This is a genomic window from Dactylosporangium cerinum, from assembly GCF_042653625.1.
Classification (GTDB): domain Bacteria; phylum Actinomycetota; class Actinomycetes; order Mycobacteriales; family Micromonosporaceae; genus Dactylosporangium; species Dactylosporangium cerinum.
In genome coordinates this window covers 1-40,626 of record NZ_JBHSIU010000008.1, presented here as the reverse complement: position 1 = coordinate 40,626, position 40,626 = coordinate 1, and the positions used below count along the sequence as shown (strand labels likewise).

Below are 40,626 nucleotides of genomic sequence, written 5' to 3'. Positions count from 1 at the left end.
CAACGGCGCGCACTACGAGGAGTCGGACTACACCTCCTACGACCACTCCGCCGCCGAGGCCGACCACGTCTTCGCCGCCGAGGGCAGCGAGTCCTCGCACACCGCCGAGTACTCGGAGCTCGACGCCCTCCAGGCCCGCCTGGACAGCGCGTTCGCCTCGGCGACCGAGATCCACACCGACGGCGGCCCCGCGATCGCGGCCAGCTGAACGGCAACGACACAGCACGACCAGAACAGCTCCTGACGGTGTGGTTGACCACGCCGGCCCGCGGAATCAGCCCCGTGGGCCGGCGACCCACCAGAGCACGCACTCGGTTGTTCGACTTCGTTCGGGTGTCCGGGACTGTCCGGACATTCCCGGCCGCCCGAACGAAGTCGGCCATCCGGGTGCGTTTTGGCGTTCGTACAGTAAGAAACGCGACCGGGTCTTGATCAGGCCGGCGATCGGCCACACAATGCCGCCCATGGCGCGAATCGGAATCGGCGACGCCGTGGCGATCTGGCGGCACCGCCGTCAGCGCCGGCGCAGGCAGGATCAACACAACCAGCACAACCAGCAGCAACAGCAGCAGCGGCGGCGCCGGGACAGCGACGGCTGTGACTGCGATCCGTGCGACTGCAACCCGTTCATGCTCGGCTCGCTGCTCGGCCTGATGGCGATCGCCGCACCGCGGCGGGCCCCGCGCCGCAGCACGACGGGCCCCGGCCGGGCCGGTGTGGTGGCGATCCGTGGCTACCAGCGGTGGCTGTCGCCGCACCTGCCGACGCACTGCCGGCAGATCCCCTCATGCAGCAACTACGGCGTGCAGGCGGTGCAGCGGTACGGCCTGGTCGAGGGCTCACGCCTCACGGCCGCCCGGATCAAGCGCTGCAACCCCTCGACCCCGCACGGCACCAAGGACCCGGTGCCGTAACCGCAGGTGGCCCGGCCGGACACCGGCCGGGCCAAGTCCGGACCAGACGCGCACCGGCGAAGCGGGGACCGAAGACGCCGCCGCCGCCGAGGGTCAGCGACAGCCAGGCGATCTTCGGGCCGACGGTGGCCCGGCGCATCATCACGTTCTTTCTCGTCGACATCGGCAACGCCGGCAGCAGCGCCGTTTCCCGGAGCTGACCGGCCGCGAACGCGAGGTCCTCGACCTCATCGCGGCCGGCCGCCCCGATCACGGCATCGCCCGTGACCTGGTGATCAGCGCCAAGACCGTCAGCAACCACATCTCCGCCATCTTCGCGAAGCTGCAGTTCGCCGACCGCGCCGAGGCGATCGTGCGGGCCCGGGAAGCGGCCTGGGCCAAGGTCCGCAGCGGCGCCAGGCGAAGGTCCGCAGCGGCGTCAGGCAAAGGTCCGCAGCGGCGTCAGGCAAGGTCCGCAGCGGCGTCACACGTGGCTGCGGTGGAACGCCCGGACCAGATCCTCCACCTCGGCCCGCAACGCCAGGAACTCCGGCGTCCGCTTGACTGCCAGGTCCCGTGGGTCCGGCAGGTCGACCGCCACGTCCGCGGCCACCCGGCCCGGGTCGCTGGACAGCACGATCACCCGCCGGCTGAGGAACACCGCCTCCTCCACGTCGTGGGTGACCATGAGCACCGTCGTGCCGGTGTCCTGCCACACCCCGCGCAGGAAGACCTGCATGTCCTCCTTGGTCTGCACGTCGAGCGCGCCGAACGGCTCGTCGAGCAGCAGCACCTCGGGTTCGCACGCCAGGGCACGGGCGATCGCGACCCGCTGCCGCTGCCCGCCGGACAGCTGTTTCGGCAGCGCGTGGCGAAACGGCGTGAGGCCGGTCTCGGCGAGGTACCAGTCGACCCGCGCCTTCCGTTCGGCCCGGGACAGCCCGAGCAGCTCCAGGCCGAAGGCGATGTTGCGTTCCACGGTGCGCCACGGGTACACGGCGCCGGACTGGCACACCAGCCCCCGCTCGGGACCGGGCCCGACGACCGGGACGCCGTCGAGCGCCACCTCGCCATCCGTCGGCGCCACCAGGCCGGCGACGATGGACAGCAGCGTCGACTTGCCGGAGCCGCTGGCGCCGACCACGCAGACGAAGTCGCCGCGGTCGATCTTCATGGAGACGTCCTGCAGCGCCTGTTTGGGACCGAAGGACCGCCCGACACCCGCCAGGGTCAGCATCACACCCACCGTCCGATCCGGTTGCGGGCCAGCCGGAGCAGGACGTCGGTGAGGACGCCCGCGACCGCGATGACGACGAGAATGGCGAAGATCTTGTCGGTCTGCGTGAACCGCTGGGCCAGCAGGATCCGCTTGCCCAGCCCGGTGTCGCTGTTGACCAGCTCGGCGACCACGACCAGGTTCCACGCGGCGGCGAAGTTGACCCGGACGGCGTCGAGCATCCCCGGCAGCGAGTGCGGCAGGATCACCTTCCACAGCACCTCGCGACGCCGGGCGCCCAGGGTGTACGCCACGTCGACGAAGTCCCGTGGCACCAGCCGCACCACGTCCGCCGTCATCAGCATGTTGAAGAAGACCGTGCCGATGAAGATGAGCGCGATCTTCGGCGACTCGTCGATGCCGAGCCAGATCAGCAGCAGCGGGGTGAACGCCGCGGCGGGCAGGTAACGCAGCAGCCCGCTCAGCGGCTCCAGCAGCGCGTTCGCGGCGGCGAAGCTGCCCATGGCCACGCCGAGCGGCACCGACACGACGACGGCCAGGCCGAAGCCGTAGACGATCCGCTGCACCGTGGCCCACGTGTCGGTCCACAACTGCCCGCTCGCGGCCATGTCGGCGCCCGCCTGCCAGACCCGGGCCAGGCTGGGCAGGTAGCGGGCCGGCACGGCCTCGGTGGCGCCGAGGACCAGCCAGACCGCGACCGGCAGCAGCACCGACAGCGCGACCAGCACGAGCCGGGTGCGGCCCGGCAGCGGCGCCCGGATCGCGAACACCGGCCGGGGCGGGCGCACCGGCCGCCGCCGGGGCAGCGGTCCCCAGGACCGGGAGGTCCTGGGGACGGTCATCGTCACCGCACTGCCTTCACGAACTTGGGTTCGAACAGCCCGTCGAGCGGCGGTTTGGCGTCCACCAGCTTGGTGCTCACCAGGAACTCGGCGATCTTGTTCGCCTGGAAGTCGAGGTGCTTGGCGTCCGAGCCGGGCGTGAACGCCTCGAGGTTCTGCTCCTTGGTGAAGATCGTGGTGCCGGCGTCGTAGGACTTGTAGTCCTCGTCGGAGACGCCGCCCTTCTTCGCCATGATGCTCACCGCCTCCGCCGGGTTGGCCTTGATCCAGGCGGTGGTGTCGAACCAGGTCTGCACGACCTTCTGCACCTCGTCGGGGTGGTCCTTGACGAACTGCGACTGGAACGACAGCGCGTCGGGGATCGCTCCCGGGAAGTCCTTCGACGTGCTGATCGCCGTGCTGCCGGCCCGGCCCAGCGCCGTGGTGGTGAACGGCGCGAACACGCCGACCGCGTCGACCTGCCCGGCGACGAACGCGGCCGCCGCGGCGTCGGTGAGCAGCGGCGTGAACGTGACGTCCTTCTCCGTAAGACCGGCCTTCTCCAGCGCGAGCAGCAGCAGGTAGTGATCGACGGTGCCCTGCTCGGCGGCGACCTTCTTGCCTTTGAGTTGGGCCACGGTACTGATGCCGGGGCCGGCGATGATCTGGTCGTTGCCCGTGGAGTTGTCGTTGAGCAGCACGATGGTCTGCTTCGAGCCGCCGGACACGGACGACAGCGTGTCGTTGAGCGTCTGGCTGTTGCAGCTGAGGTTGCCGGTGGCGAGGGCGTTGAGGCTGTCGGTGTAGCTGTCGAAGTACTTCAGCTCGACGGTCACGCCGTTCTTGGTGAACAGCCCTTTCTCCTGCGCGACCTGCCACGGGAACCAGCCCGGCCAGGCGCTGAAGCCGAGGGTGATCTTGGCGCCCGCGGCGCCGGTCTCGCCGTCGTCGGAGCCGCAAGCGGTCAGGAAGGCGGCCCCCGCGACCGCTGATAGGAAGGAACGGCGCTTCATGAGGTCCTCCTGGGAAGGTGGCCGGCGCGCACCAGGCAGCCGAGGGTGTCGCAGATGACGCGGGTCGCGATGAGCGCGGTGATCTCGGCGTTGTCGTACGGCGGCGAGCACTCGACGACCTCGATGCCCGCCAGTGGCCGCTCGGCGATGAGCTGGATGAACTTGAGCACCTCGCGGGGCAGGAAGCCGCCCGGCTCGGGCCAGCCGGTGCCGGGCACGAACGCCGCGTCGAGACAGTCGACGTCGAAGGACAGCCAGACGGCGTCGGCGCCGTCCCATGCCACTTCGAGGGCCTTGGCCGCGGCGGCCTCGATGCCCATCTCGACGCAGTCGGTGACGGTCATGATGGTGGTGCCGCGCTCCCGGCCGACCTTGACGCCCGGGCGGGGCGCCTGCCAGCCGCCGATGCCGATCTGGACCAGGTTCTTCGCGGGCACGTTGGGGATGTCCGTGGCATGGAACCACGGGGTGGTGTGCATCCGCTCGTCGAGGTCGGTCTCCTGGGTGTCGACGTGCCGGTCGAAGTGGATGATGCCGAGGTTGCCGGTCATGTGTTCGGCGACGCCCCGGACCGTGGGATAGCCGATCGAGTGGTCGCCGCCGAGCACGACCGGGAACGCGCCGGACTGGTAGACGTGCGAGACGGCCTTGGAGATCTGGTCGAACGTCTTCTCGATGTTCGCCGGGATGGTGAAGATGTCGCCGAGGTCCGCGATGGTGATCGACTCGCGGAGGTCGACGCCGAGCTCGAAGCTGTACGGCCCGTAGAGCGCGGAGATCTTCCGGATGCCCTGCGGCCCGAAGCGGGTCCCGGACCGGTACGTGGTGCCGCCGTCGAACGGGGCGCCGAGCACGGCGACGTCGTATTCGCCGCAGCGGCGCACGTCCTCCAGGTAGGGCGCCTTCAGGAACGTGTTGATCCCGGCGAAGTGCGGCAGCTCGCCGCGGGAGAACGTCGGGATCCGCTTGTCGACGATGGAGTCCGCGCCCGGCAGCCCGTACTCCAGGCCGCGGGCGATCTCCTCTTCCCACTTGGTGGTGGGCAGCTCGGCCTCGCGCTCGACCGCGTAGCGCGCCTCGGGACCGTAGTTGTCGTGCAGCTCGTGCCGATGCGGATGACCGTGGTTGAAGCCCATAGACAGACCCCTTCGGGGTGCGTCCGGCACACAGCCGGACTGCGACGGCTGTCTCCCGGGCTTTTGTCCCGCCGTGGAACGCCCGGCCTTGCCGCGGGGCGCCTGCACCTCTCGGACCAGCCGCCGGTTCGCCCGGCGCGGAACCCTAGGCGCGCCTCACCAGTGGTGAGTCGATGGCAGTAGACCCCTGCGGAGTTACTGCCGCTTTGCCCGTCCGTTGCGGTGGTGTAACCAGCGCATCGGTGATCCGGCGGGTCTCGATGAGGTCACGGCCGAGCACGGTGGCGACGGTCCCCCCACCGGCCAGGGCCATGACCGCACTCGTCGGTGTGCTGTCCGTCGTGGCGGTTTCGCCGGTACGGAACACCGTCGCGTGGACCCTTGCCCCGCCGAAGCCGGCCGGGCCGTCCCAGCCCCGTGCGTGCGGGCCCACCGCGACGTCGCTGCGGTACAGCGGGCGGCGGTCGCGCCGCAGGACGGTGATCAGCCGGACGTCACCGGGGTCCTCACCGTGCCGCCCGCAGACCAGTTCCTCCCGCCAGACCAGCTCGGCGTCCCCGTCCAGGTCCACTGTGGACACCGTGGTGTGCCGGCAGCGGGCGGCGGCGATGAGCGGCTCCGGCAGCCACAGCAACCGGCCGCCTTCGGCGACGCTGACGCTGACGGACAGCCGGCTCGCGTCGCCGAACCGGTTCGGCAGGGCGATGCTCGCCGCCACCGTGCGGATCGTCAGCTCCGCGCCGGGGCCGACCTCGATCTCCATGGTCAGGTCGTCGCCGCCGAGCGGGGCCGCCGCGCCGCCGACGAAATGGACCTCGCTCGGCCCCGTCCGTCGCGGCAGCAGCGGCGCCTCACCCTTGAGCACCCGCAACGCGGTGCCGTTGTTCGTGTGCTCCGCGACGACGCGCGCGGTGGCCTTCACATCAGGCCCCGGATCCATTCCTGGACGGGTTTGGCCGACGGGTCCTCGACCAGCGACAGGAACACCGTCGGCAGCGCGCCCCGGCGGGCGGTCGCGTCGCGGTCCATCACGCCGAGGTCGGCGCCGACCAGCGGGGCGAGGTCGGTCTTGTTGATGACCAGCAGGTCCGCGGCGGTGACGCCGGGGCCGCCCTTGCGGGGCACCTTGTCGCCGCCGGCCACGTCGACCACGAAGATCTGCTTGTCGATCAGGCCCTTGCTGAACGTCGCGGTCAGGTTGTCGCCGCCGCTCTCCACGAGGATGACGTCGAGCGGGCCGAGGCTGTCCTCCAGCTCCTCGATGGCGTCGAGGTTGGCGGAGATGTCGTCGCGGATCGCGGTGTGCGGGCAGCACCCGGTCTCCACGGCGCGGATCCGCTCGGCCGGCAGGACCCCGTTGCGTAGCAGGAAGTCGGCGTCCTCGGTGGTGTAGATGTCGTTGGTGACGACGGCGAGGCGCAGGTCGTCCGCCATGGCCCGGCACAGCGCGGCGACCAGCGCCGTCTTGCCGGAGCCGACCGGACCGCCGATGCCGATGCGCACGGCGCGCTGCTCGGTTTTGGTTTCCGCCAGCGGCGCGTGCGGGTCGACATCGGGGTGCGGGTGCGTATGTGGTGTCTCGTCCGGCCCGTGTTCGTGGCCGTGTTCGTCAGGATGCAAAGAGTCGTACCTCCCATGCGGCGTGGTCCTGGGCGGACACGTCCAGCAGCGGCGACGATGCCGCTGGCAGGTCGGCCGCGGGGCCACGGGCGGCTTCGGTGGCTTCTTGAGCGACCTGGTCGATGTCGTCGCCGAGGGCGGCGATGAGCCCATGCACCTGGTAGGGGTCCAGTCCCAACAGGCGCACTGCGGCGCTCGCCGGGCCGGACACGGCGTGGTAGGCGCTGATCGCCGCGCTCTCCCCCGGCGTGCAGCCGGCCGCCTCCGCGACCACGCCGAGCGCGACCGGCTGGTGCAGGCCCTTCCTCACGGCGCCTGCCTTCGTCACGTAGGGGCCGGGCCACACCACGGCGGCGGCCCGCCACAGCGACCGGCCCTGCCGTCGTGACGCGAGCCGCAGCGCCGGCGAGGGGGTCCGTGCGTCGAGTTCCTCGTCGATCTCGTCCATGCTGGTCGGGTCGGCGCACGCCGCAGCGGCGAAGGCCGCCCCGACCAGGCCCGCGGTGTACAACCGCCCAATCAGGAAACGACGCAGGCTGTCGAGGTCACTGACTCTCGTCCGGACCACGGCCGCCTCCAGTCCGCCGGAGTGCGCGTGACCCCCGGACGGGAAGCGGCCGTCGGCCAGGATCAGGAGCTGGGCCCTGGTCATCGGAACAGTCATCGGAACAGTCATCAGAACAGGAAGTAGCGCTGGGCCATCGGCAGTTCGGTGACCGGGTCGGGCTCGACCACCTCGCCGTCGATGCGGACGGTGAACGTGTCGGGCTCCACCTCGATCCGCGGCAGCGCGTCGTTGCCCGGCAGGTCGGCCTTGCCGACGCCCCGGGTGTCGGCGACCGCGGCGAGGCGCCGCTGCAGGCCGAGCCGGTCCGCGAGACCGTCGTCCAGCGCCGCCTGCGCGACGAACGCGAGGCTGGTCGCCGGGGCCGTCCGGCCGTAGGCGCCGAACATCGGCCGGGACAGGATCGGCTGCGGGGTGGGGATCGAGGCGTTGGCGTCGCCCATGGCACCCCAGGCGATCGCGCCGCCCTTGATGACGGCGTGCGGCCGCACCCCGAAGAACGCCGGGTCCCACAGCACCAGGTCGGCGAGCTTGCCCACCGCGACCGAGCCGACCTCGTCCGCGATGCCGCTCGCGATCGCCGGGCAGATGGTGTACTTCGCGACGTAGCGCTTGACCCGTTCGTTGTCGGCGGGACCGTCACCGGGCAGGGATCCGCGGCGCCGCTTCATCACGTGCGCGGTCTGCCACGTCCGGAGGACGACCTCGCCGACCCGGCCCATCGCCTGGGAGTCCGAGCCGATGATCGAGATCGCGCCCAGGTCGTGCAGCAGGTCCTCGGCGGCCATCGTGGAGGGCCTGATCCGGCTCTCGGCGAACGCCAGGTCCTCCGGCACGCTGGGGTTGAGGTGGTGGCAGACGATGAGCATGTCGAGGTGCTCACTCAGGGTGTTGCGGGTGTACGGCCTGGTCGGGTTCGTCGACGACGGCAGCACGTTGGGGTGGGACGCGACGGTGATGATGTCGGGTGCGTGCCCGCCGCCGGCCCCCTCCGTGTGATACGCGTGGATCGACCTTCCGGCGATCGCGCGCAGGGTCTCCTCGACGAACCCCGCCTCGTTGAGCGTGTCCGTGTGGATGTTGACCTGCACCCCGGAGGCGTCCGCGACCCGCAGGCAGGCGTCGATCGCGGCCGGTGTGGTGCCCCAGTCCTCGTGCAGCTTGAAGCCGCCGGCGCCGCCGCGCAGCTGCTCCCACATCGCTTCCTCGGACACCGTGTTGCCCTTGCCCAGCAGCAGCACGTTGATCGGCCACGGGTCGAGGGCCTCGAGCATCCTGGCCAGGTGCCAGGAACCGGGGGTGACCGTGGTCGCCTTGCTGCCCTCCGCCGGCCCGGTGCCGCCACCGACGATCGTGGTGATGCCGCTGGCCAGGGCCTCCTCCAGGATCAGCGGGGCGATCAGGTGCACGTGGCAGTCGATCGCGCCGGCCGTCAGGATCCGGCCGTTGCCGGCGATGATCTCCGTCGACGGGCCGATGACGAGCGCGGGGTCGACGCCGTCCATGATGTCGGGGTTGCCGGCCCGGCCGATGCCGACGATCCGGCCGTCGCGGATGCCGATGTCGGCCTTGACGATGCCCCAGTGGTCGAGGATGACCGCGCCGGTGATCACGGTGTCCGGGGTGCCCTCGGCCCGGGTGGCCCGGGACTGGCCCATCGACTCGCGGATCACCTTGCCGCCGCCGAAGACCGCCTCGTCACCGCCGGCGCAGTCGTCGCGCTCGATCTGGATGAGCAGGTCCGTGTCGGCGAGCCGGATCCGGTCGCCGGTGGTGGGGCCGTAGAGGTTGGCGTAGCGCCTGCGGTCGATGTCCATCACGGTGTGCTTTCGTTGATGCGCAGGCCCGGCACGATCCGGTTTCCCGCGAGGGGTACCAACACGACCTCCCGGGACACGCCCGGCTCGAAGCGCACCGAGGTGCCTGCCGGGACGCCGAGCCGGTGCCCCTGGGCGGCCCCGCGGTCGAAGTCCAGCGCGTCGTTGGCCTCGGCGAAGTGGTAGTGCGACCCGACCTGCACCGGCCGGTCACCCGTGTTGACGACGGTCAACGTCAGCTCGGTCCGGCCGGCGTTGATGACCACCGGGCCCTCGCCCGGGAAGATCTCGCCGGGGATCATGGGATCGGGTGGTGGACGGTGACGAGCTTGGTCCCGTCCGGGAAGGTGGCTTCCACCTGCACCTCGGCGAGCATCTCGGGCACACCCTCCAGCACGTCGTCACGGCCGAGCACGTGCCGCCCGGCCTCCATCAGGTCGACCACGGTCCGTCCGTCGCGCGCGCCCTCAAGCAGGAACGCCGTGATGATGGCGATCGACTCCGGGTAGTTCAGCTTCAGGCCGCGGTCCTTGCGGCGTTGTGCCACGTCGGCGGCGACGTGGATCAGCAGGCGCTCCTGCTCGTGGCGGGTCAGGAACAACGATGACCTCCTGGGTTTGGCGCACGCGATGCTGCCAGGCGGATGTTTCCCCGGCATTACACGCTATTTCCCGTGCTTATTTGAATGCAATTCGCTATTCGGGTTCCGGGCACCCTTCTTTAGCTGCAACTTCGCCGTGTTAGGCTCCTGACCTGGACTGCCCCGCGGGTCTACCTAGAGAGTTGCGCATGAGCAATCACCGGTCCGTCGTCATCAACGGAGACCTCGGCAGTGGCAAGAGCACCGTTTCCGTGGAGCTCGCCAGCCGACTCGCACTGCGTCGCATCAGCGTCGGTGACATGTACCGGCAGATGGCCGAGGAACGCGGCATGACCGCGCTGCAACTCAACCTCCACGCGGAGCTCGACGACGCGATCGACAGCGCGGTCGACGAGTTGCAGAGCAACATCGCCAAGTCCGGCGAGCAGCTCATCGTCGACAGCCGCCTGGCGTGGTTCTTCTTCCACGACGCGTTCAAGGTCCACCTCATCACCGAGCCCAACGAGGCCGCCCGCCGCGTCCTGGCCCGCCCGCACAGCGAGGTGGAGCGCTACGCGACGCTCGAGGAGGCCAAGGAGCGGCTGCACGGCCGCAGCGAGAGCGAGCGGGTGCGTTTCCTGACCCGCTACGGCGCCGACAAGCTCCGCCTGCGCAACTACGACCTGGTCTGTGACAGCACCCGGGCCCGGCCCGACGACATCGTCGCGATGATCGTGGACGCGTTCGAGGGCCGCCTCGGCGGCGACATCCTCCGCGAGCGCCCGCCGCTGCTGCTGCTGGACCCGATGCGGATCTACCCGACCCGGCTGGCCGACCCCGCGGAGGACGCGTTCGTCGCCTCCGCCGGGGACGCCGGACCGCAGTCCATGGAACCGTTGACGATCGGGCACTCCGGCCCCGACTACTACGTCATCGACGGGCACCGCCGGCTCAGTGCCGCCGTGCAGAACGAGTTCCGGCTCGTGCCCGCCAGCCTCCTGGCCGAGGGTTCGGAGCCGGTCACCGGGCGGCTGAGCGCCAATGACTATTTCCGCGCGCACGTCACCGACGAGGTGGTCGAGGCGTGGCAGCGGGCTCACAAGATCGAGCTTCCGGTACCTGCCCTGGTTGAGTAGGTCTGCTCAGGCCTTTGTTCTCGGGGGCGCCGAGACTGCTCGCATGACAACACCAGTGCCCTCGAAGACCACCACCGCATTCTTCCTGCAGTCCGCGGTCTCGTTCGGCGTCTCGGTGATCGGCCTCGGCGTCGGCATCGCCTACCTGCCGGTCAATCACTGGATGCGGGCGTTTCTCGCCATCGGGCTGCTCTACACCGTCACGTCGGCGTTCACCCTCGCCAAGTGCGTCCGGGACCACCAGGAGTCCACTGCCGTCGTCTCACGGGTCGACCAGGCACGCCTGGACAAGTTACTGACTGATCACGATCCGTACCGCGCGTGATGCTTTATCCGCTTTTGCCCGCCTTTTGTCAGCGCCCAGGACTCACCCTGGGCGCTGCCGCATGGATGATCGGCTAAGTCACACCGGTCATGACTAGGCCAGACGGCTATCTGGCGGTATGGTTCAGCGCAACGCGGCGACCTTGAAGTCCGCCAGATCGACCCCACGCCCGTTCGAGTGATCCAGCCCACTCGTGGCGCGAGCCGATATGCCCGTTCCGGGGCTATCGCGCCGTTTTCCAGTCGTGCTATTTCTTAGCTCAGACTTAAGAATTCTAAAGGTGCCCAGGACGGCACGCCGCAGGGTTCACTCCCTCGGCGAACCGTGGCATGCTTCGACCCGGAAAACAGTTACGCAAGGTTGCGAGTGGCATACCGTGCGCCGATCTTGACGGCATTGCCGTGCATAAATCGCGCCCGGTTTCTCGCAAAGACATATGCAGTCGATAGTAAGGAGCGGAATCGCCAACCGAGCATTCACGCCGAAAAGCTCCGACAGGCCTGAGGCCGCGTCGACTGACGGATGTCGACTGATCCGGGAGGATTCCCAGCACATGAACAGCTCTTCCACGACCACCACCACGACCCGCAGCGCGTTACGCCGCACGAGCGTCGGCATCATCGCCGCCGCGCTGTTCGCCGGCGGCGCACTGAGCGCCTGCAAGGACCTGCCGGCGTCGGGCTCGGCCGGCCGCCCGACGGTCGGACCGACGACCGCCAAGCCGTCCACCTCGACCAGCGTCTCGCCGGTCAGTTCCACCTCGCCCTCGGCCTCGGCCTCTGCGTCCCCCACGAAGAGCGCCACGTCGAGCACCAAGCCACCGGCGCCCGGCAACGGCGGAGGCGTGCCGCCGACCTACACGGTCGCCGGCTTCCCGGCCGCGAACAACACCGGCTACCCGCAGGGCCTGGCCGGCGACACCCGCAAGAAGGTGACGCTGACGCCGTACACCGGCCCCATGACCATCACGGTCGCCGGCACGGTCATCGACAGCAAGGACATCAACGGCCACATCGAGATCAAGGCCAAGAACGTGACGATCCGCAACAGCCGGATCCGCGTGGCCAACGTCCAGGCCGTCACAATCACCGATGACAACGCGAACCTGCGCATCGAGGACACCGAGATCGACGGCCAGCTCAAGGACGCCTCGACCGGTGGTATCGCCCTCATCGGCCGCACCGGCTTCACCCTCCTGCGGGTCAACGCGCATGGCTCCGGCGACATCCTGCGCATCGACGGCCGTGGCACGGTCCAGGACTCCTGGCTGCACGACCCGGGCGGCACCGGCTCCGCGCAGCACAACGACGTCATCCAGTCGACGAACGCGGTCTACGTGCGCATCCTGCACAACCGCCTGGAGAACCAGCACACCCAGACGTCGTGCATCCTGCTCAAGGCCGACATCGGTTCGATCAACGACGTCATCGTCGACAGCAACCTGATGAACGGCGGCGGCTACTCGTTCTACTGGTACGACGCCAACTACAAGATCACCAACGGCAAGGTCACGAACAACAAGTTCATGCGCCAGTCGGGTGGTGGCTTCTGGCCCAAGGGCGGCTACTACGGCACCCAGGCCTTCAAGGCGTCGCAACTCCCCCAGTGGAGCAACAACACCTGGAACGACAACGGCCAGCAGATCGGCATGTGACGTAACACCGCTCGCGCTGAGCGCGGGGACCATCAGGCAGGGGCGTGGCGCCGATCTCGGCACCGCGCCCCTGCCTTTTCCGCTCCTCTCCCCCGCGAAACCCTTGCCGAGGAACAACCGGCAATTGGCACGCCACTCGGGCCTGCCGTGTTCGAAGCCGCCCACCGGCCGCCCAGGCAACTGTCCGCCCGGGCAACCACAGCACGACTTCGACCTCGACCCGGTTGATCGAAGCCGCAGGCCGGCCGCCCAGACAGCCGCACGACGTCTTCAATCACGGCCCAGGCACCGCTCAGAGCACACCGAGACCCGCACACTGAGCCACTCGGGAACGGCCTCGACCCGCCCGACCACGATCACACCGCGAACCGGCCACCCGGACAGCCACCCACACAACCAACACACGACTTCGACCACGGACTGGTTGATCGAAGCCGCAGGCTGGCCGCCCAGACAGCCGCGCAACGACTTCGATCACGGCCCGGGCGCTGGTCAGGGCACATCGAGGGAGGGTCCGGGCACGGAAGATCCGGAATGCCCGTGGTCCGGCCTGCCGGCATTCCGTAGCCATGGCCAGCCCGACGCCCGAACCCCATGACCACGTCGGCGACGGGCTGGGCAGCGGCGAAACGCGGCGACCGCCGTTCCGCGATCACCCCGGACACGGCAAGCACGCAGCGAGCGGTACCCCCACCGGGACATGAAGGCGACGGGCTGGGCAGCGACGGAACGCGTCCACCGCCGCTCCGCGACTCCCCCGGACGCGGCAAGCACGCAGCGAGCGGTACCCCCGCCGGGAGATGAAGCGGCGGTCAGCTCGCGTTCTGCAGGCCGTTGACCTGCACGACGACCGACTCCGCCGCAGCCACAGCCTCCGCGGCGACGAGCACCTCGATCGCAGCTAACGGCTCGGCCGCGGCGAGGGTCTCCATCGCGGTGCGGCGGCAGCGCCGGCGGACCGGCTGCGGCGACGCGGCGACGACCGGCATGCTCCCGGCCACGCGCATCATCGGGATGGCGCCGGCCACCCGCATCGCCCTGACGGCCAGGCCGACCTTCGTGGCGAGGCCCTCGGCGACCGAGAGGCGCCCGGACGAGCGGCGACTGTTGACCGCCCCCTGACGGGGTGCGACCTTCGCGCCGCTGCCCGAAACCACCAGGCCGTCCACACCCGCGGCGGAACCCGTTGCGGTGGGCAGCGGCATGGCGGCGTCCGCTCGGGCGGCGGCACCCGTACCGGACGAAGCGCCCGAAACGACCGGACCGCTCGCGACCACGGCGGACGTCACCGCGCGGGCGGCTGAGCGCTTGCGCAGGCGGCCGGCCAGGCCGAGCAGCGGGGCTCCGGCCAGGAAGAGCAGTGCGGCCGCGGCGACCAGGACCAGCGGCAGCCACGACGACTCGGCGATCGCCTCGCCGCCGAAGTGGCCGAGCAGGGCGCCGTAGGAGGCCCAGAGCGTGGCGGCGACCACGTCATAGCTGGCGAAGCGGCGGGTCGACATGCCGTTGCGGCCCGCGTAGATCGCGGTGATCATGCGACCGGCAGGGACGAAGCGGCAGAGGAGCACGGCCAGGAAGATGTGCTTGCGCATCGCTTCGTTGAGGCGCAGCGTGATCGCCCGGGGCTTGCGGCGGGCCAGGCGCTGCGGGGTGTCGGCGTCGCGGCGGGCCAGCCGGCGGCCGAGCAGGAAGGCGAGAAGGTCGCCGGAGACGGCGCCGAGGGCGCCGGCGGCGACCAGGAGCAGCAGCTCGACGTGGCCCGTGGTGGAGAGGATGCCGCCGCCGATCATCAGGGCCTGCGCGGGGACAATCGGAATGAACGCGTCGACGGTGAGAAGAACCAGGATCGTGGCATAAAGGACTCCGGGCGCCGCCACCAAGTCCATGACCGCGTCTACCATGTCCCGCTCACCATGGTCCGCCCCCTACCCCGTCGTCAGTCGACCATTCCCCGTTGACCATGGCAACACGAATGCACCCGACTCCATGCCCAACTGGAGATGATTGTGTCCGGCGTCTCCTTAGAAGCGGCTGAGAACACGCATACCCGCAGGTAGGACGTCACGATTAGGTCAGCCGATGGTCTCGTCCAGATAACACCAGCGCCAGAACTCTCCCGGCTCGATCGACTGCATGACGGGGTGGTGGGTGGTGAGGAAGTGCTGCGTGGCGTGCCTGCGCGGGGAGGAGTCGCAGCACGCGACATGTCCGCAGGTGAGGCACTGCCGCAGGTGGACCCAGTCGGTGAAGCCCATGGCGAGGCATTCCGGACACCCGTCGACCTCGGGGGCGTCCTTCTTCTCCGCGGCTTCGATGTGCGCGCAGGTCACAGGTCTCCTCGCTCCAGCAGTGACTCTTCCAGGTCCATGTCCCGCTGCGCCTGGCGCAGCGTCTCCTCAGGGATCTTGCCGGTGTCGCGGGCCTGCCGGAACACCTCCCGTTCGGCGTTCAGCATCTCGCGGCGCAGGCGCGCATACGCGGCGGACGGCGTTTCCCGATCGGAACGGCCGAGGCGCTCCCAGGCGATGTTGGAACGGCTGAGCGCGACCTGCCGCAGCTGATCGACCACGCCTTCGGGCGCGTCCTCGGCGACCTCCTCCAGGCGGGCCTTGCCGGCGCGGCTCGCCTCGTGCTGCACGGACGCCTCCGCGAGCGCATCCTGCGTCTGGTCGTCGCCGGGCACCTTCAGCCAGCGCGCGACGGTCGGCAGCGTCGCGCCCTGGAGCACCAGCGTCGCCACGATCACGCCGAAGGCCAGGATCACGAAGAGTCCGCGGGGATAGTCGCCGGCCTCGGTGCTCGCGGGCAGGGAGAGCGCGGCGGCGAGGGTGACCGCGCCCCGCATGCCCGCCCAGGAGATGACGGCGGGGGCGGCCAGCACGGGTGACGGGTCGCGGCGGCGGACGCCCGGGATGAGGCGCGCGAGGTACACGGTGGGGAACAGCCAGACCATCCGCGCGATGATCACGACGCCGATGACCGCCGCAAGGCACCCCATCGTGAACCAGAAGGTCCGCTCGACCCCCTCGATGAGCGCCCGTAGCTGCAGGCCGACGAGCAGGAAGACGGACCCCTCGAGGAGGAACTTCACCATCCGCCAGAAGGCGTCCATCTGCAGCCGGGACGCGGCGGACATGAGGGTCGGCATCCTGTGGCCGAGCGCGAGCCCGCAGACCACGACCGCGACGACGCCGGAGGCGTGGATGCGCTCCGCCGGCAGGAACACGACCCACGGGGTGAGCAACGAGATCGCGTTGTCGATAAGGGGGTTCTCAACCTTTTTGTGCACATACCCGAGCACCACACCGCCGACGACGCCGATGCCGACGCCGCCCAGCACCGCGATCGCAGCCTCCTGGGTGATCGACCAGACGTCGACGGCCTCGCCGATCGCGGCGGCCACCGCCACCCGCAGGGTGACGAGCGCGGTCGCGTCGTTGATGAGGCTCTCGCCCTCCAGGACGGTGACGATCCGCCGGGGCAGGCCGATGCGCCTGGCGACCGCGGTGGCCGCGACCGCGTCGGGCGGCGCGACGACCGCGCCCAGCGCGAAGCACATCGCGAGCGGCACCTGCGGCAGCAGCATGTGCACGGTCAGCCCCACGGCCGCGGCGGTGAAGAGGACCAGCCCGACCGCGAGGAGCAGAATCGGCCGGAGGTTGAAGCGGAACGCGGGCACCGAGGTCTCCAGCGCCGCCACGTACAGGATGGGCGGGAGAATTCCGAGCAGGACCACCTCGGGGTCGAGGTCGACCTCCAGGACGCCCGGGATGAAGGAGATTCCGATGCCGACCAGGACCAGCATGATCGGCGACAGCACACCGATGCGGCGGGCCACCACGGAGGTGGCGACGACGACCGCGATCAGTCCGACGATGTTCTCGAGCCCGTGCACGCGCGAAAGCCTATCCATCGGTAGGACGCAGTAGGAGCGTGGTGACGGCGGCCACTGCGGCTGACACACTGCACCCGCACGTGCAGCAAGCCGTCAGGTAGGGAAGGATCGTCCCCATGTGTGCCGCGCGACAACTATCCGCACCCGCGGCAGGGGTGTGAGCATGGCCGAAGTCGGCACAACGGTCGACCTTCGGAACCAGCGGCTCGGCCTGCGCGCCGGCGAGCGCATCCGCGTGCTGCTCATCGAGGACGACCCGGGTGACGCGTTCCTGGTCCAGGAGCTGCTCGCGGAGGCCGACGCGCCGTTCGACGTGCAGGTCGCGCAGACGATGCGGGAGGCCCGGCCGCTGCTGCGCGAGGTGCACTGCGTCCTGCTCGACCTCGGGCTGCCCGACGCGAGCGGGCTGGACGGGCTGCGGCAGGTCCTGCAGGACGCCGGGCGGGTCGCCGTGTGCGTGCTCACCGGCCTGGAGGACGAGCACCTGGGCACCGCCGCGGTCGCCGAGGGCGCGCAGGACTACCTGGTCAAGGGTGCGGTCGACGGCACCGGGCTGTCCCGTGCCGTGCGCTACGCCGTCGAGCGCAAGCGGGCCGACGAGCAGGCCCGGCTGTTGCGCGAGTCGGAGCTGCGGCAGGCGGAGTCGGCCCGGCTCGAACGCGGGCTGCTGCCCAAGCCGATCATGGCAGGGGTCGAGGCCGACCTGTGGTCGATCTACCGGCCTGGCCGGGACCGTGGCCTGCTCGGCGGCGACTTCTTCGACGCGATCGGCGCCGACGGCACCCACCTGCACCTGCTCATCGGGGACGTGTGCGGCCACGGCGTCGACGAGGCCCCGCTCGGGGTGGCGCTGCGGGTCGCCTGGCGGGCCCTGGTCCTCGCGGGCGTGCCCGAGGACCACATCCTGGACTCTCTGGAGCAGGTGCTGGTGAGCGAGCGGCGCTCCGACGAGCTGTTCGCCACCGTCGCGGTCGCCACCGTCAACCTGGCCGAGGGCACCGCCCGGATCCGGCTCGCCGGTCACCCGCCGCCGATCGTGATCGCCGGGGACCGGGTCGAGCCGTGCGCCGTCCAGCCGGGGCTCGTGCTCGGCGTGATGCCGGGGGTGCCCCGTCCCGCCACCGAGGTCCGCCTCGGCGATCCGGGGTGGCAGCTGCTGCTGTACACCGACGGCCTGATCGAAGGGGGCGCCACTCCCGACGCGTCCGGTGGCGAACGCCTCGGCATCGAGGGCATCGTCGAGGTCCTGCGGGACCGGGGCGGCGCACTCCCCCGCGACCTGCCGGCCTGGCTCGCGGCGCAGGCCGAGGGGCATAACGGCGGACCGTTGTCCGACGACATCGCCGTGCTGCTGCTGGACCCGAGGAGTACTGCATGAATCCCACCAAGTGGTCCCTCTGGCGCCGGATCATCGCACTGTGCGCGGTCGTCGCCGGCCTGCTCGGGATCCTCGCGATCGGCGCCACCGTCACCGCCGGCGCCAACCGGGCCGACACGACCAAGGTGATGGACCGGCTCACCCCGGCGCTGGTCAACACTGAGGAGCTGTATTCGCAGCTGCTGCGCCAGCAGAGCAGCGTCCGGACGTTCCTGCTGACCGGCAAGGAGAGCGACCTCGACGCGTACCGGGCCGCGCAGAAGTCCGAGGCGGAGATCCTCGCCGAAACGGAGCGGCTGCTCGCCGACGAGCCCGACCTGCTGGCCGCCGTCCACGACATCGCGGCGGCGACCTCCAGGTACCGGCGGGAGATCACCGAACCGCTGATCGCGCAGACCCGTACCGACGGACCGAGCGCCGAACGCGCGACGCCGACGGACACCTCCCGGACCGTCTACACCGCCGCCTCCGACCGGATCAACGCGCTGCGCAACGCGTTGACCACCCGACGCGACGCGGTCGCTGCGCAGGTCCGCTCCAGCGGCAACACCCTGGTCCTGCTGCTCATCTTCGCCGGGATCGTGATCATCGTCGCCGGCACGGCCCTCGCGTTCCTGCTCCGGCGGCTGGTGACGCGGCCCGTGATCGAGCTCGCCGCCGAGGTGCGCACCGTCGCGGCCGGCAACTACGACCACGAGATCACCGGCGGCGGCCCCCCTGAGCTGGCCGCCCTTGCCGCCGACGTCGACACCATGCGGCGCCGGATCAACACCGAGCTGCAGGACGTCGTGGAGGCGCGCCGGCTGGTCGAGGAGGCCAACCGGATGCTCGAACAGCAGGCCGCCGAGCTGACCCGGTCCAACCGCGATCTCGAACAGTTCGCCTACGTCGCGTCGCACGACCTGCAGGAGCCGCTGCGGAAGGTCGCGTCCTTCTGCCAGCTGCTGCAGCGTCGGTACGCCCGGCAACTCGACGAACGTGCCGATCAGTACATCGCCTTCGCGGTCGACGGCGCGCAGCGGATGCAACGGCTGATCAACGACCTGCTGGCCTTCTCCCGCATCGGCCGGCTCACCGGCGGCTTCAACGACATCGAGCTGAACGCGGTGGTCGTCGACGCGGCGGAGCAGTTCGAGACGCAGCGCGAGGCGACCGGCGCCGAGATCACCTTCACCGACCTGCCCGCGGTCCGCGGCGAGGAACCGCTGCTCGGCGCCCTCTTCGCCAACCTGATCGGCAACGCGCTGAAGTTCCGCCACCCCGACCGCACCCCACGCATCGTCATCGACAGCCAGCGCGTCGGCGACGAGTACGAGATCAGCGTGGAGGACAACGGCATCGGCATCGAACCCGAGTTCGCCGACAAGGTCTTCGTCATCTTCCAGCGGCTGCACGCGAAGGACGCCTACCCGGGCACCGGCATCGGCCTCGCGATCGCGAAAAAGATCGTCGAATACCACGGCGGCAGGATCTGGATCGACCCGTCGCAGACCGAAGGTACGCTGTTCCGGTTCACGCTCCCCGTGCCTGTCCTTGAGGCCCCCACCCCTTTGCTTGAGGAGTCCGTTTCATGACCGCACCCCGGGAATCGTCCCTGCCGATCGAGGTGCTCCTGGTCGAGGACGACCCGGGCGACGTGCTGATGACGCAGGAGGCGTTCGAGGAGCACAAGGTCCGCAACAAGCTCAACGTCGTCCAGGACGGCGAGGAGGCCCTGGCGTACCTGCGCCGGGAGGGCCCGCACGGGGACGCGCCCCGCCCCGACCTGATCCTGCTGGACCTCAACCTGCCCCGGGTCGACGGCCGGCAGGTCCTCCAGGCCATCAAGGAGGACCCGGACCTGCGCCGCATCCCGGTCGTGGTGCTGACCACCTCGCAGGCCGACGAGGACATCCTGCGCAGCTACTCGCTGCACGCCAACGCGTACGTGACGAAGCCGGTCGACTTCGACAGCTTCATCGCCGTCGTCCGGCAGATCGACGAGTTCTTCGTGAGCGTGGTGAAGCTTCCCCCGCGCGGGTGACGCTGCCTTTCTGTCGAGGCGCTTTTCTGTCGAGGCGCTTTTCTGTCGAGGCCCTTTCTGTCGAGGCCGGCCCTTTTCGGGGCCGGCCTCACTGTCGTCAGGCCGTGTTCGCGACCTTGGCCAGCAGGAGTGCCTCGGCGACGCAGACCCGCTCGAACTCGCCGAGGTGCAGGCTCTCGTTGGGTCCGTGCGCCCTGGTGCTCGGGTCCTCGACGCCCGTGACCAGGATCGCCGCCTTGGGGAACAGCTCCTGGAACGTGGCGATGAACGGAATCGACCCGCCGACGCCCATGTCGACCGGCGACACCCCGTCCCACGCCTCGGTGAACGCCTGCCGCGCCGCGTCGAACACGGGCCCCGTCGCGTCGATCACGCACGGCTCGCCGAGCTGCTCCAGGGTCACCTCGACCTTCGCCCCCCACGGCACGTGCCGCTCCAGGTGGGCGACGATCGTGTCGTACACCCGCTGCGCCGAGTCACCGGGTGCGATCCGGACACTGAACTTGGCCTTCGCCACCGGGATCAGCGCGTTGGGGGCGCCCTCGGTCGGCGGGGCGTCGATGCCGAGGATCGAGATCGCCGGCCGCGTCCACAGCCGCTCGACCAGCCGGCCGGTGCCGATGAACTCGACCCCGTCGAGCATCCCGGCCTCCTCGCGGAACCGGTCCTGCGGGTAGTCCAGCGGCGCACTCTCCGTCGTGACCAGGCCCTCGACCGCCACGTCACCCGCGTCGTCGTGCAGCGACGAGATCAGCCGCGACAACGTGATCAGCGCGTCCGGCACGGCCCCGCCGAACATGCCGCTGTGCACGGCCTGCTCCAGCACACGAACCTCGAAGAAGCCGTTGACGATGCCCCGCAGCCCCGTGGTCAGCGCCGGCTGCCCCACGTCCCAGTTGCCCGAGTCGGCGATCACGATCACGTCGGACGCGAGCTCGTCGCGGTGCTCGCGGAGCAGGTCCTCCAGCGACTCGGAGCCGAACTCCTCCTCGCCCTCGATGAACAGCACCACGCCGACCGGCAGGTCCTCGCCGAACGCCCGCAGCGCCGCGATGTGCGCCATGATGCCGGCCTTGTCGTCGGCGGTGCCGCGGCCGTACAGGCGGCCGTCGCGCTCCTCCGGCTCGAACGGGTCGCTCAGCCACTGGGAGCGGTCGCCGATCGGCTGGACGTCGTGGTGCGCGTACAGCAGCACGGTCGGCGCTCCGGGCGGCGCCGGCCGGCGGCCCAGCACCGCGGGCTGCCCACCCTTGCGGACCAGCCGCACGTCCGGGATGCCTGCCCCGCGCAGCAGCTCCGCCACCGCCTCGGCGGAACGCTCCACGTGGCTGTGGTCGAACCCGGTGAACGCGATGCCCGGGATGCGCACGAGGCGCTCCAGGTCGGCACGGACACCTGGCATCTCCCGCCGGATCGCGGCGCGGAGCTCTTCGTCGGTGAGCACTGTCATACCCGAAAACTTACTGCGCCGGCGGCCCGTCCGTGCCGTCGGACCCACATACCCACCGCGCCCGTCGCCCCGCCCGACCCGGCACCTGCTGCGCCGGCGGCCCGTCCGTGCGGTCGGATCTGCATACCCACCGCGCCGCCCGACCCGCACACCCGACACTTACTGCGCGGAAGGCCCGTCCGTGCCGTCGGACCCGCATGCCCACTGCGCCGCCCGACCCGACACTTACTGTGCCGGCGGCCCGTCCGTGCCGTCGGACCCGTTTCCGCGCATCCAGCCACGCACCCTGCCGGCCCCGGCGCCGACCCAGTCACCGACCTCGGAAGCCCCGTCGCCCAGCTTGCGCAGCAACCCCACCAGCGGATCCTGCGACCGCGAGAACGCCTCCCGGTACGACGCAGCCGCCGCCTTGATCTCCTCGCTGACCTTCGCGTCCTTGTCGTCGGCGCGCCGCGGGTAGTCGCCGCCGAGAATCCGCGCGTACTCCCCACCGTCGATCCACGCCCGCACCTCGGCCGCCCGAGCCACCGGCATCGGATGCGACCGCGCCGTCACCATGCGGATCTTGATCAAGCTGTCCCGCAGGTCACCGGCCCGATCGAACTCCGCGGCCTGCTCCAGGAACGCGGTCGTGTCGACCTCCGACAGGTCCCCGCCGCCGGCCAGCTTCATCGACAGCCGGAGGGAAGCGGCCGGGTCCTGGCAGGCGAGCAGCCCGGCCCGGTCCGCGGACAGCTCCGCCTTGCGCCACCACTCCATCAGCGCGGCCACGATCGCCCGCAGCACCATCGACCCGACCGGCAGCCACGCGAGCCGCACCGCCCAGTCCGTCAGGATCAGCACCATCGTCCGGTACACCGCGTGCCCGCTGACCAGGTGCCCGAGCTCATGCCCGAGCAGGCACCGCAACTCCTCGTCGTCGAGCAGCTCCAGGCAGCCCCGGTTGATCACGATGAACGGCTTCGACATGCCGATGCACATGCCGTTGATCGACCGGTCGCTCTGCACGAACAGCTCCGGCAGCTCAGCGACGTCCAGCGAGGCAGCGGCCTCCGCCATCAGCCGGTGCACCCTGGGGAACTGCCGGTGGTCCACCCGGATCGCGTTGCCGAGGAACTCCAGCCGCCACGCCCGCTCATTCCACAACGCGTGCAACGACTTCAGCGCGTCGTCGAACCCGCGCAGCTCCCGCAGCGCCACCAGAGCGCCCCTGTCCGCCGGGTGCTCCCAGGCCCGGGAACTGATCCCGGTCAGCACCACCCGCCGGCGTTGCACGTCGTTCGTGGTCATCCGTTCCGCCTCCCCGTCGCACCCGGATCGTGTCCGGCCGCCTCCCGGATCGTCCCGCACCTGCGCAACCGCCGTCTACCCGCCCGCGAGGATGAAGTACTCATTCTGTGGATCGTGCTCCTCCTCCGGCGCCCCGTCGACGTGCACGTCGACGTTGCGCAACGCCGTGCCGTCCCCGAAGAACCGGTCCTCCTCCGCCATCCACCGCTCCCACTGCGGCCGCAGCGCCTCACCGTCACGGATCAGCCCCCGCTCGAGCCGCAACGCCTCCGGCGCGTGCACGTACACCGCCAGCGTCAGGTCCTCCGCCCCCGCGCTCCCGACCCCCTCCACGACCAGCACGTCCGGCCGCCGCAACGGCTCCCACTCCTCACGCATCCGCTCCGCGACCCAGTCATACCGCCGGTACTTGGCGTCCTCACCCACCCTGAACGGCGCGAACACCCACTGCTCCAGCCTCGGCCGCCACGCCGTCAGCTCCGCCCACCCGTCCAGGAAGTCGTCGGTGTGCAGCTCGGCGACGTCGGCACCGGCATGCCGCAGCGCCCGCGCCAGCCGCCCCGCGAACGTGGTTTTCCCCGACCCGGCCCGCCCGTCGACCGCCACGAGCCGCACCTCTCCGAGTCGCGCGTCCCGCCCGAGCACTTCCTTCGCCAGCCCGCCGTACGTCCCCAGCGACATGCCGCCCGCCCTCACCGCGCCTCCGCTCACCGCGTCCCTGCCGACGCTGCCCGCACTCACCACGTCCTCGTTCACCACGCCTTCGTCCACCACGTCCCCGCCCGCCATACCTCCGCTGACCAAGCCCCCGCTCACCACACCGTCGTTCACCACGCCTTCGTCCACCACGTCCCCGCCCGCCACACCTCCGCTGGCCAAGCCCCCGCTCACCACACCGTCGTTCACCACATCCCCGCCCGCCACACCTCTGTTCACCACATTCCCGCCCGCCATACCTCCGCTGACCAGATCCCCGCTCGCCACGCCGTCGTTCACCACGTCCCCGCCGCCACGCCTTCGTCCACCACGTCCCCGCTCGCGCCGCTTCCACTCACCGTGTCCCCGTTCACTGTGCCTCCACTCACGGTGCCCCCGTTCACCAAGCCCCGCCGACTGCCCTCCGCTCACCAGGCCCCGCTGACTACACCTCCGCTGACGGCGTCCCGCTCACCACGCCTCCACTCGCCGCGTTGTCGATCACTACATCCCCGCCTACCGCGGCTCCACATACCGCGGCTCCACTGACTGCGGTTCCACTCACCGGGTCCCTACTTGCCGTGCCGTCGCCCGCCATACCTCCGACCGCCATACTGCCGCCAGCCTCGCCCTGCTACGCCTCCGTCCACCGCGCCTTCGCCCGCTACGTCCCCGCTTACCGCGCCTCCAGCACGACGTCGGACGCTCCAGACACGATCGGCGGCTCCGGCACCTCGGCGGGCTCCCCCAGCGCGGCGGCCGGGGGCGCCGGCGCGGCGGTGCGCAGGGCCGGCACGACGGTCGGCTGCCCGGCCGGCGCGCCGCCCTCGATCAGCCGCCACAGCGCCTCCGTGTCGAGGTGCTCCTCGACCAGGTCGCCCAGCACATCCACGGTCCGCTCCCGCAGCGCGGCGAACGACGTGTCCGGCGCGACCTCGAACCCGTGCCGTCCGGCAAGACGGGCCGCCTCGGTCAGGAACGCCCGGCGGAACCCGTCGGTCTCGAACGCGCCGTGCCAGTGCGTGCCGAACACATTGCCGGCCACCGCGCCCTCGCCCGTGCCGTCGGCCAGCCGGATCAACGGGGTCAGGCCCTCCGCCTCCCGGCTCACCACGCCGTGGTGGATCTCGTAGCCCCGCACCGGCTGCGATCCGAGCCCCGTCCCCGTCACCAGCCCGAGGGTCTTGCGGGCGGCGAACGTCACCTCCACCGGCAGCAGTCCCAGCCCCTGCACCGCCCCGCGGCGGCTCTCCACGTCGTCGAAGATCCGCTCCGCGAGCATCTGGAACCCGCCGCAGATGCCGAGGACCGGGCGGCCCGCCGCCGCGTGGGCCAGCAGCGCGTCCGCCAGGCCGCGCTCCCGCAGCCACCGCAGGTCGTCCACAGTGGACTTGCTGCCGGGCAGCACGACGAGGTCCACGTCGGCGAGGTCGGCGGGCTCGACCGTGAGCCGCACCTGGACGCCCGGCTCAGCCGCGAGTGCCTCGGCGTCGGTCGCGTTGGAGACCCGGGGCAGGCGGACCACCGCGACCCGCAGCCACTGCCCGCCACGCGGCGGCGCCGGCCGGCCCAGGACCCTGCCGTCGTAGGCGAGCGAGTCCTCGCCGTCGAGCCAGAGCTCGGTGGACCACGGAATCACCCCGAACGTCGGCCGCCCGGTCAGCTCCGTCAATGAGTCGAGACCCGGCTGCAGCAGCCCCGAGTCGCCGCGGAACTTGTTGATCACGAAGCCCGAGATCAGGGCCTGGTCGTCGGCGTCAAGGAGCGCGAGCGTGCCATACAGCGCGGCGAACACCCCGCCCCGATCGATGTCACCGACCACGATCACTGGCAGGTCGGCGGCGCGCGCCAGACCCATGTTGGCCAGGTCGCCGGCCCGGAGATTGATCTCCGCCGGGCTTCCGGCCCCCTCGCAGATCACCACCTCGTGCCTGGCCCGCAGTTCGCGCAGCGTCTCCAGCACCGTCCCACGCAGCCGGTCCTTGATCTCGTGGTAGTTGCGCGCGCCGATGTGCCCGGTGGCCTGGCCGAGGACGACGACCTGGCTGGTGCGGTCGGAGCCCGGCTTCAGCAGCACCGGGTTGAACTTGACGCTGGGCTCCAGCCCGCACGCATACGCCTGCAGCGCCTGGGCCCGGCCGATCTCACCGCCGTCGACCGCGATCGCGGAGTTGTTGGACATGTTCTGCGCCTTGAACGGTGCGACGTCGACGCCGCGTCGCCGCAGCCAGCGGCAGATCCCGGCGGTGAGCATGCTCTTGCCCGCGTCGGAGGTCGTTCCGGCGACCAGCAGCCCGCTCACGCCGCGCTCCCGACCCGCGCGGCGGCGCGCCCACCTGCACTGCTCCGGCTTGCGACACCGGCCCTGACGGCGAACGCGAGCCCGAGCGCCGCCGCGCCCACGACGACGGACAGCGTCGCGGCCCGCCGCACGTCGCGCGGCACGGGTGGGTCGCCGTCGCCGAGGTGCGGCCGTTGTTCAACCCTGGATCCGTACACATTGCGACCGCCCAGACGAATGCCCAGTGCGCCGGCGGCGGCCGCCTCACACTGCCCGGAATTCGGGCTCGGGTGTCGTCCTCCGTCGCGCAGCCACACCCGCAGCGCCGCACCGGGCCGCCCGCCGACCACGGGCGCCGCGACGACGGTCAGCACCGCGGTGACCCGCGACGGCACCAGGTTGGCGAGGTCGTCGAGGCGGGCCGACGCCGTACCGAATCTGGCATACCGGGCGGAGCGGTGCCCGACCATCGCGTCGAGCGTGTTGACCGCCCGATATCCGACGATGCCTGGCAGCCCCGCGACCGCACCCCAGAACAGCGGACCGACCACGGCGTCCGACGTGTTCTCCGCGACGGACTCCACCGTCGCGCGGGCCAACTCGGGCGCCCCCAGCGCCGACGGATCACGCCCGCAGAGATTGGGCAGCTGCGCCCGCGCGGACGCCAGGTCGCCGCCGTCGAGCCGGTCGGCCATCACGCGCCCTTCCCGCGCCAGGCTCGTGCCGCCCAGCGCGGCCCAGGTCGCACCGGCGACGAGCACAGTCCGCGCGACGGGCCTGCGCCTGGTCAGCCAGGCCGCCATCGCCGCGAGGGCGACGGGTACGCCCACTGCCACGGCGGTGAACCGCGCTCCCGCCGGCCGCTCGTCGGCATACGTGTGACGCTCGACCGCCGCCGCGAACCGCCCGAACCCCGCGACAGGGTGCCACCTGCGCGGATCGCCGAACATCGCGTCCAGCACACCGCCCAGCACCATCCCGATCGCGTCGGCCTGGAGTCTTCGATTCACCATGCGCCGGACACTACCGACCACCACCGACAGTTTTTCGCGGCGGCCCGCGTGCGCACTAGCAAGCAAATGGTGCAAAAACAAGAGCTTGTCTCACATCCGTCACCGTCCTACTTTGCAAGCGTGCAGCTCATGCTCCTCCCCGTTCTTGCACCACTTCGCGACATCCGCCGCGAAGATGTGCACGCGCCCGTACTCGACGAGTTCATGGGCGGACTCGGGGTGGGTTACAGCTACGGGCCGCCCTACGGGCAGCGCCTGGTGACCTGGGCCGACCTGCAGCGCATGGAGCTGCCGAGGCGGATGCTGCGCCGCCAGGCCGCGCACAATCTCGACGGCCGGCTCGGCGCCGCGCAGGTCCACGGACAGCCGCCCGCCCTCATGCTCCAGTTCGACGGGATCGCCTCGACCCTGCTGCTCGCCGAGCCGTTCTGGGCAGGTCTGGAGCGTGCGGTGCCCGGTGAGCTCGTGGTCGGCGTACCCGCCCGCGACGTGGTCATCGTGACCGGTTCCCAGTCCCCGCCCGGACTGGCGAAGGTCCGGCGCGCGATCGACAGGATCTTCTTCGCCGGCGACCCTCACCTGCTGTCCCGCAAGTTGCTGGTCCGGCGTCGCGGGGTCTGGGAAGTGTTCACCCAGAACCTCGCCCATGCCGCTTTCTGAGGTGTACGCCCAAGCCTCCCGCCCGTACCACACCATCCGCTCGGTAGCGACCTTGTCCACAAGCACCCGGTTATCCACAGGTGCGGCCTCCACCGCGAGCGGCGACCGGTCGATCTGACCGATGCTCCTTCCCGAGTCCACCACGGGAGGAGACGGACATGTATGAGACGACCATGACGATCGTCGGCAACGTGCTCAGCGAGCCTGAGTGCCGCCGGCTGGAGGAAAGCAAGCAGCTGGTGACCAACTTCAGGGTCGCCGCAACGTCCCGGCGCTACGACCGCCACCAGGAGCGCTGGGTCGACGGGGACACGCTCCGACTGCGCATCATCTGCTGGCGCCAGCTGGCGGAGAACGTGATGCGCTGCGTCCGCGTCGGCGACCCGGTCATCGTCACCGGCCGGCTGTCGAGCCGGAACTGGGAGACCGAGGACCACGTCAAGCGGGTGACCTATGAGCTGGAGGCCGCATCCGTGGGCCACGACCTGATGCGCGGCCGGTCGAAGTTCGCCCGGGTCAAGGCGAACACGATGGTCAGCGCCATCGACGACGAACTGGCCGATGCCCGGATCGCCGGCCAGCCGAGCACCCCGGTGGCCGCGGTCAACGACCTGCCTCGCCATCGTGACTACGACGCCGAACTCGGCGGCTTCGTCACGACCGTCGAGGAGCCGGCGCAGGACGCCACCAGGGATCCGTTCGCGGAGGACGTCCTGACCGAGCTCGACAGTGCGATCAGCGCCGCCTTCGACGGCACGGCGGTCGCCGCGATGGCGGGCTTCACCGCACCGGACGACGCGGCGGAGCTCATGACTGCCGACGTCGCACCGGCCGGCGAGTCCACCGCCGGGGACGGGCCGGTCACCGCCGAGGAGGGATCGGAGAGCTCGGACGACGACAACACCTCGGGCGAGTCCGACGACTCGGCTGGTAGCCGGCGCCGGCGTAACCGGGGCGGCCGGGTCGCGGTGCCCGCCTGACGGTCCAGGTGGGTCGTGACACCGCACCACTCGGCGTCACGACCCACCATCGGGCCCAGAACCAGGCCAAACCAGGCACTGGCAGTCCACGACCAGGCAAGGCCCACAACCAGGCCCACCGTCAAACCCACGGCCGGACGCACGACCGGCCCGACGTTCAGGCCCACAACCAGACCACGCCCAGACCTACGACCAAGCCGGGCCCACGACCAGGCCTGCGACCAGGCAGACCTGGGACCAGGCCCACCGTCAGGCCCGCGGCCAGACTCACGACCGGCCCAACGTGCAAGCCCACCGCCGGACCCACGATCGGCCCACAAACCACGACCGGACCCACAACCACGACTGCGGGGCCGCGACCAGGGCCGCGACCAGGGCCGTGGCCTGGGCAAATCGGGCTGGGCAGCGTGACAGCCACAGGTCGGCGCCAGCCGGGCAGTGACAAGCCCACAGGGAGGACAACGACGAAAGGCGACCCGAACGACCCGAAGCGTGACTCCGCCGCCACCCGCTGCGAATCCAACGGTGCACCAACGGAACCCGCTTGTGCCGGACGGCAATGAATGCTGTCCTGAGAGCGTCGATTTGGCTCCCCACAAGCGAATCATCCGCCGCAGGCGGTAGCCTGTCCGTCGACATGCGCTCGTAGCTCAGCGGATAGAGCAGGGGACTTCTAATCCCAAGGTCGTAGGTTCGATCCCTACCGGGCGCACCAAGGTTCGCACGCTGGAGCGTGCCTGCCGATCCGTCGCGTCGTTGCGACCCTGAAGCGGGCTTCCGCTGGTCAGGTGGCCCGCTGGAGGTGTCAGAACCGTCTCAGCCGGCTGCGGACGAAGGCGCCGCTCTGCTCGACGAACGCCTGGATCGCCGTCTTGTAGTGCCCGTATCGCAGTTCGAGCTCGTCGGGATCGGTGTTGCCGCGGCGCCAGTACGCGCCCAGGCGCTTGCCGGCGTCGGACATCTCCTGCAGGGCGGAAAGGAGCGGTTGGTGGCGGCAGAGGATGTTCAGTCTGGCCGCGGCGAGGCGATAGGCGGCCAGGTCCCAGCCGTCGACCCGGCCGGCCTGGCCCAGTTCGCGCTCTTCCCACAGGCGGTTACGGAAGTCCTCGGAAAGCGAGACCAGCTGGGAGCACTGCTCCAGCACCAGTTCGGAGCGGCGCACGCTGCTTTCGCCGCGCCTGGTCAGGTACTGCCCCACCAGCGCGATCGCGGCGCCGGCGGTTGCGGCGATCAGCGTCATCCATGCTGCCACCGGATCAGTCTGCGGGGTGCGAGGGGCGTGGTCGAGGTGTCGGGTCGATGACGTCTGCACGCAATGCGACGTGGGATGCGCGGTTGGCAACACCTGGGCGGGGCGGGTCCGGCACGGTACAGGGTATGCGACTCAGGACCAGGTTCACCGAGGCGTTCGGCCTCACGACTCCGATCGCGCAGGCCGGCATGGCGTTCGTGGGGATGACGCCGGAGTTGCCGGTGGCGGTCAGCAATGCGGGGGCGCTCGGCTCGCTCGGGGTGGGGCTCATGCCCGCGCCGGCGTTGACGCAGACGATCGCGGCGATACAGACACAGACGGACCGGCCGTTCAACGTCAACTTCATCACCGTCTTCACCGAGCAGGCGCAGATCGACGCCGTGTGTGAGGCCGGGGTGGCGGTCGTGTCGTTCCACTGGGGGCATCCGAAGCGGGCCTGGATCGACCAGTTGCACGCCGCGGGGGTACGGGTCTTCGAGCAGCTCAGCTCCGTCGACGCGGCGAAGCGGGCGGTTGACGACGGGGTCGACGTGGTCGTGGCGCAGGGGCAGGAGGCGGGTGGGCACAACGCGGCCACGCTGCCGGTCTTCGCGCTGGTGCCGCTCGTGGTGGACGCGGTCGCGCCGGCGCTGGTGCTGGCCTCGGGAGGGATCGCCGACGGGCGTGGGGTGGCCGCCGCGCTGATGCTGGGTGCGGACGGGGCGTGGGTGGGCACGCGGTTCGTCGCCACCGGGGAGTCGGACGCGCACGACGGGTACAAGAGCCGGCTGGTGAGTTTCGACGCCACGGAGACGGTCAGCACGTCGATGTTCGGGCCCGAGACGCCGGACTTCAACCCGATGCGGGTGCTGCGCAACCGGGTCGTGCAGGAGTGGCTGGACGCACCCGCGCCGGAGGAGGACAAGGTCATCGGGGAGACCGTCCTCGGCGGTGAGACGGTGACCATGCACCGGTACTCCAACCTCGTGCCGATGCGTGGGCTCACCACCGGCGACCTGGAGGAGATGCCGCTGCTCGCCGGGCAGGGGGTCGGCCTGGTCACGTCGCTGCTGCCCGCCGCCGAGGTCATCGCGACGATGACCAGCGACGCGGTGGCGATGCTCGGCCGGTACGGCGGCTAGCCCCGCACCGACAAGGGCCGGCACGGGGGTTGGCCCCACACCGACAAGGGCCGGCACGGGGGTTGGCCCCACACCGACAAAGCCGATACGGGGTTGGCCCCGCACCGGCAAAGGCCGACACGAGGGTCAGCCCCGCACCGACAAGGGCCGATACGGGGGTTGGCCCCGCACGCAAAAGGGGGTTAGCCGCAGCACCAAGACGGTGGTCAGTGGGCGTGCTGGTCGGCCGGTGACGGCGAACAGTGAAGGGTATGACTCTCCTGACCACCGGCCGGCCACCCGTCGCGGTGCGCGCCGCCGCCGGGTTGTGGCTCGTCGCCGTCGCGCTCGGCGCCCTGGAAACCGTCATCGTCGTCGGCTCGGGGCAGGCCGGCGAGAATCCCCTGGCCGGCGTGCTGTTCCGGATCGCCGTGTACGCCGCGGCGATCCTCACCACGCTGCGGATGCGGGCCGGGCGCCGGTGGGCGCGCCTCGCCCTCGCGCTGGTGCTCGGCATCGTCGGCACCCTGTCGCTGATCATCGAGCCGATCTCCTGGCTCGCCGACGGCAACTCGCTGAGCGCCGTCGTGGACGACGCGGACCTGACCTGGTGGGCGATCGCCACGTCCAGGGCGCTGCACGTCGCCGCCGTGTGGGCCGCGGTCCCGCTGATGTTCACCAGGTCGGCGAACGCGTACTTCAAAAAGACCGGATGAAGAGTCGGAAGGACGTCGCAACCATGTCGGAGGATGTCGCGCCAGGCGTTGCATGGCAGGCGGACAGCGGCATAGGAGACGTGCACGGTGGACAACCGCAGCTACTGGACGACGTCGGCGCAGGCGCCGGAGCAGCAGTTCACGCATTGGCGGGAGCTGATCTGTGAGGCGTTCCTGGCGCTGACGCCCGAGTCGGATCTGCGGGGCGGGTTCGCCGGGTCGGTGACGCAGTGGTGGCTGGGCGGGCTCAGCCTGGCGCGGATCGAGTCGCAGCGGCAGACGGTGCACCGCACCGAGGCCGGCGTGCAACGCGACCCGATCCGCGGCTACTACGCGAATCTGCAGGTCCAGGGCATCAGCCTGATGGCGCAGCACGGGCGGGTGGCCACGCTGCGACCCGGTGACCTGGCCGTGGTCGACGCCGACGAGCCGTTCCGGTTCGAGTTCGGCGGGGACTTCCGCCAGCTGTCGCTGTTCATCCCGGCCGCGACGCTCGACGACCACGAGGCCACCGCGCCGAGGACCGCCACCGCGATCGACACGACGACCGGGGTCGGCGCGGCCGTGCGGCACTCGTTGGAGAGCCTGGCGCAGCGACCGATGCGGGAACCGGCCGCGGCCCGCCTGGCCCTGCACGCCGCCGGGATGCTGTCGATCGCGCTCGACCCGTCCATCCTGACTGCGGTGCGTTCGCCCAGGTCGTACCAAACCTGCCTGAACGACATCGAAGAGCACCTCACCGATCACGATCTGTCGCCGGCGGCCACCGCGCGCCGGCTCGGGGTCTCGGTGCGCACGGTGCACGGATGGTTCGCCGGGCACGAGGCCTCCTACGCCGCCACGGTGCGGCGGTTGCGGCTGGAACGCGCGGCGCGGCACCTCACCGACCCCTCGATGCGGCATCTGCGGGTCATCGACGTGGCGACGGAGGCCGGGTTCGGCAACGTGGCGAGCTTTCACCGGGCGTTCCGGCAACAGTTCGGCCGTACGCCGAATGCAGCCCGCGGCTAGCTGCAGGACACCGCGCGTTCATCGACCATGATGAAAGTATGCGGCATGAAGAGGCTCAGCCGCCGCACGTTCGTCCTCAGTGGACTGGCCACCGCCGGGGCCGTCGCACTGCCGTTGACCAGCGCACAGGCCGCTATTCCGTTCCCGTTCAAGCTCGGGGTCGCCTCCGGCGAACCGGCCGCAGACAGCGTTGTGCTGTGGACCCGGCTCGCTCCGTCACCACTCAACGCCGACGGTCAGGGTGGCATGGCGAACGCCGACGTCACCGTCGACTGGCAGGTGTCCACCACCGACACGTTCGCCTCGCTGGTCGCCTCCGGCTCGGTAACCGCCCGCTACGCCGACGCGCACTCCGTCCACGTGGTCGCCGGTGGGCTCGCGCCCGACGCCGAGTACTACTACCGCTTCCGCGCGCAGGGTCACCTCTCCCCCGTCGGGCGCACCCGGACCGCGCCCGCGGTCGGCACCGTCGGCCGGGACCTGGTGATGGCGTTCGCGTCGTGCGCACACTACGAGTCGGGCTACTACACGGCCTACCGCCGCATGGCCGAGGACCGCCCGGACCTGATCCTGCACCTGGGCGACTACATCTACGAGGGTGGCACCGGCACCGGCGGGGTCCGCGCGCACGCCGGTGCCGAGATCGTGTCGCTCGCCGACTACCGCCGCCGGTACGCGCAGTACAAGTCGGACCCCGACCTGCAGGCGGCGCACGCGATCGCGCCGTGGCTGGTGGTCCCCGACGACCACGAGGTCGAGAACAACTACGCCAACATGGTGCGCAACGACAGCAGCCCCGCGCTGACCACGGCACAGTGGACCGCCCGGCGCACCGCCGCCTACCGCGCCTACTACGAGAACATGCCGCTGCGGCCGAGCCAGGCGCCGACCGGCAACAGCATCCCGCTGTTCCGGCGCGTCCGGTGGGGCACCCTCGCCACGTTCCACATGCTCGACACCCGGCAGTTCCGCGACGACCAGGCCTGCGGCGACGGCTGGAAGGTGTGCGCCGCCGCGGACTCGACCACGCGGTCGCTCACCGGCGCGGCGCAGGAGGCCTGGCTGCTCGACGGGCTCGCGCAGCACTACGGCACCTGGGACATCCTGGGTCAGCAGGTGTTCTTCGCCCGGCAGTTCGACGCGAGCGGCGCCGCCAGCATGGACGCCTGGGACGGGTACCGCGCCTCCCGGGCCCGCATCCAGCAGGGCTGGCTCGACCGTTCGGTGCGCAACCCGCTGGTCCTGACGGGTGACGTCCACGCGGCGTGGGCCAACGACCTGAAGGCCGACTACGCCAACAGCAACTCGGCGACCATCGGCACGGAACTCGTCTGCACGTCCATCACGTCCGGCGGCAACGGCTCGGCGGCGACCGCGATCCCGAACGTCGCCACGAACCCGCACCTGAAGTTCCACTCCGGGCTGCGCGGCTACGTGCGGACCACGATCAGCCCCGCGCAGGTCAGGGCCGACTTCCGCGCGGTCACCACGGTCACCGAGCACGGCGCGGCCGCCACCACCCTCAAGTCGTTCACGATCCTCGACGGCCAGCCCGGCCTTCGGGCCCTGTAGGAGTCACCTCAATGGTTTTCGCAACCTCAGCCACCGCGGTGGTGCTCGCCGCCGCGTCGATGACGTGGACCACCGCCAACAGCGTCGCCACCGGCGACCAGGACACGCCCGCCATCGCCGCCAACCGCAACGGGCAGGTCGCCGTCGTCTGGGAGGACGACCGTGACACCACCGCGCCCGAGAACAACAGCCACTCCGACATCTGGCTGCGGCTGTTCACCGACGGCGTCGCCAAGTACGAGCTCAAGTTGTCGGCCGGCGGCACCTCCGGCACCAACTGGAAGCACATCAGCCCCGATGTGGGCCTGGACGACAAGGGCAACGCCGTCGTGGTCTGGGCCGAGGACCCGGACGGCAACGGCGCGTTCAACATCGTCTACCGGGTCGTCTCCCCCACCGGCAGCGTCACGGCCTCGGGCCGGGCGAACGCTGACGCCGCCGGCGACCAGATCCTGCCGAAGGTGGCCGTCGACCCGGACGGCGCGCCGGGCACGGCCGCCGTCGCGTTCAGCGTGGTCTGGGAGGACGTGCAGGGCAGCGTGTACACCGTGAAGGCCGCCGGCTACACCGGCCCGACGACGAAGGCCTACGAGGTGACCGCCTCGCAGACCACCGGCGGGCACCACCGGCCCGACGTCGCGGTCCCGGCCTCCGGCGACGCCATCGTCGTCTGGGACGAGGACGCAGACGCCAACGGATTCTTCAATGTCGGTCTGGTACGGCTGGCAAAGTCCAATGGCGCGGTCAACCTCACCCGGCGCACCGCCAACAGCCTCGGCGACGGGCAGCAGCGCGGTGCCGCGGTCGCGGCGTCGTTCTCGGGCTCGTTCGCGGTCGCGTGGGAGTCCGACCACACCGGCACGGCCGGGGTGTGGACGCGTTCGTTCGCCGCCGACGGCACGCCGCGGCACGTGGAAACGGTCGTCGCCAACGGTGCCGCCGGCGCTTCGATCGGCGTCGACGACCAGTTCAACACCGTGGTCGGCTATTCGATCGGCCAGGACGTCCTGGTCCGCGGCTTCAACCCGGACGGCACCGGCACCGGGCGGCTGGCGGCGCAGGTCCTCAGCCAGACGGCGACGGGGCGTCAGGAGCAGCAGGCGGTCGCGGTGTCGCCGTGGGGTGAGGTCAGCGTCGCGTACACCGACGACAACGACGGCAACACGTTCGACCAGGTAATCCTCGGATACGGCGGGTCGAACTCCGACTGGTGACCGTCGGGCCTTCGGCCTGGACCGCACCTGGCCTCGGCCTGGACCGCACCTGGCCTCGGCCTGGACCGCGCTTGGCCTCGGCCTGGACCGCGCTTGGCCTCGGCCTGGATCGCGCTATTGTTGAACCGTCAACGAGTGAGGAGCGCACATGATCCAGGTCGAGGTCTGGTCCGACATCGTCTGCCCGTGGTGCTACATCGGCAAGCGCCGCCTGGAGACGGCCCTGTCCCGCTACGACGGCGCGGTCACCGTCGAGTGGCGCAGCTACCAGCTCGACCCGTCTACACCGGTCGGCGACCCGCGCCCGGTCGGCGAGTCCCTCGCCGCGCGCAAGGGCCTGTCCGCGTCGCAGGTCAAGGGCATGTTCGCGCAGGTGACGCAGATCGCGGCCGACGAGGGCCTGGCGTACGACTTCGACCGCGCCCGCACCGCCAACACGCTGGACGCGCACCGGCTGCTGCACTTCGCCAAGGGAGCCGGGCTCCAGGCGGCGCTGAAGGAGCGGCTGATGCACGCGTACTTCACCGAGGGTGCCGACATCGGCGACCAGGCCGTGCTCGTGGGCCTCGCCGGGGCGGTCGGGCTGGACGAGGTGGCGGCCAAGCAGGCCCTCGCCGACGGCTCCTACGCGGCGGACGTCCGCGCGGACATCGCGACCGCCCGCGAGTACGGCATCAACGGCGTGCCGTTCTTCGTCTTCAACCAGCGGGTCGGCGTCTCCGGCGCGCAGCCCGTGGAGGTGTTCGAGCAGGCCCTGCGCCAGTCGTCCCTCACCGTCCTGGGCACCCCGTCGTCCTCCTCTGGGGATGCCTGCGCCGACGACTCGTGCGCGATCTGAACGATCATTCAGCTGCATGTGCACTTGCGGGTGCGGATGGTAGGACGATCGCCGGAACAGTCAAGTGGCAACTTGCGACTGCACGTGCACCGCGGACGTGAATGACTGCGCTGAGGCCGACACAAACGGCGCCGCCGGTTCTACGCTGCATCTATGAGCGCTGACGTGCTGCACGCCTTCCGTATGCAGGTCGCCCGTGGGGTGCGCCGGTTGTCCTCCGACGATACCGATCAGGTGACGACGCTGCTGGAACAGCTGGGCTACCCGCAGGAGGGGACCGACATTGCGGGGCGCATGCGCTCCTGGGTCGACCATCCCGACGGCGGCGCCTTCGTCTGGGACGAGCGCGGCCGCCTGCTCGGTGTCGTCGCCGCCCACATCATCCCGTCGTTCGAGAAGGACGGCTCGTGGCTGCGGATCGTCGCGCTCGCCGTCGACGACTCCGCCCGCGGCCGCGGGATCGGCACCAGCCTGGTCGCGGCCGCGGAGACGTTCGGCCTGATGCGTGGCTGCCACAGCGTCGAGGTGACCAGCCTCCGCACCCGCGAGGGGGCACACGAGTTCTACAAGGCGCTCGGGTATCAGGACCGCTCGGACGCGGCCGGCCGCTTCCTGCGACAACTCCCCTGATGCCCCTTTCGCCCGGCATGTGATTTTGTGCAGGGCGGGCGAGATTAGCTGCTCCTCCCCGCCCCTGCTTCACCGGCCGGCAGTGGGGCCTTGTCAGCTGTTCAGCTTGATGGTGAGCGACTTGGCGACCTCGACGAGCCCCGTGTCCGCCGACGCGGGGAGCTCGCCGCCGCCCAGGTCCGCGACGGAGAGCACGACGATCAGGTTGCTGACCCGCATCGTGATGATCTGGGGCTGACCGATCGCCTGCACCCGCTGACGGATCGCCTGGTCGCCTACCCCGTCGAGGCGCTCGGTGCCGGCGTTGCCGACCACATCGAGATACCGGGACGCGAGCTCGGGGCCGCCGACCGTGCCCTTCTTGGCCACGACGGTGAAGCCGACATTGAGCTGGATCTTGCCGTCGCCCGCGGTGCAGTTGTCGCCGTCGGATTCGACCTTCGCCGTCGGCACCACCGCGGCCACCATCGACGCGTCGAGCACGGCGCAGTCGGGGGTGGACCGGAAGCGCCCCGCGTCGGCGAAGACACCGAGCGTGAACGCCACGCCCAATCCCGTCGCTCCGATCACGGCGACCACCGCAAGGACGATCAGGGCAATTCGCCAGATCCGCTGCACTGCGCCATTCTAGGGGCGCGCCCGCCAGGTGCACGTGCGAGCATCTTGTGCGCAGGTTGAAGTCCGGCTTAAGCCCATGGCCCTTGGCCAGCGGGTTCTGATACCACCAATGGCAGTGGAACCACATGAGACAAGATCAACCATGACCGCCTCTCGGCAACAACGCCCGGCTGGCAGCCTCGCCGCCCCGGCGGCACGACCCGTCGAGCACAACAGCGCCGGACGGTTCCTGCTGCGCACCCTCTTCTGGGGTGGCTTCGCGCTCGCGCTGCTGCCGTGGTGGCTGGGCACGAAGGCCGGCACGATCGACACCACCGCCGAGATCTTCCAGTCGGCCGGCCGGGTCACCGGCCTGATCGCGGGCTACCTGCTGCTGGTGCAGGTCATCCTCATGAGCCGGGTCGCGGTCCTCGAGCGCTGGATCGGCGCCCGGCACCTGGGCCTGTGGCACCGCGAGCTCGGCGGCTCGGTGCTGATCACGATCCTCGCGCACGCGTCGCTGATCACGGTCGGCTACGCCTACGCGGACCGGGTCGGCTTCGTCAGCGAGATCGGCACGATCCTCGCCGAGTACGAGGACATGGTCACCGCCTTCCTGGCGGCGGGCATGCTGGTGTGCATCGGCCTGCTGAGCATCCGCGGGCTGCGCCGGGCCCTGCCCTACGAGCTGTGGTACTTCCTGCACCTGACCGCCTACCTGGCGCTGCTGCTCGGCTTCGCGCACCAGTTCTCCAACGGGCAGGAGCTCTTCAAGCCGGGCCTCGGGCGGACGCTGTGGATCGGCTTCTACGCCGTCATGATCTGCGCGGTCGTGTGGGGCCGGATCGTGGCGCCGCTGACGCTGAACCTGCGGCACCGCCTGAGGGTGGCGGACGTGGTCGCCGAGGGCCCCGACATGGTGTCGATCTACATCACCGGCAACCGGCTGCACGACCTGGACGCGCAGGCCGGCCAGTTCTTCCGGTGGCGGTTCCTCTCGCGGGGGCTGTGGTGGCAGGCACACCCCTTCTCGCTGTCCGCCGCGCCCAACGGCCGCTGGCTGCGGCTCACCGTGAAAACGGTCGGCAGCCACACCAGCGCGCTGCGCGACCTGCGGCCGGACGTGCGGATCTTCGTCGAGGGCCCGTGGGGCGACTTCACCGCGAGCCGCCGGGTCAAGTCGCGGACGGTGCTCATCGCGGCCGGCAGCGGCATCGGGCCGATCCGGGCGCTGCTCGAGGAGCTGCCCCCCGGCGCCGTGCTCATCTACCGCGCGTCGGCCGTGCACGACCTGCACCTGCGCGACGAGCTGGAGCACCTCGCGGAGCTGCGGCACGCCACCCTGTGGTTCGTGGTCGGCGACCGGCGCGACCCCGGCCCGCGGCGCCTGTTCACCCCGACCGGCATGCGCGAGCTGGTGCCCGACATCGCTGAACGCGACATCTACCTGTGCGGGCCGGACGGGCTGGTCACGCAGTCCCTGCAGGTGCTGCGGCGGCTGCGGGTGCCGCGGCGGCAGATCCACCTCGACCCCTTCGAGTTCTAGAGCCGTGCTCCCGTTCCTGAGAGTTGGTCCCTCGTGAGACGCGCGATGATCGCCCTGATCGGCACCGCGGCGGGCACCGTCCTGCTGGTGAGTGCCAAGGCCGGCTTCAGCAGCCCGACCGACCGGCCGCTGAACCCGCAGGCCGCCGGTGCGACCGGGCCCGTGCCGAGCGGCTCCGTGCCGCCACCGTCCGGCGGCCCGGCCCCGGCCGGGACGATGCCACCGGGCAACGGTGGGGCGACCACCACGACAACCACCGCGGCACCCCCAGCGGGCGGCGCCACGAAGACGACGAGCGCGCCGAAGCCGACCACCGCGGCACCGAAGCCGCCGCGCACCACCATGAAGGACGGCACCTTCGGCGGCAGCAGCGTCTACGTCGAATACGGAAACGTCGAAGTGTCGATCGTCGTGTCCGGCGGCAAGATCACCGACGTCAAGGTCCTGGACTCGCCGAGCGACCACTCGCGGTCCGTGCAGATCAACAAGACGGCGCTGCCGAAGCTCAGGTCCGAGGCGCTGTCGGCGCAGAGCGCGAACATCGACACGGTCTCCGGGGCCACCTACACCAGCTCGGGCTACAAGCTGTCCCTGCAGGCGGCGATCGACCGCGCGTTCCAGGCGTGACCCGTGCTGGTGCGGGTCGAGCACGTGATGGGGATGGCGGTCAGCCTCGACCTCGCCGATCCCCTGCCGGTGCCGGAGCTGGAACGCCTCGCCGACGAGGTCTTCGACTGGCTCCGGCTGGTCGACACGACCTTCAGCACCTACCAGGCCGACAGTGAGATCAGCCGGCTCGGCCGCGGCGAGCTGCGGCGGGAGGACTGCTCGCCGATGGTGGGCGAGGTCCTCGACCGGTGCGCGTCGCTGTGGGACGAGACCCGGGGCTACTTCGACATCATGGCCGGTGGCCGGCTCGACCCGTCGGGCTACGTCAAGGGTTGGGCGGTGCAGCGCGCCTGTGACCGGCTGCAGCTGCTCGGCTCCTCGAACCACTGCCTGAACGCCGGCGGCGACATCTTCGTCCGGGGCGCGGCGCCGGGGCGCTCGGCGTGGCGGGTCGGGGTGCGGCATCCGTGGGAGGCGCTGTCGCTCGCGTGGGTCCTGGAGGTCACCGACATGGCGGTGGCCACGTCTGGCACGTATGAGCGTGGTCTGCACGTCTACGATCCCTTCACCGGTGAGCCCGCTGCCGCCCTGCGCTCGGTGACCGTCGTCGGGCCGGAGCTCGGCACGGCGGACGCCTACGCCACGGCGGCCCTGGCGATGGGCGAGGCGGGCATCGACTGGCTGGCCCAGCTGCCCGGCCACGAGTGCGCGGTCGTCACCGAGGACGGTAGGGCGATGCGGTCCGACGGTCTGCCTGTGGTCACGGACGACTGACGCAGCGTCTCCACCTACGGGCGGACAGGCCGGCGTCGTGACGGCGGGTCGCAGATCTCGACCGGGTGCTCGCAGGTCAGCACCGAACCTTGAAGCGGGCGACCTCCAACTTGTGGTCACCGACCGCGCGGCCCCAGACCTCAACCACGCGCTCGCGGGTCGACGCAGCGCTCTCGACGGCAGGCTCCAGTGGCCACCGGCCGCGCAGGCCCTGATCTCGACCAGGCGCTCGCGGGTCGACGCAGCGCTCTCGACGGCAGGCTCCAGTGGCCACCGGCCGCGCAGGCCCTGATCTCAACCAGGC

40 protein-coding genes, 1 tRNA gene, 1 pseudogene and 1 riboswitch are annotated in these 40,626 nt (G+C 70.7%); of the genes and pseudogenes, 22 read left to right on the top strand and 20 right to left on the bottom strand.

Annotated features, from left to right (window positions below; translation table 11 throughout):
• The 3 genes and pseudogenes from ACFPIJ_RS04935 to ACFPIJ_RS04925 form a co-directional block, all read left to right on the top strand.
• Positions 1 to 208, top strand: a 208-nt coding sequence (locus ACFPIJ_RS04935) for a hypothetical protein (protein ID WP_380113398.1), incomplete at its 5' end; no start/stop codon positions are given.
• A 256-nt stretch (positions 209 to 464) separates the two neighbouring features.
• On the top strand, positions 465 to 914 hold the full coding sequence (yidD, locus tag ACFPIJ_RS04930) for a membrane protein insertion efficiency factor YidD (RefSeq protein WP_380113397.1): 450 nt from the start codon (positions 465 to 467) through the stop codon (positions 912 to 914).
• A 196-nt stretch (positions 915 to 1,110) separates the two neighbouring features.
• Positions 1,111 to 1,263, top strand: a pseudogene (locus ACFPIJ_RS04925) (LuxR C-terminal-related transcriptional regulator); the annotation flags it as partial.
• 114 nt (positions 1,264 to 1,377) lie between these two features.
• Here ACFPIJ_RS04925 and ACFPIJ_RS04920 read toward each other — a convergent pair.
• From ACFPIJ_RS04920 to ACFPIJ_RS04875, 10 genes are all read right to left on the bottom strand, one after another.
• Positions 1,378 to 2,130, bottom strand: coding sequence for an ABC transporter ATP-binding protein (locus ACFPIJ_RS04920; RefSeq protein WP_380113396.1), 753 nt, complete (start codon positions 2,128 to 2,130; stop codon positions 1,378 to 1,380).
• Positions 2,130 to 2,972 (bottom strand): ABC transporter permease, encoded by an 843-nt coding sequence (locus ACFPIJ_RS04915; protein WP_380113395.1) that lies wholly within the window; start codon positions 2,970 to 2,972, stop codon positions 2,130 to 2,132. Before ACFPIJ_RS04915 ends, ACFPIJ_RS04920 begins: the two co-directional genes overlap by 1 nt.
• Positions 2,973 to 2,974: 2 nt before the next feature.
• Positions 2,975 to 3,964: an ABC transporter substrate-binding protein gene (locus ACFPIJ_RS04910; protein ID WP_380113394.1), complete on the bottom strand. Its 990-nt coding sequence runs from the start codon at positions 3,962 to 3,964 to the stop codon at positions 2,975 to 2,977.
• Complete coding sequence (locus ACFPIJ_RS04905; RefSeq protein ID WP_203853493.1) at positions 3,961 to 5,100, bottom strand: agmatinase family protein; 1,140 nt, start codon at positions 5,098 to 5,100, stop codon at positions 3,961 to 3,963. The genes ACFPIJ_RS04910 and ACFPIJ_RS04905 overlap by 4 nt, the downstream gene beginning before the upstream one ends.
• A 50-nt stretch (positions 5,101 to 5,150) precedes the next feature.
• A riboswitch (guanidine-I (ykkC/yxkD leader) is annotated at positions 5,151 to 5,260 on the bottom strand.
• The gene (locus ACFPIJ_RS04900; RefSeq protein WP_380113392.1) at positions 5,246 to 6,022 is read right to left on the bottom strand and encodes an urease accessory protein UreD; all 777 of its coding nucleotides are present in this window, start codon (positions 6,020 to 6,022) and stop codon (positions 5,246 to 5,248) included. Its footprint overlaps the riboswitch before it by 15 nt.
• Entirely contained in the window at positions 6,019 to 6,720 is a 702-nt protein-coding gene (gene ureG, locus ACFPIJ_RS04895) for an urease accessory protein UreG (protein ID WP_380113391.1), read from the bottom strand. Before ureG ends, ACFPIJ_RS04900 begins: the two co-directional genes overlap by 4 nt.
• Positions 6,710 to 7,384: an urease accessory protein UreF gene (locus tag ACFPIJ_RS04890; RefSeq protein WP_380113390.1), complete on the bottom strand. Its 675-nt coding sequence runs from the start codon at positions 7,382 to 7,384 to the stop codon at positions 6,710 to 6,712. Before ACFPIJ_RS04890 ends, ureG begins: the two co-directional genes overlap by 11 nt.
• Before the next feature lie 11 nt (positions 7,385 to 7,395).
• Positions 7,396 to 9,102 carry an urease subunit alpha gene (locus ACFPIJ_RS04885; RefSeq protein WP_380113389.1) on the bottom strand — a complete coding sequence of 569 codons (1,707 nt, stop codon included), beginning with the start codon at positions 9,100 to 9,102 and terminating at the stop codon, positions 7,396 to 7,398.
• Positions 9,102 to 9,404 carry an urease subunit beta gene (locus tag ACFPIJ_RS04880; RefSeq protein WP_380113388.1) on the bottom strand — a complete coding sequence of 101 codons (303 nt, stop codon included), beginning with the start codon at positions 9,402 to 9,404 and terminating at the stop codon, positions 9,102 to 9,104. The genes ACFPIJ_RS04885 and ACFPIJ_RS04880 overlap by 1 nt, the downstream gene beginning before the upstream one ends.
• A complete protein-coding gene (locus ACFPIJ_RS04875; protein WP_203853487.1) occupies positions 9,401 to 9,703 on the bottom strand; it encodes an urease subunit gamma in 303 nt (100 codons plus the stop codon). The genes ACFPIJ_RS04880 and ACFPIJ_RS04875 overlap by 4 nt, the downstream gene beginning before the upstream one ends.
• Positions 9,704 to 9,891: 188 nt before the next feature.
• Between ACFPIJ_RS04875 and ACFPIJ_RS04870 the strand changes: the two genes are divergently transcribed.
• From ACFPIJ_RS04870 to ACFPIJ_RS04860, 3 genes are all read left to right on the top strand, one after another.
• Entirely contained in the window at positions 9,892 to 10,818 is a 927-nt protein-coding gene (locus ACFPIJ_RS04870) for an AAA family ATPase (protein WP_380113387.1), read from the top strand.
• A 43-nt stretch (positions 10,819 to 10,861) separates the two neighbouring features.
• Complete coding sequence (locus ACFPIJ_RS04865; RefSeq protein ID WP_380113386.1) at positions 10,862 to 11,143, top strand: YiaA/YiaB family inner membrane protein; 282 nt, start codon at positions 10,862 to 10,864, stop codon at positions 11,141 to 11,143.
• 553 nt (positions 11,144 to 11,696) lie between these two features.
• Positions 11,697 to 12,797, top strand: coding sequence for a hypothetical protein (locus ACFPIJ_RS04860; protein ID WP_380113385.1), 1,101 nt, complete (start codon positions 11,697 to 11,699; stop codon positions 12,795 to 12,797).
• Between the two features lie 812 nt (positions 12,798 to 13,609).
• Here the strand turns inward: ACFPIJ_RS04860 and ACFPIJ_RS04855 are convergent.
• The 3 genes from ACFPIJ_RS04855 to ACFPIJ_RS04845 form a co-directional block, all read right to left on the bottom strand.
• Positions 13,610 to 14,698 carry a DedA family protein gene (locus tag ACFPIJ_RS04855; protein ID WP_380113384.1) on the bottom strand — a complete coding sequence of 363 codons (1,089 nt, stop codon included), beginning with the start codon at positions 14,696 to 14,698 and terminating at the stop codon, positions 13,610 to 13,612.
• A gap of 171 nt (positions 14,699 to 14,869) precedes the next feature.
• Positions 14,870 to 15,127 carry a UBP-type zinc finger domain-containing protein gene (locus ACFPIJ_RS04850; protein WP_380113383.1) on the bottom strand — a complete coding sequence of 86 codons (258 nt, stop codon included), beginning with the start codon at positions 15,125 to 15,127 and terminating at the stop codon, positions 14,870 to 14,872.
• Complete coding sequence (locus ACFPIJ_RS04845; protein WP_380113382.1) at positions 15,124 to 16,692, bottom strand: Na+/H+ antiporter; 1,569 nt, start codon at positions 16,690 to 16,692, stop codon at positions 15,124 to 15,126. The genes ACFPIJ_RS04850 and ACFPIJ_RS04845 overlap by 4 nt, the downstream gene beginning before the upstream one ends.
• A 163-nt stretch (positions 16,693 to 16,855) precedes the next feature.
• On the opposite strand from ACFPIJ_RS04845, the gene ACFPIJ_RS04840 reads away from it, so the two are divergent.
• Genes ACFPIJ_RS04840 through ACFPIJ_RS04830 form a run of 3 tightly spaced genes read left to right on the top strand, consistent with a single transcriptional unit; the run spans position 16,856 to position 20,093 of the window.
• Positions 16,856 to 18,070: a PP2C family protein-serine/threonine phosphatase gene (locus ACFPIJ_RS04840; protein ID WP_380113381.1), complete on the top strand. Its 1,215-nt coding sequence runs from the start codon at positions 16,856 to 16,858 to the stop codon at positions 18,068 to 18,070.
• Positions 18,067 to 19,644, top strand: a complete 1,578-nt coding sequence (locus ACFPIJ_RS04835) for a sensor histidine kinase (protein WP_380113380.1) — start codon at positions 18,067 to 18,069, stop codon at positions 19,642 to 19,644. The genes ACFPIJ_RS04840 and ACFPIJ_RS04835 overlap by 4 nt, the downstream gene beginning before the upstream one ends.
• Positions 19,641 to 20,093, top strand: coding sequence for a response regulator (locus ACFPIJ_RS04830; RefSeq protein WP_380113379.1), 453 nt, complete (start codon positions 19,641 to 19,643; stop codon positions 20,091 to 20,093). The genes ACFPIJ_RS04835 and ACFPIJ_RS04830 overlap by 4 nt, the downstream gene beginning before the upstream one ends.
• Positions 20,094 to 20,190: 97 nt before the next feature.
• Here the strand turns inward: ACFPIJ_RS04830 and ACFPIJ_RS04825 are convergent, their stop codons facing one another.
• The 5 genes from ACFPIJ_RS04825 to ACFPIJ_RS04805 form a co-directional block, all read right to left on the bottom strand.
• Positions 20,191 to 21,543, bottom strand: a complete 1,353-nt coding sequence (locus tag ACFPIJ_RS04825) for a dipeptidase (RefSeq protein WP_380113378.1) — start codon at positions 21,541 to 21,543, stop codon at positions 20,191 to 20,193.
• A gap of 225 nt (positions 21,544 to 21,768) precedes the next feature.
• Positions 21,769 to 22,833, bottom strand: coding sequence for a M48 family metallopeptidase (locus ACFPIJ_RS04820; protein WP_203847879.1), 1,065 nt, complete (start codon positions 22,831 to 22,833; stop codon positions 21,769 to 21,771).
• A 75-nt stretch (positions 22,834 to 22,908) separates the two neighbouring features.
• A complete protein-coding gene (locus ACFPIJ_RS04815) occupies positions 22,909 to 23,589 on the bottom strand; it encodes a uridine kinase family protein (protein ID WP_380113377.1) in 681 nt (226 codons plus the stop codon).
• A 616-nt stretch (positions 23,590 to 24,205) separates the two neighbouring features.
• Positions 24,206 to 25,783 (bottom strand): cobyric acid synthase, encoded by a 1,578-nt coding sequence (locus ACFPIJ_RS04810; RefSeq protein ID WP_380113444.1) that lies wholly within the window; start codon positions 25,781 to 25,783, stop codon positions 24,206 to 24,208.
• A 44-nt stretch (positions 25,784 to 25,827) separates the two neighbouring features.
• Complete coding sequence (locus ACFPIJ_RS04805) at positions 25,828 to 26,823, bottom strand: cobalamin biosynthesis protein (RefSeq protein WP_380113376.1); 996 nt, start codon at positions 26,821 to 26,823, stop codon at positions 25,828 to 25,830.
• Between the two features lie 120 nt (positions 26,824 to 26,943).
• Between ACFPIJ_RS04805 and ACFPIJ_RS04800 the strand changes: the two genes are divergently transcribed.
• The 3 genes from ACFPIJ_RS04800 (at position 26,944) to ACFPIJ_RS04790 (ending at position 29,178) form a co-directional block, all read left to right on the top strand.
• Positions 26,944 to 27,483 carry a DUF1444 domain-containing protein gene (locus tag ACFPIJ_RS04800; protein WP_203847881.1) on the top strand — a complete coding sequence of 180 codons (540 nt, stop codon included), beginning with the start codon at positions 26,944 to 26,946 and terminating at the stop codon, positions 27,481 to 27,483.
• Positions 27,484 to 27,641: 158 nt separating this feature from the next.
• Positions 27,642 to 28,463: a single-stranded DNA-binding protein gene (gene ssb / locus ACFPIJ_RS04795; protein WP_380113375.1), complete on the top strand. Its 822-nt coding sequence runs from the start codon at positions 27,642 to 27,644 to the stop codon at positions 28,461 to 28,463.
• A gap of 639 nt (positions 28,464 to 29,102) precedes the next feature.
• Positions 29,103 to 29,178, top strand: a tRNA-Arg gene (locus ACFPIJ_RS04790).
• 90 nt (positions 29,179 to 29,268) lie between these two features.
• Here ACFPIJ_RS04790 and ACFPIJ_RS04785 read toward each other — a convergent pair.
• Positions 29,269 to 29,703, bottom strand: coding sequence for a hypothetical protein (locus ACFPIJ_RS04785; RefSeq protein WP_380113374.1), 435 nt, complete (start codon positions 29,701 to 29,703; stop codon positions 29,269 to 29,271).
• Between the two features lie 137 nt (positions 29,704 to 29,840).
• Here ACFPIJ_RS04785 and ACFPIJ_RS04780 point away from each other — a divergent pair, with 137 nt between their 5' ends.
• The 7 genes from ACFPIJ_RS04780 to ACFPIJ_RS04750 all read left to right on the top strand — a co-directional run bounded on the left by ACFPIJ_RS04780 (position 29,841) and on the right by ACFPIJ_RS04750 (position 36,796).
• Positions 29,841 to 30,836 (top strand): NAD(P)H-dependent flavin oxidoreductase, encoded by a 996-nt coding sequence (locus ACFPIJ_RS04780; protein ID WP_380113373.1) that lies wholly within the window; start codon positions 29,841 to 29,843, stop codon positions 30,834 to 30,836.
• Between the two features lie 251 nt (positions 30,837 to 31,087).
• Positions 31,088 to 31,531, top strand: coding sequence for a hypothetical protein (locus ACFPIJ_RS04775; RefSeq protein WP_380113372.1), 444 nt, complete (start codon positions 31,088 to 31,090; stop codon positions 31,529 to 31,531).
• Between the two features lie 87 nt (positions 31,532 to 31,618).
• Entirely contained in the window at positions 31,619 to 32,542 is a 924-nt protein-coding gene (locus ACFPIJ_RS04770) for an AraC-like ligand-binding domain-containing protein (protein ID WP_380113371.1), read from the top strand.
• A 45-nt stretch (positions 32,543 to 32,587) separates the two neighbouring features.
• Positions 32,588 to 34,114, top strand: a complete 1,527-nt coding sequence (locus ACFPIJ_RS04765) for an alkaline phosphatase D family protein (RefSeq protein WP_380113370.1) — start codon at positions 32,588 to 32,590, stop codon at positions 34,112 to 34,114.
• A gap of 11 nt (positions 34,115 to 34,125) precedes the next feature.
• Positions 34,126 to 35,328 carry a hypothetical protein gene (locus ACFPIJ_RS04760; protein WP_380113369.1) on the top strand — a complete coding sequence of 401 codons (1,203 nt, stop codon included), beginning with the start codon at positions 34,126 to 34,128 and terminating at the stop codon, positions 35,326 to 35,328.
• Positions 35,329 to 35,476: 148 nt separating this feature from the next.
• Positions 35,477 to 36,166: a DsbA family oxidoreductase gene (locus ACFPIJ_RS04755; RefSeq protein ID WP_380113368.1), complete on the top strand. Its 690-nt coding sequence runs from the start codon at positions 35,477 to 35,479 to the stop codon at positions 36,164 to 36,166.
• 153 nt (positions 36,167 to 36,319) lie between these two features.
• On the top strand, positions 36,320 to 36,796 hold the full coding sequence (locus ACFPIJ_RS04750; protein ID WP_380113367.1) for a GNAT family N-acetyltransferase: 477 nt from the start codon (positions 36,320 to 36,322) through the stop codon (positions 36,794 to 36,796).
• A 93-nt stretch (positions 36,797 to 36,889) separates the two neighbouring features.
• Here the strand turns inward: ACFPIJ_RS04750 and ACFPIJ_RS04745 are convergent, their stop codons facing one another.
• Positions 36,890 to 37,414: a hypothetical protein gene (locus tag ACFPIJ_RS04745; RefSeq protein WP_380113366.1), complete on the bottom strand. Its 525-nt coding sequence runs from the start codon at positions 37,412 to 37,414 to the stop codon at positions 36,890 to 36,892.
• A gap of 142 nt (positions 37,415 to 37,556) precedes the next feature.
• On the opposite strand from ACFPIJ_RS04745, the gene ACFPIJ_RS04740 reads away from it, so the two are divergent.
• From ACFPIJ_RS04740 to ACFPIJ_RS04730, 3 genes are read left to right on the top strand one after another with little or no spacing between them, the layout of a single operon-like run.
• On the top strand, positions 37,557 to 38,939 hold the full coding sequence (locus tag ACFPIJ_RS04740) for a ferredoxin reductase family protein (RefSeq protein WP_380113365.1): 1,383 nt from the start codon (positions 37,557 to 37,559) through the stop codon (positions 38,937 to 38,939).
• 33 nt (positions 38,940 to 38,972) lie between these two features.
• Positions 38,973 to 39,566 carry an FMN-binding protein gene (locus tag ACFPIJ_RS04735; RefSeq protein WP_380113364.1) on the top strand — a complete coding sequence of 198 codons (594 nt, stop codon included), beginning with the start codon at positions 38,973 to 38,975 and terminating at the stop codon, positions 39,564 to 39,566.
• A 3-nt stretch (positions 39,567 to 39,569) separates the two neighbouring features.
• Positions 39,570 to 40,322, top strand: a complete 753-nt coding sequence (locus ACFPIJ_RS04730; RefSeq protein WP_380113363.1) for an FAD:protein FMN transferase — start codon at positions 39,570 to 39,572, stop codon at positions 40,320 to 40,322.
• Positions 40,323 to 40,626 lie beyond the last annotated feature (304 nt).

Excerpts from the sequence above, each read along its gene's own strand:
- yidD (WP_380113397.1), top strand. The coding sequence starts at position 465 with ATGGCGCGAATCGGAATCGGCGACGCCGTGGCGATCTGGCGGCACCGC.
- ACFPIJ_RS04920 (WP_380113396.1), bottom strand. The coding sequence starts at position 2,130 with ATGCTGACCCTGGCGGGTGTCGGGCGGTCCTTCGGTCCCAAACAGGCG.
- ACFPIJ_RS04915 (WP_380113395.1), bottom strand. The coding sequence starts at position 2,972 with ATGACCGTCCCCAGGACCTCCCGGTCCTGGGGACCGCTGCCCCGGCGG.
- ACFPIJ_RS04910 (WP_380113394.1), bottom strand. The coding sequence starts at position 3,964 with ATGAAGCGCCGTTCCTTCCTATCAGCGGTCGCGGGGGCCGCCTTCCTG.
- ACFPIJ_RS04905 (WP_203853493.1), bottom strand. The coding sequence starts at position 5,100 with ATGGGCTTCAACCACGGTCATCCGCATCGGCACGAGCTGCACGACAAC.
- ACFPIJ_RS04890 (WP_380113390.1), bottom strand. The coding sequence starts at position 7,384 with ATGACTGTTCCGATGACCAGGGCCCAGCTCCTGATCCTGGCCGACGGC.
- ACFPIJ_RS04885 (WP_380113389.1), bottom strand. The coding sequence starts at position 9,102 with ATGGACATCGACCGCAGGCGCTACGCCAACCTCTACGGCCCCACCACC.
- ACFPIJ_RS04880 (WP_380113388.1), bottom strand. The coding sequence starts at position 9,404 with ATGATCCCCGGCGAGATCTTCCCGGGCGAGGGCCCGGTGGTCATCAAC.
- ACFPIJ_RS04870 (WP_380113387.1), top strand. The coding sequence starts at position 9,892 with ATGAGCAATCACCGGTCCGTCGTCATCAACGGAGACCTCGGCAGTGGC.
- ACFPIJ_RS04865 (WP_380113386.1), top strand. The coding sequence starts at position 10,862 with ATGACAACACCAGTGCCCTCGAAGACCACCACCGCATTCTTCCTGCAG.
- ACFPIJ_RS04860 (WP_380113385.1), top strand. The coding sequence starts at position 11,697 with ATGAACAGCTCTTCCACGACCACCACCACGACCCGCAGCGCGTTACGC.
- ACFPIJ_RS04855 (WP_380113384.1), bottom strand. The coding sequence starts at position 14,698 with ATGGTAGACGCGGTCATGGACTTGGTGGCGGCGCCCGGAGTCCTTTAT.
- ACFPIJ_RS04840 (WP_380113381.1), top strand. The coding sequence starts at position 16,856 with ATGGCCGAAGTCGGCACAACGGTCGACCTTCGGAACCAGCGGCTCGGC.
- ACFPIJ_RS04835 (WP_380113380.1), top strand. The coding sequence starts at position 18,067 with ATGAATCCCACCAAGTGGTCCCTCTGGCGCCGGATCATCGCACTGTGC.
- ACFPIJ_RS04830 (WP_380113379.1), top strand. The coding sequence starts at position 19,641 with ATGACCGCACCCCGGGAATCGTCCCTGCCGATCGAGGTGCTCCTGGTC.
- ACFPIJ_RS04825 (WP_380113378.1), bottom strand. The coding sequence starts at position 21,543 with ATGACAGTGCTCACCGACGAAGAGCTCCGCGCCGCGATCCGGCGGGAG.
- ACFPIJ_RS04820 (WP_203847879.1), bottom strand. The coding sequence starts at position 22,833 with ATGACCACGAACGACGTGCAACGCCGGCGGGTGGTGCTGACCGGGATC.
- ACFPIJ_RS04810 (WP_380113444.1), bottom strand. The coding sequence starts at position 25,783 with ATGCTCACCGCCGGGATCTGCCGCTGGCTGCGGCGACGCGGCGTCGAC.
- ACFPIJ_RS04805 (WP_380113376.1), bottom strand. The coding sequence starts at position 26,823 with ATGGTGAATCGAAGACTCCAGGCCGACGCGATCGGGATGGTGCTGGGC.
- ssb (WP_380113375.1), top strand. The coding sequence starts at position 27,642 with ATGTATGAGACGACCATGACGATCGTCGGCAACGTGCTCAGCGAGCCT.
- ACFPIJ_RS04785 (WP_380113374.1), bottom strand. The coding sequence starts at position 29,703 with ATGACGCTGATCGCCGCAACCGCCGGCGCCGCGATCGCGCTGGTGGGG.
- ACFPIJ_RS04780 (WP_380113373.1), top strand. The coding sequence starts at position 29,841 with ATGCGACTCAGGACCAGGTTCACCGAGGCGTTCGGCCTCACGACTCCG.
- ACFPIJ_RS04775 (WP_380113372.1), top strand. The coding sequence starts at position 31,088 with ATGACTCTCCTGACCACCGGCCGGCCACCCGTCGCGGTGCGCGCCGCC.
- ACFPIJ_RS04765 (WP_380113370.1), top strand. The coding sequence starts at position 32,588 with ATGAAGAGGCTCAGCCGCCGCACGTTCGTCCTCAGTGGACTGGCCACC.
- ACFPIJ_RS04760 (WP_380113369.1), top strand. The coding sequence starts at position 34,126 with ATGGTTTTCGCAACCTCAGCCACCGCGGTGGTGCTCGCCGCCGCGTCG.
- ACFPIJ_RS04755 (WP_380113368.1), top strand. The coding sequence starts at position 35,477 with ATGATCCAGGTCGAGGTCTGGTCCGACATCGTCTGCCCGTGGTGCTAC.
- ACFPIJ_RS04750 (WP_380113367.1), top strand. The coding sequence starts at position 36,320 with ATGAGCGCTGACGTGCTGCACGCCTTCCGTATGCAGGTCGCCCGTGGG.
- ACFPIJ_RS04740 (WP_380113365.1), top strand. The coding sequence starts at position 37,557 with ATGACCGCCTCTCGGCAACAACGCCCGGCTGGCAGCCTCGCCGCCCCG.